Here is a 57,671-nt window from a genome sequence, read left to right as displayed (position 1 = left end):
ACTTTGGTTACACCGGACGGTTGGTCACCGGAACAGTACAAGTATGAACCCGAAGAGGGCGTCACCTACGATCAGGAGATCGTTTACGACCTGTTTACCAACGTCATCGAAGCCGCCGATGCGTTAGGAGACGACAAAGAGTTTCGGGACGAAATTGCGGCGATGCGAGACGACCTCTTGAAACCGGCGATTGGAAGCTGGGGGCAGTTGAAGGAGTGGGAAATCGAACGGGACGATCCCGAAGACAAGCACCGGCACGTCTCGCATTTGTTCGCACTCTTTCCGGGGCGACAGATCAGCATGGCCGAAACACCGGAACTGGCTGAGGCTGCTCGCGTCTCTTTGGACGCACGCGGTGACGCGAGCACCGGATGGAGTCGAGCGTGGAAAATCAATTTTTGGGCTAGGCTCGGAAACGGCGATCGTGCCCATCGGCTGTTGCGGAGTCTGTTGAACCTTGTCGCCGAGACAAAGACCATCTACGGCCAAAGCGGTGGCGGAGTCTATTCGAACATGCTCTGCTCGCATCCTCCCTTCCAGATCGATGGCAACCTCGGCGCAACGGCGGGGTACTGCGAAATGCTACTCCAAAGTCATGCGGGCCAAATTCAGTTGCTACCAGCACTTCCGTCGGCTTGGCCAACAGGTTCCGCAAAAGGACTGTGTGCCCGGGGAGGATTCGAAGTGGATCTGACCTGGAAAGACGGGCAGTTGACCTCGGCGGTAATCCGTTCCAAATCGGGCCAGCCTTGTCGGGTTACCTATCAAGGCAAAACGTGGGAATCGGACACCACGACCGGAGCAACTTATCGCTTGGATCAGAATCTGAATCCACAGGAAAGTGAGAAGGACTCCTGAAGCGTTGGGCTCACCTGAACCGCCTAGCAAACCGGTAAAGGGCTCATTTCTTCAAGCGAAATCCAGTTGCGATTTGTTCCCCTGCCACAACGTTAAAGAAATTCACCACGAGAAGCACTCTCCCAAACCTGTTCCTGAAGGTATCCGAATGAAACCGTTGTTTTTCACGATCTCCGCGATCGTATTGCTATTGGCTCCGTCACTTGCCAATGCCGACGAACGTCCGAACATTATCTTTTTTCTGTCGGACGATCACAGGTCCGATGTGCTCGGGTGCGCCGGTCACCCGATCATAAAAACACCCAACATTGATCAGCTCGCTGCACGCGGTGCGCGTTTTGAAAATGCCTTTGTCACGACCAGTATTTGCGCCGCGAGTCGCGCGACGCTTTTCACAGGTCTGTTTGAGCGGACGCATGGGTACACGTTCGGCAAACCTCCGATTTCCGCGGCGCACGTTTCGGATAGCTATCCTGCGAAATTGAAAGCAGCGGGCTATCGCACAGGTTTTGTTGGCAAATTCGGTGTTAAAGTTGAAGGTGGCCAGCAGGCGATCAACGAGATGTTTGATTCATTCGAGCCGGTTGGCCGCAGTCAGAAAGGCGTTGGCGAATCGACTCGGCACTTTACGGATATCGCTGGTGATAAGGCGATCGAATTCGTTGCATCTAACCCTGCTGATATACCGTTTTGTTTGTCATTGAGTTTCAATGCGGCTCACGCGCAGGATGGCGACAAGGTCAACCATTACCCGCACCCGGTCGCTGAATCAGAGCTGTATGCGGATATCGAGATGCCTCGTCCCGAACTCGATGGGGGCGTGTACTTCGATTCTCAGCCCGAGTTTCTGCGTGACTCCATGCATCGTGACCGCTACTACTGGCGATGGGATACGCCCGAAAAGTACGACCGAAACATGCGGAACTACTTTCGTATGATTTCCGCCTTGGATCGCAATATCGGTCGCGTCATGGAGCAGTTGAGCAAACAGGGGCTGATCGACAACACGGTTGTGATTTTCATGGGGGACAATGGATACTACATGGGCGAGCGTGGTTTCGCGGGCAAGTGGTCTCACTACGAACAATCATTGCGTGTTCCCCTAATCGTCGCTGATCTACGCATCCCCGATGCCGTAGGAAAAGTGAATGATGACATTGCACTGAACCTGGACATTGCACCCACGCTACTCGATTTGGCGGGAGTCGATTTGCCGGCTCGGTTCCAGGGGAAATCGCTCGTTGGTCAGAGCGACGGCATGACGCGTCAAGGATTCTTCTGTGAGCATCGGATGGAGAATGACCGCATTCCCAAGTGGGAAGGTTACCGCGGTACACGATATGTTTATGCAAACTATTACGAACAAGAGTCCGGCGGCGAGTTTTTGCACGACCTCCAAACGGATCCGAATCAACTAACGAATCTCGTGAACAATCCTGAGTACCACGATAAACTCATTGAGATGCGAGCCAGAACGGAAGAGTTGAGTGAGGAATATCTCAAGGCGAAATCCGACGAAGTCGAGTAGCCAAGACAAAGGCATCCTGATCGCAGTCGATGAGTAATTATTTCGATAGGCCTTCGTCACGCATCTCACGCCACAATGCGGTCATTTCCTTTTTCATGGAGCTGACGATTTCGGGATGTTTGCTCGCGATGTCGTTGCTCTGCCCGGGATCGATCGAAACGTCGTACAACGCTACTCGGTCGGGATCGGATGTTGCGAACCACTCGTCGAGTGAGACGCCTTCGGTGCGTTTGGGCAACCAGGCGATGAGCGTGAGGTCGCCTTGACGCATCGAAATTTGCGGCATGCGGAACCAGGTGTCGCCGTGGTGTGGATAGAACCAGATGGCGGAGTGGCCGCGTTGGACTGTCCTACCCAGGAATGCATCAGAGGCATCGACGCCGTCCACGTTCCGGTTGGTGGGCACGTTGGCGCCGGTGAGGCCGCAGACCGTAGGCAGGATGTCGGTTCCGTTGAAGAGCACATGACTCTCGGTGCCTGCGGGAATGACTCCCGGCAGGCGGACCAATCCGGGCACGCGATGTCCGCCTTCGTAGGGGAACCGCTTCATTCCGCGGAGGACGCCCGGCGAGCCGAAGCATTTGTCGCGAATGGGGTCTTCCCATTGGCCCAGTGACTCCTCCACCGTCACCGGTGTTTCCGGACCGTTATCACTGGTGAACAGCACCAAGGTGTTCTCCCGCAGGCCTTCTTCCTCGAGCGTCTTCATCAAACGCCCGAAGGCGTCGTCGAGTTGATTGACGGTTCCGTAGTAGTCCTTCTTGTTGTCTGAAATATCCTTTTTCGGTCGGCTGATTTGGCCGTATTGGGTTTGCTTTTCTAATTGATCCACTTCGGCGTTATCGTATCGGTTGCTGTATTCCGCCGGCGGGTCGATGGGGGTGTGTGGTTCGTGTGAGCAGACATACATGAAGAACGGCTTCTGCTTGCTGCGTTGATTTACCAGCCAGTCGCGTGCGTCATCAACGATCACGTCACAGTACCAGGCATCGACGGTGCCTACGGGTTCGCCGTTCTTGATAAATGCCTTCGGGCGGCGGGGGCCACCAAGTTTGTCGAACGCGTTGAGCGTCGTGCCCATCCAGTAGTCAAACCCCTGTTCGCTCGGCCCAGGATGGACGTAGTGAGTCTTTTCCAATGTCGAAAGATGCCATTTGCCCCAGAACCCCGTTTCGTAACCTTGGTCCTTGAGTACCTCAGCGAGAGTGACCTCCTCGTCTTTAAGATAGGTGTCTTTTCCATGGATGTAGAAGAAGCCACTTCGATAAGGATTTCGCCCGGTCAGCAACGCGGCACGTGATGGTGAACAAACCGTGCCACCGGCATGGCAGTCCGTCAGACGCACACCCTCTCGTGCGAATCGGTCCAGATTGGGCGTCTGAACAATCGGGTTGCCGTAGCATGCTAGGTCACCGTAACCGAGGTCGTCGGCAAGAAAAATGATCACGTTGGGTGGGCGGTCCGATGCCTGCGCGACACAACACGCGAGCAACAAGAGAGCGATCGAACAGAGCAAAGGCATGCGACGGAGGAGGGGCTTCATTTCACTTTTTCAAGCAATCACGGAAGGTGGTAGGGATTCACCGTTCGGTAGGATATCACTTCGCGCGTTGCGGTTGGCTCGCGTTAGTCTCTTTCAGCCACTTATTCAGTTCTAATCGTAGTCGTTCCGCCTTTTCGGGCATTTCCTTCGCAAGGTTTCGCGACTCGCTGATATCGTTTTTCAGGTCATAGAGTTCAACGGAGTCGTCATCGTAGAATTTGATCAATTTGTAGTCACCCGAGCGAATGGCGCTTCCCAGTCGGTTCTCTTTGTGAAAAGCGTAATTGGGATAGTGAAAGTAGATCGACTTTCGTCCCAATTCCGATTCGTTTCGGAGCAGCGGTAGCAGTGAGATTCCATCGGGGGTGTTGGATGGATCGGCTGTAAAATTTGCGGTGTCTAGAATCGTTGCATGAATGTCCATGGTGGTCACCGGCGTCGATGTTTGCGTGCCGGCGCTGACATGGCCGGGCCAGCGAACGATCATCGGGACTCGAATGCCGCCTTCATACAGGAAACCTTTCTCCGCCCGGAGCGGTTGAACGTTTGCGGCAAACGGTCCATTGTCCGACGTAAAGATCACCAACGTATCGCTGCCTAATTCTTGCTGGTCGATTGCATCGATGAGTTTGCCGATCGATGTGTCCATGCCTTCGATCATCGCAGCATAAGTCGGGTTCTCGACGCCCGGGCCATTGCGCTGTTCGTATTTAGCAATCAGGTCGGCGGGAGCTTGAAACGGATAGTGAACCGAGTAATTCCACCAGCACAGGAAGAACGGTCGGTTCCCGTCTGCCTGGGCGGATTCGATAAAGTCGATGCATTCGTCGGCGCATCTGTCGGGCAGGTACTCGCCGTCGGTTTTCCCCTGCAGATTGGGAATTCCGTATGGACTGAAGTAACTAGGGGGACCGCCAAAACGACAGCCTCCGATGTTGATATCGAAACCCTGGTGTTCGGGCCGTAACTCCGGTTCAGTCGGTTGGTCCGCGTCGGTGTCGGATGTTGATCGGCTGCGATGCGAGAGATGCCACTTACCCACGAATCCGGTCGCATAACCGGCTGCTTTGAGTTGTTCGGCCAGGGTGACTCGTTCTAGTGGTAGATGCCGCAGCCACGTCGGTGTGATCAGGTCCGTTCCGGGTTTTCGGAAATTCTCGGGGTGGCCTCCGGCGTGATTGGTGATGTTCAGTCGAGCGGGGGATTCTCCCGTCATCAACGCTGCGCGTGTGGGGGTGCAAACGGGGGCAGCGGAATAGGCGTCCGTGAACAGCAAGCCTTGCTGTGCCAGGCGATCCAGGTGGGGCGTGTCAACTTGCTCGTTGCCGTAGCAGTGAAGATCTTTCCACCCGAGGTCATCTGCCATGATCAAAACAACGTTGGGCAGTTTTCCTTCCGTCTCCAATTTCTTGCCTGGCGCGGTTGCCGAAAAGGCGAAGAGGGCGATCAACGAACCCGATAGATACCCAACTCTAAATTTTTGCATTGCTAGTTTCTGTAGATGGTGTGGGATTGAAGAACGCCACGAGAACGAATCGGCAGAAGGAGTGGCACACTGATATCAGGGTGCAATGTGCAGCAGTTCCGAGGCTTCGTTTGGCCTGCGCCGATGAGCCCGGGAGGATTGCTTCGGGACTGTAGATTTGGCGTCTGATGGATTCGACCGTGCCTACCCAGCAGGAGGAGCCAACTTGCCAGCCTGACGGTGCTCGGGGACATACCACTCGTCGAGTAGTGCACTGAGCTCCTCGACTTTTGCCGGATTCGCCTCTGCTAGGTTTTCCGTTTCTTTCGGATCGTCCTTCAGGTTGTAGAGCTGGGGCTCTGCATGTTGAGGCGGATACCTCATGTACCCTGGGGCTCCGTCGTAAGTTAGCAGCAGCTTGTCATGCCCTTTGATAACCCAGCGATACAGGAGTGAGGCGGCTGGGTTTTCGATGTCAGCGATGTCGTGAGCGAATGATTCGCCAAACAGCGTATCGCGTTCGATGGTCTCGCCTGACTTCAATTGGGGCAACAGATTCAGTCCGGGGAAGTCGTGCGGGCCTTCTGCTCCGGCGGCTGCTAAAACGGTCGGTACAAAATCAATCGACGAACAAAGTTCGGGACGATCCGCGGGCGGGATTTTCCCCGGCCAGCGGAACATGATCGGTGTGCGAGTGCCGAGCTCGTAGGGACTCCGTTTGGATCGTGGTCCGTAACCACCGACTTCCTTCTGGATCCAGCCGTTGTCGGTGACGTAGATGACCAGTGTCTCGTCGGCAATCCCCGAATCGTCGATGTGATCCAGCAGAGTGCCGCAGGTTTCGTCGAACCATTCGCACATCGCGTAGTACTGAGCGATTCGTTCTTGTACGCCTTTTTTCAGGTACTTGTTAAGAAACCGTGCCGGAGGATTGTGTGGAGTGTGTGGCATTACGGGGGCGTACCACAGGAAAAAGGGCTTTTCCGCTTTCACGCTGCGATCAATGAACTCAGTGACAGGCGTCATTGTTTCGCGCCCGATAGCCAAACCCGCGTCACCGTGTCGTCCGCCTGGATTCGGATATCCCTTCGTCATGCCTTCGGTGAAACCACCGCGTTCAAAAGAACCTTCCCACCACTTTCCACTCTGGAAACTGACGTAACCTTTCTTTGCCAGCCAATGAGGCAAAGCACCGGTGCGGTCAATGTGTGTCAGCAGTAGTTCGCGAGCGTCTTTGCTTGCCCTTTCGGCGTGAGCATTGTTCGCGGGGGTGCGTGCGGGGTCGTTTCCGGTCGTCTTGTTCTGATGCGAATAGAGCCCCGTAATCAGTGTCGATAACGCCGGGCGACACAACGCGGTCGGAACATAGCCGCGCCGGAATACCGTGCTCTCCTTGGCCAGTTGGTCCAGGTTTGGTGTCTCGATTTGCTCATGCCCCATGAAACCATAGTCGGTGTAACCCTGGTCATCGGAAAGGATCAAAACAATGTTCGGCGTCTTGCCGCTGGCAGATGTCGCGATTGCGACTATTAACAGAAGCGGGAGCAGGCGAGAGAGATTGTTCATGTTGCTCGTCGTGTTGAATGGGTGACTTGGCTAAAGCGAAGGGGGTGGGCGGTTCGCGTTGCGGAAGCGACCCTGGCGACGTTGCCGCCCCAGAGCCGGCTAATACGTTGAGGTGTTAACGGATAGGAGTCTTGAACTCGAACAAGATCGCGATGCGTTGGTTTCTGCGAGCGTGCTTTCGCGGACTGTTCGCGTTTTCGTCCTAAGCTTTGCTGCTCGATCGGCTCGAAAACCACTCGCATCGAGACCGCTTGTTTGGCCTAGCGTTGATTGCAAATACGACGATCAGGGCGATGTGATTTAGCAGGTGATCAATGTGCTACCGAACTGGCGAACTCGACTTCAGGTGCATCACCAATGAATCATGAGCCGCAGCGACGTGAAACGAAATGGCAACAACGCCGCAGCACGCAAAGATGCCACTCAGGCCTGTTTCGATTCACAGGTCCTAAGAATGGCGGCTGAGACGAGTTCTCGCGAATCAATCGAGCACAGCAAGAGAGAGCAAGCGTCTCTGCTCTGCTGTGCTCGCTTGGTATCGCTCAATGCTCAATCTTTCACGCGATATTCCGCTGGTGGTGGTTCGGCCAACTCTGGGTGGTCGATCAACAGTTGCTCGACATCTGAAATGTCGTAGGTTCTCGCTGGTTTCTCGTCCGCACACCCCACGAAGCATACGGCGAGCAGCAAAAGAAACGAATGGACTAAGAACTTCATAGTAAACTCAGACTTTTAGATGGAAGGAAGAAGGCAACATACTCCGAGAGCAACACACTTCGCTTCGATGCTTTTGGGAGTAGGCAAGACAGAAGAAGCAACCGCGAGCCCGCCATCTCGTCCGGAGATCGGACGCGATGGCTGCTGCGTTTGGAATTACGAAATTAAAACTCTCCGTCGACCACTTCTCGCGATGCGCGAGTGCCAAGCGCTCCCCACAGTCCGAAGGGGCTCTCAGCACCGGCAACTGACAACGGGTCCGTGTTCACGGTTGCAGTGGAAACCATCGCTCGGCCGGATGGGTTCCCGGCTTCAATGGAGTCGGTGATGAACTTGACAGCACCGTCACCCATCAGGATATGAGCCCCACCTTGGTGTCGGCTGCTTGGTGGGCAAATTCCCTCGGATTGATACCAGTCTTGGGTAAAGCAAAGCTCTCGGTTAGGAGGTAAGACTGCGTAGACTCCGGTGTGGATCGGAATACCCCAAGCCCAGCGATAACCGCGTCGGTTGTCGATCTGAGCGTTGCTGGCGAACGGGGCACTTGAGTCCCAGAATTGAGGGCGTTCAGAGTCAATGAAGGGCTCACATGCCAATGCGCCGCCTGGTGATTTGACGTTTCGCGTGGACGTACCGTTTAAGTGACGTGTGCGTTTATCGTCATCGCCGAGGTCAGTGATGAATTCACCCATCGCAATCGTATTGGACAATCCATCAAGTACATCTCGAAAGGCTGACTTCATCTGGCATTTGAAGAAGCCGCGGTTGCTGACGTTTGCTGACGCGACGGTAGACGAAGCATGCGGTACTCCCAGGTGGTTCATTACTGCCGCAGCATTGGTCTGGGTGATGGAGTCCCCCATACACACGCCGTAGTTGGTGCGTCCCATGGCAGGAAGCCCGACGCCAGGATCGCTGGGGCATCGAAACGTTGGGATGTCTGATTCGAACGGATTGTACGGTCCTGCTTGAGCGTTCGTGAGCTTGTCGAACGTTCGGCCCGGATAAGGGCCCATCGGAGAGTAAATGTTCCCTGCGCCAGGTTGGCCGGCTGGGACTTGGTAAGGATTAGAAAGTTGCTCCCACATCGCTTGCTGTTCGATGAACGGAGTGAGGCCGACCAACGCGGAAAGTTCGAGAGCATTTTGTCCAGGAGCGTATTCTCGCCGCGAAACCGTGTGAGTTCCACCGCATTGAGTAGGCAACTGGTTGTAGGCGGAATGGTAGTTGTGTATCGCCAAGCCGATTTGCTTGAAGTTGTTGCTGCAACTCATTCGACGAGCTGCTTCTCGTGCGGCTTGAACGGCCGGCAAGAGTAGTCCGACCAACACTCCAATGATCGCGATGACCACGAGGAGTTCGACGAGTGTGAATCCACTTCGTCCGATGTCTTTACGCATTACGATGTTCCAAAGTCAAAAGGCCAAACTGATACTGAACCAATGCAATCGCGGTTCCTGCTACTGAACATTTGAAGGTAAAACTCGCTGCAGGGCCGCAACTACATTCACGTAAAATTGAATTTACCATCACCGTTTTTTAGTTCTGTGTTTCTCACGCCACGCTTTGATGTTTCGGCGCACAATTCAAGTTTTGCGCAGGAGCCTCGCGGTACGCTCTCCCTTGTTGCCACGTCTTTGTGAAAACTGAATTGGACCAATGCAATAGAGTGCGGCGAATCCTTTGGTCTGCTTGCCGAAGCCCCTCGGCGTCGCCGTAGGGAGTGATGTGAGCCAACAGATGCGCAAGTATGCGTTCAGAGGTGCCGCTGGATTGCTCGTTCGCTGTGCTAGCAGTGCACGGAGGAGGTAAAGCTCGTCGAGAGTTACGGCTGGCGTCGCTGAGTAGCGGACTACTCAACGAAATCCGCGACGGCCTGAGCTTTGGTTTATAGCTGAGATGCAGCTCTCGTTAAGAGATCACGCCGATGGAAAACTCATTGGCGCGGATCGATTGTGAGCGATCATTTTCGCCCGACGGGAGCAAAAGAAGCAACGGTTCGGCGGCGTTGTCGAAGGTCAGAATTCCAAGACAGGCATTCACCAAAAAACATCCCACTCAGCGGCACGAAGGTCGCTGAGTGGGAGAGTGCGGTTCGACAGATCGCGTTAAGGCTTAGAATTCTGAGCTGATCGTTTCTTTGTTAGCTCGAGTGCCGAGACTTCCCCAAAGACCGAAGGGGCTTTCCGATCCTGCTGCGAGAACGCCAGCTTGGTCAGGCGTTTTAACCTGTGGGGAATTGGAGTTACCGGCGTCAATGGAGTCGGTAATGAACTTAATCGCTCCATCGCCCATCAACACGTGCGTGCCGCCTTGGTGATGACTGCTCGTCGAAGCAATGTACTCCTGGTGCCGATTACCATGAAAGCACGTTTCGGTGTTGGGAGGTAACATCGTGTGAAAACCAGAGTAGAGGACAATGGCGCACATCCACTTTGATCCGCGTCGCTCTTCGCTGGACGCTTCAACTGCCTGTGTTGCGGTCCAGAAACGCGGGCGTTCGGGATCGATGAAGCCTGGTGCGCGGCAACGTAAGATGCCGCCGGCACTCCACTGCGCGGTAGTCCGACCTCCTGCGTTGGCAGGTGTCGTTCGGATGTCTCGGTCACCCAGGTCTGTCAGAATTTCACCGCACATGATCGTGTTCGAAAGACCATCGAGAATGTCTCGAAATGCCATTTTCTTTCGATACACGAAGGCGCCTCGAGCAGCGATACCGACGTTAGTCAGTCGGGCGGCGTTGTTCAACGCACTTGAGTTGAGACGATAGGTTTCGCCTTCAATGGTTGTGTGATTGGCGTCGCCCATGCAGGCCGCGTAGTTCGTGCGTCCCATGCTTGGAAGGCCTCTTCCCGGATCGCTCGGGCAGCGATATCCGGCGATATCAGTAATCCAAGGTAGATAGGGGTTTGGGTTGTATTCCGCGAGCGAGAGTGATGGAAGTGGTCCCATCGATTGAAAGGTTCCACCAGTGGTCTGGTAAGGATTGCTGATCTGTTCCCAGATCGCCTGTTGTTCAATGAAGGGCGTGATTCCGACGAGGAAGCTGAGGCGGTATTCATTGGCACCAGGCGTTTCGTAAGGGTTGCCAATGGCTAAGCCAGTGCCTGAGCCCTGTTGGGGCATTTGGTTGTAGGCAGCATGGTAATTGTGAATGGCCAAGCCAATCTGTTTGAAATTATTACTGCAGCTCATGCGACGTGCCGCTTCCCGAGCCGCTTGCACGGCAGGAAGCAATAAGCCGACTAACACGCCAATGATGGCGATCACAACAAGCAACTCGACAAGAGTGAAGCCTTTTCGGCTTCGAATTTTCGGAGGCATTTTTAACTACCTTGGTTATCGATAAGGATAAGTGAAACAACGTGTGGTCGATGGATGGCTAAACTGCAAGAACCGTTTCGCCGAATACAAATGCAGACACTGGATACGAATCGCGGAGCGTGAAATGAACACACTCTCTGATAAAACTCGAGAGATCGGATCAGTCGGTCAGTGGACTCGGACCGGGGTCACTAGAATGACTTCCGTGTTCGTCGATGTAGGATTGGATTTCATCGTCAGTTCCTACGGCACCACCTTCTTCGCCACATCCCGCAATAGCGGTTAAGGCGAACAAGACGATGGCAATGTGAGTAAATCGCTTCATTGAAGACTCTCCATAAAAGAGAAAAGAAAGAATTACGCGTAGTCACGCGTCCATGAAAAAGTTGATTGAAAATCGATGAGCGTGTGGCGACGTCCTTGCCAAAATGGAAAATGTGTGGCGAGCGGGGGCGTGGCGGACAATCAAGTGGCGTTTGTTAATTGCCACTTTGATTGTTTGGTCGTGGAAACAATTAGCCGAGTTCTTCTTGCGTTTTCGTGAGTTTTCAAACTACCGCAGGAAGTTGTGGGCACGGTTCGCAGGAGTCTTAAGTTGGATGGAAAAGTTTTAAGTGGCGAACGATCCGATTACATTGCTCAACGGAACTGCTGACACTTAAACGTTCTCTAGGGCATCGCATTGAGTTCGCGATGCTGGAAGCGGAAACAGGTGAGTTGAACGCGAGAAGGGCTAGGTCGTTTGACAGTCACCTACGTGTTCTAACGAGGTGCCTTCGTGGTCGAATAAGGTGCCTTCGTGTTCAAATAAGGTGGAGAGTAATGGTGTTTTGGGAGTGAATGGTGGAAGTAGAGGGGCACCATATGAGAAACGTGACGCATCGCGAGGAGTCGTTGCAGAACCGAAACGACGAGCAATGAAATGGGTGCCGTTTAGAACCTGGATCGCGGTTAAGGTGACTTCAAAAAGCATCGGCTAGTTCACGCCGGCAAACCTATAGATAAAGGTTAAGTAAGGGCGATCGCCACGGGCATGTGATTTGCCGTAAAAAGAATGCGAAAACGCGCATGGTTGTGCGGTCGGTGTTTCGATTCTTGTGGAGATGTGGCCTGGCCACTCAGAAAGTCCTGAGCCTTCAGCAGGCCGGTGATGAGAGTGACGTCGCCGTATTATCACCGGCGTCAGACGCTCGAATCAGGATGGCGATACCGTGCCTCTAGCATCCCTGAAGATGATTGACTTCTGAACACTGAAATTGAAATTCAAGCTTTGGGCAGATTCGATGAATTGGAAAGATTGGTATGACGCACTCGAAAAGCCATCGTGGACCCCCGAACCGTCCACGATCGGATTGATTTGGCAGATTCTGTATCCAATCATCCTGATTTCGTTCGGATACGTCTTCGTGCAATTGCTGCGAAAGAAGATTCCTTGGAAAGTCACGATTCCGTTTGCGATCAACCTTCTCGCAAATTTGCTTTTCACGCCGATCCAGTTTGGACTGCGAAACCTTCCGCTGGCCGCGATTGATATCTTGATCGTGTGGGTCACGATCCCGGCGATGATGCTTGTTATCTGGAAGCACCACCGCTGGGTCGCAATTGCTCAAGTGCCGTATCTGATTTGGGTATCGCTCGCGACGATACTCCAATTGTCGATTACTTGGTGGAATCGATGACTTAGTGCGCCGCTAAGTTTTCCGGTTTCGCGGGAATCTCGGTGTTCGAGATGACTTCATCGGGATCGGAGGTGAAGTGATCACGGCAGTAACTGCTGCACATGTGTGCGGTGTAGCCGTGTGCTTCGGTGGTGAATTCGGGCTTGCCGTTCATGCCGAGTTGGCAGACGTAGCATTTTCCGATCACGTGGTCTTCGGTTCCGTCGAGTTTGTCGGCTTGAACCAGAGCGGCCAAAATTTCTTCGCTCGGCGGAGCTTCGAGCAGTGCTTGTGATGCCAGTTCTTCGGGAGCCGAATTGCAACCGGTCATCACCACGATCCCTAGCAAAGCTAGGGAGAAGAGGGTGTGTTTCATCTGAAATTCCAAAATCAAAAGGGGGCAAAGTGTGAGTGGAACGGATCCCACTATTTAGAAGATACGTTGCAAATTTGATTCGGGACGTGCAACGTGATCGTTGATGCGTAACTCGTGAACTCGTACTCGTCGGATCGCTCGTCTTTCGCCGCGTGATGGGCGACGATGAGGTGCAAATTTGCGGATTTGGGTGTGAAGCTCACCATCCCGTTTTCGTCGGTGCGAAACTCATATTCGGGATCAAATTCCCCTGTCAGTTCGATGCCTTCAGGAATGAAGCTGACGACGACATCGGAGATCGGTTTGCCGTGATGCAACACTTGTGCAGTGATCGGTTGGCCAGCAGTCGTTTCGGTGATCGGACATGTTTGCAGCACCAACTCGAACGGCAGGTCGAGTGGTCGGTTGTGCACATGTCGATCGACCGTGGGCGAATCGAGCGAATCGGCGACCAGGAAATAGGACTTGGCGGTTCGGATGCCTCGAACCGATTTTCCGTGCTGCATCACGCGGTCGAGTTGCTCGACGAGGCAGTGCATTCCCGGTTGGTCGACGACGATTGGCGTTGTCCAATAGCCTTCTTTTTCGGCCGAAGCGGTTGTGAACATCACCTCACGCAGATCGGTGGACGTTCCGTCTGGTTTGAAGTGATCGACCGACACCCAGTCAAGGTCGATGCGACCGGCGAGTTTGAAATCGCGATGGTGATTGCCGTGATTGCCCAGCCGTAAATCGACGTGCGCAATTTCTCCGGTTCGAATGACGGGTGATTGAGTTTGCAGCCAAACGTCGTGAGCGTTTGCGATTTGAGTGGTGATTGACGAGAGGGCGACGGCGAGCAGAGTTGTGTAGCGAGTCATGGAAGGTTTCATTTTTTGGAAAGGAACGAAGATTCGATGGCGACGCGTCTGCTGAGGGGGGCGGCATGACGCGTCGATAAACTGGTGAGTGCTTGCGAACGGTTAGAGTTCGTCCATGACTTCGTGTCCGTTGCGCGTGCCCAAGGCACGCCAGACATCGAGGTCGATGCTTTCGTTGACGAACCCGACGCTTCCGTCGCAGCGGGCGACGTGGACTCCGCCGGGATGGTTGCTGCGTGATCCGAACACGCCCCATCCACAACTTTGCACATCGGGGATGCCGCTTTGTGGCGGATGGTAATGCGTGTAGCCGGTCCAGTATTCACGTCCGTTGATCCATCCGGCGCCGCGTTGTCCCGACCAGCCGCGGTGCAGGCTACTGGCACGTGTGTACACTTCCATTTCATTGGGATCCTCGGGGAGCACGTAGCCCGTCATCCCCGGTGCAGTCGGTGGCAGTGAACGACTGATGAAAGCACACGTCACGTTGAACATCACACGACGACGCATGACATCGAGAGTGGGTTCCGCCGGCGATTGTTCGAGCACACCGAGAAGATGTTCGGCGAATGCCGCGGTGTTGCTGAGTCCATCAGTGACGGCTTCGAAGCCGACTTTGGAATTGATCCATAGGATCCCGTCGGTGGGAACCCGAGTGTCGTAGAGTGTGCCAACACCGGTGCCCGTGTTCATTCCATAGTTGGTTCCCGCGTAACTCTGTGATGGCCCGGTGCCGGAAAGAGTCGTGACGGTGAATGTGCGTTCGTAATCTTCGCTGGGGCATGCCAGCGTCGGGATCATCGAGGCTGCGGCGGTGTCGTGAGGGGTGACTAGTTCTCCGGGACAGCAACCGACATGCAGTGGACGGTCGAAGTGAATCATGTCGAGCATGTTGCCCTGTTCGTAGAAAGGGGCCATCTGCGCGAACACGGAAAAGTTTCCAGAGATGCCAGCACCAGTGGTGTAGTTTGCGGGCAGCTTTCGATGGGCGCTTTCGTAGTTGTGCATCGCAAGCGTGATCTGTTTCAGATTGTTGCCGCACTGCATTCGGCGAGCGGCCTCGCGGGCGGATTGCACTGCCGGTAACAGTAGTCCGACGAGTACGCCGATGATGGCGATGACGACGAGCAATTCGACGAGCGTGAATGCGGGACGGTGGAAAGGAGTGTTCGGTTTCATATCAATTGAATTGAGGGTTTTGTTAAGAGGTGAGTGCGTCGTTCGTCATGTTGACGTTGATACGCGGCGTACGGTCGGCGCGCATTTTCAGCCGCCGACATCCGATGAGATTTCGGTGAGTGTGTTTGAGGGTGATTCGGAAGCGGTCGAGAGGACGCTACCGCGTCGGTGGCGGTGACCACGCTGGTGTGAGGAGCAAGACCCCGGAACACCCACGCGGCAGCGGGATTTCTCGATGCAGCGAATGACATGCGGATGTGATGCAATCGGTCATCGTGATGAAGGGCATCACAACGCGTCCGATACGAATCACTCCGGCGCATCGCCTGCCATCTCACATCGTTGATGTGACAATGGCCGACGAATCTGCCCGTCGACTGAGCACCAAAAGTGCACTGATTCCATGAAGATCGAGACACGACACGGCAGACCACCGTCGGTAAACTGCGAGCGTATCTCGGGAAGACCGCGGGCCGTTACGGCACCGGCGGATCGGGACAGAGCGTCCGAGAGAGGGCGCGATCATCTTCGATCGCGAGCAAAAACAGAAAGGAAGGCGGCGTCGAGGCGATCGCCACTGTGGGCGGATCAATGACCGCTTCGGAAAAGATCGACCAAAACAGTTGGATGCCGCGGCACCGGGCGGCGTCCTCGAGCATCACCAGGCGAAGGGGCCCGTCATTCTCGGCCTTCGTTTGTTCTTTCGAATCCGATGCCGCGACCGCGTCGGGTTCGGGGACATCGCAGTTTGATTGTTGGCAGCAACAGCACGACTGCGGTGCGGAGGAGTCGTTACGTGTGGTCTCGGCGGGAGCGATCGTGCCTGGTCGAGCGACGTTCTGAGCGTAGAAGTTTGGTCCCGAGGCCTCCACGCGGGCGACCAGGAAATCGGGCGGTTGCACGCCGTTTTTCTGTGCCCACGCGAGTTTTTCAGTGTCGGAGTGGCAGCAGCATTTGTCCCAGCAAAATTCGGCCGTGGCGCACCCGCAGGGGCATTTTTCGCAAGGAAAACGTTCTGTCGTTGCCGGGCGGGGGGCGGAGAGCGGCAGTCCTACAATCCCGATCGCAATCACGATCAGCAGCGCAGCGCTAATCGGTCGCCGAAGCGATCTCGAACTCGCACGATAGAGTTGTAGGGCGGAAAACAAAGTCAGTTGAAAATTCAAACGGGCCGAATCGGCGGCTCGCTCCTCACGCGGGCAAGTCTATCCAATCGAGACGAGTTCTGGAATCCGCAAAGTCCGAGACGCCGGATGTTGTGCTCGGCGTTGTCGCGGCAGCCAACGCGGTGGTGGCCCTTGAAGCAATGCCATCTTGGGATCGCGGGACCACTACAGTTCGGCGTGATGGTTCGTATCGGCTGTCATTCAATCGATTCGGAAACGCCACATTGTCCATGCTGTTCCGCAGGTGCGTCTTGCGACTCATTTGGTCAGGTGGCGGGATCGTTTCGGGGGTGGCACTCGCAACGCGGGGCGGCGTGATGAGAGGTTGCGTTCACCGTGTTGATGACAGAGCAAGGGTGCATTTGGTCCTTGCTTTCAAGATGTGTTTGAACGCAATTGGCCTTCTTCAGTGAAAAGTGTGCGGCGGGGTGTGCGTCAGAATGCCTAGGTGCAAAACGCGTGTTTTTACCAACCTATAGGTTGTTGGCGATCGTCTAGGTTGTCATGATCGTTGTCTGACGAGAGAACACCGAATCCATGCAGGAGTATCGTTCATGACACGCGGCGTTGAAGTAACCGAATTGGTCTTGCGCGATGGTCACCAAAGCATCTTGGCGACACGAATGGCGATGGAGGACATGGTCCCCATCTGTGAAGACATTGATCAGGCTGGGTATTGGAGTGTGGAGTGTTGGGGCGGAGCAACGTATGACTCCTGCATCCGCTTTCTTAATGAAGATCCATGGGAAAGACTGCGAAGGTTCCGCAAGCTTTTACCTAATTCAAAGTTGCAGATGCTGCTGCGAGCACAGAACCTGCTCGGCTATCGTCATTACGAAGACGAGGTGGTTGATCGGTTTGTAGATAAGTCGGCCGAGAACGGCATGGACGTCTTCCGAGTCTTTGACGCCCTGAACGACATTCGCAACCTTGAACGGGCGATGAAGGCCGTTCGCAAAACCGGCAAGCATGCACAGGGAACGATCTGTTACACGACGAGCCCCTTGCATACCAACGACAAGTTTGTCGAAATGGCAAAACGTCTGCAGGACATGGGCTGCGATTCGATTTGCATCAAAGACATGGCGGCGTTGTTGAAACCGCAGCCGGCCTATGAAATCGTCAAAGGGATCAAAGAGGCGTGTGGACCCGACATGCTCATTCACGTTCATGCTCACTCCACGACCGGCGTGACGTTGGTCAGTTTGATGAAGGCCATCGAAGCGGGTGCGGACATTGTTGATACCAGCATCTCGTCGTTGAGCCTCGGTCCAGGGCACAACCCGACGGAAGCACTCGTCGCGATGTTAGAGGGAACCGAGTATCACACTCGGTTGGACAAATCGCGGTTAAAGAAGATTAAAGAACACTTCGCAAAGATCCGTCCTCGTTATGCCGAATTCGAATCTAAATTCATCGGCGTGGAAACAGATATTTTCGAGAGCCAAATCCCCGGCGGAATGATCTCCAACATGGAGAGTCAACTCGGCCAGCAAGGTGCCGCGGACCGTCTCAACGAGGTGCTCGAAGAAGTGCCGCGTGTGCGAAAGGTCGCCGGTTATCCACCGTTGGTTACGCCATCGAGTCAAATCGTGGGCACGCAGGCGGTGTTCAACGTGTTGATGGGACCTTTCAAAGTTTTGACGGGCGAATTCGCTGATTTGATGTTGGGATATTACGGCGAAACGATTGCCGATCGAGATCCTGAAATTATCGAAGCCTCCGCGAAACATGCCAAGAAAGATCCGATCACGTGTCGCCCTGCCGATCTGCTCAATCCCGAATGGGAAGGCCTGCGAGGGCAAGCGGAAAAACTTGGCGGGTTTAACGGCAGCGACGAAGACGTGTTGACCTACGCCATGTTCCCGCAAGTGGCACCGGGATTCTTCAAGACTCGCGATGACGGGCCGAAGAACCTCAGTCAAACGCCGGAACAGATTGCCGAAGCGGAAGCGAAGGCGGCGGCAAAACGCAATGGTATCACGGGGCCGGTTAAGTACGACGTTAAACTCAATAACCGAGTGCACAAGGTGTCGATTGAGCCGACCGAGGTTTGAGGTTGATGGAGGATACCCGACGCAATTGGATATCCGTTTGATGGTGGGGATCGCAAAATCCGCAATCCGAATCACGGTGACTGTGATTCGCCCGGTGGTTCCGGGAATAGTTTACTTTTCTAAATGCACAGTTCGAACTAGTCAGTCCTATGGCCACTACAAGTAACGACAGTACGAAGCCCGCACCCGCGAAGAAAACGATGGATGAACTCATCGCGGAATTGCATACTCGCCGCACCGAAACCAAAGCGGGTGGCGGTGAAGCTCGGCATGAGAAGCAGCACGCTCAGGGGAAGATGACAGCCCGCGAGCGGGTTGAGGGTCTCGTTGATAAAGAGAGCTTTGAAGAGTTTGGTCTTTTCGCCCGACACCGACAAACCAAATTCGGCATGCTTACCAAAGCGGCACCATCGGATGGTGTGGTCACGGGAGCCGCGTCGATCGACGGACGTTTGATCCACTTAGCCAGCCAGGACTTTTCGGTACTCGGAGGATCGGCCGGTGAGGTGCACTCTCTCAAAGTGGCCGACGCCATGCACCGTTCTTTGAAAACGGGCAGCCCGTTTGTTTTCATTAATGATTCGGGTGGTGCTCGGGTTCAAGAGGGGATCGATTCCCTATCGGGCTATGGCCAAGTCTTCCACAGCAACGTTTTGTTGTCGGGGGCGGTGCCTCAGATTTCGTTGATTTGTGGACCATGTGCCGGTGGTGCCGCGTATTCGCCCGCGTTGACGGACTTCATCATTCAAACGCGCAAGGCGCAAATGTTTATCACCGGTCCTCAGGTGATCAAACAGGTGACGGGTGAAGACATCACCGCCGAAGAACTCGGTGGTGCCGATTCGCACATGGCTCATTCGGGCGTCGTGCACTTTGTCGCCGAGGACGATGAGGACGCGCTGCACATTTGCCGGCGATTGTTGAGTTTCCTTCCGTCAAACAATTTGGAAGGTGCTCCTTATGTTCCTGGGGATGAAAACGTCGATCCAAACCCCGAGCTCAACAAGATTGTTCCGGTCGATCCGAAGGTCGGCTATGACGTCCGGCAGGTGATCGCGGGAATCGTCGATCGCGGCGACTTCCTCGAAGTGCAGGCGGGACATGCACCGAACATGGTGATCGGTTTTGCTAGGATCTTAGGAAACACGATCGGCATCATCGCCAACCAACCGGCTGTGTTGGCGGGGGCGATTAACAACCAGGCTGCCAACAAAGCCGCCCGGTTCATTCGATTCTGCAACGCGTTCAATCTGCCAATGGTGACGATGGTCGATGTGCCCGGTTACCTGCCTGGGGTCGAACAGGAGTACAACGGTATTATTCGCAATGGTGCCAAGTTGTTGTTCGCGTATTCCGCGGCGACGGTTCCCATGATCCAACTGATTCTTCGCAAATCGTATGGCGGTGCTCACGTCGCAATGTGTTCGCGAGACATCGCGGCCGATTGCGTGTTCGCATGGCCGACGGCGGAGATCGCGGTGATGGGTGCCGAGGGCGCCGTCGAAATTGTGTTCCGCAAAGAGATGCAAGAGGCGGAAGACAAGGTTTCTCGGCGTGCCGAATTGATCCAAGAGTATCGAGACGCCTTCGCGTCGCCTTATGTTGCTGCGGGACGTCGACTGGTCGATGACATCATCGAGCCCGCCGATACTCGCAAACACCTGGCCCGTGCACTTGAGTACTTGAAAAACAAACGTGACCAACGGCCACCTAAGAAACACGGCCTTATTCCGCTGTAGGACACCATGGACGATACAAAACAAGACGAAATGCTACAGTTGCTTCGTTCGCTGAATGATGAAGTGCAGGGCCTGCGAAAACGGGTGGACATGTTGGAGGCGAATCAGCCGAAACGCGTCATCAGCGAAGAGTTGGTCTGTATCTTGTCGAGCACCATTGCGGCGTACCTCGGAGTGAAACCACGGATCCGTCAGATCCGATTGGTCAGTTCTGAGTCTTGGGCTCACCAAGGCCGTGCCACCATCCAAGCCTCTCACGCCCTGAAACGTTAAGGCAAATCTCGATGAAATTTACTATCAAGGTCGACGGCGAGACGTATGAGGTCGAAGTCGATGTGGCGGCTCCGGAACAGCCTCAACCCGGTTTCGTTCCTCCGAGCGGTACTTACCAGGCACCTGTTGTGGCGGCGCCTGCCGCAGTTGCATCGGGCGGCGTTGACGAAAAGGTGGAGGACGAATCCAAGGTCTGCCGAAGTCCGATTTCCGGTCTGGTGATCCGCGTCGATGCCGAGCCGGGCCAAGCGATTGACGCTGACGAGACACTCATGGTGCTCGAAGCGATGAAGATGGAAACGGTGATCACGGCACCCATTGCAGGGAAAATCGCCAAGATCAATCGTGCGGCAGGCGATCCGGTGAAAGCCGGGCAGGTGCTCATCGAGTTCGAATGAGCGAGGCGTGCACCATGTGAGCACCGGTTCGGATCCCGCGATCACGAGAGCAAGTTCTCAAGAGCCGCAGCCGATGTCGCCTTGCATCGGGAACCTGAACTCGAGCGAATCCAGCTGCCGGGCTTGAGCACATCATCGTTTGAGGTGCTTTAATCGTTTCGTCTTCGGGATTCCAGCAATCGCTCGTGTTCGCGCCGGGTGATGTAACCATCACGGTCTTGGTCGAGACGTTGGAACAAAGGTGCGGGGCCGCGAAATTCTTCTTCACTGATTTTGCCATCCTTGTCACTGTCCTGGCGTGAGACAACGTTGTCCCATTGCAGCATGCCACCTTGCGGTCGCGTTTCGGCGCGTCGAGGCGACTCGGTCACGCTGGCCGTGTTTTCAGATTGGGTTGCCTCTGCAGCGGTAGCCTCGGCTGTGTTTCCCTTGAGCTTTGCATCAAAAAAGTCGTTCACCATGTCGGCAATGATGGGCTCGTTGAACGCGGGGCCTCCGTGGCCGGCGCCATGGATTGTGTGGAAGTGAACCGGGACACCTGTTTTCTTAAGCGATTCAAACAAGAGTTCGCTTTGGTTGACCGGGACGGTGCCGTCTTTGTCTCCATGAACGATCAGGAATGGCGGATCATCTTTGCTGACGAACGTGATCGGGTTGATCTTATTGGCGATCTCGGGGTGTTCTGAAACAGTGCCACCAATCAATTTTGACTCGGGTGAATCCGCTGATGCGTGGCGTTCGTAACCAGGCGCGACGACGAAGGCATTCAGATCTGTGGGGCCGTAGTAATCGCAGACCGCCTGCACACGGCTGGAATGATTGAGTAATTCGCCGGCCTCGAATTCATCCACATCGCCGCTCGTGCCGACCAACGCGACTAGGTGGCCACCCGCGGAACTTCCCCACGCTCCGAAGCGGTCAGGATCGAGGCCGTGATCTTTCGCGTGAGCACGGAGCCAACGGATCGCGGATTTGCAATCTTCGATTTGTGCCGGGAACTTCGCGTGGCCGCTGAGTCGGTATCCGATACTGGCGACGGCGTAGCCTTTGGTCGCGTAGCCGGCACGAAGCGGTGGACAGCCGTCTTTGCTACCGCCCTGCCATCCCCCGCCGTGGATCCAAATGATCAATGGTAAGGGCTCGGTGGATTCCGGCACGTAGAGATCGAGCTTTTGGCGATCGTGTCCGTTTTTGACGTAGGGGATATCGCGGTGAATCGTGACTCCGTCGAGTCCTCGTCGATTGGCGAGTGCGTTTCTTAACGGGCGAGAAGGTGTTTGCGCCTGTGACTCGTGGGTTACCGTTACCGTGGCAGCGATCAGTGTCGCGATGAGGATGGGTGACCAATGCATTCGTTTCGCTCGATTCGTTTCGGGGGGTGTTGGCTTTGGCTTATTGTATCCAACACTGAAATTCCGCATGAGTTTCGTTGCAGCGGACGTGTTCGTTTGCATTGGCGAGTCATGCAGGGGGTCAACCGATGGGTAATCGCATCTCGAAATTGGTTAACGCTATGCCGCGGCACTGTACGGACTGTTCCTGGATGACGGTGAATCCCATCGATTCGAAGAAAGGTTTGGCGGTAATGCTCGCTTCGGTGGTGATGCCGTCGCAATCCCATTCGGTGGCGTTTTCGATGAGTTTCAGAACCAATTGACGAGCGATCCCTTGTCGCTGGAAATCGGCGGAAACGAACAAGCGGTCGAGGTTTCCTGCTTCGGTCATGTCGGTGAATCCGACAATGGCGCCGGCATGCGTGGCGACGTAGGCGATTCGTCCTTCGAAACGTTTTGCCCACGCGTCGAGGGAAATGTCATCGGAAGCCCATGCGTTGATTTGGGCGGGTGAGTAATCACGCCGGTTAATTTCGCGAATCGTGTGTCGAAACAACGCCAGGCACTCTGCCGCGTCGTGGGGAGTGAACGTTCGAATCATCATGAGGGTGGCCGGTTGTTCATGTCGCGAAGCCTGGTTTGCCGGATCGCTTTGTCGTGTTTTCTTAATCCAACGGGGGGCAATTGCCGAAAAGGGATAGCAGGTGTTCGGATTATAACGAGTGCGGGTGGTGATCCACGTGGGCGGGGTGTTATCCGCAGGGGGCGATCGAGCAGATGCAAATTGGTGATGTTTCGCAAACTCGCAGTCCGCTGCAACAGCGTCGATTTGAAGAACAGCAAGAAATTCAAAGTGTGTTCAGTGCCGTCCTTGAATCGGTCGGAAAGCAAGGCTACGAATCGGCCGCACCGATCGAGTCCAACGTCCCCTTGGAGGAGCAGGTCCAGGATTCGTGGGACGGTTGGTATCAACTCGAGCGGGTTGGCCGCTATCGAAGTGCCGAGACACCCGCGGAACTCGGTGGCAAGTTCGCCGCGGTGATTGATCGCGCGTATCGCGAGGGTGGCTACGCCGATCCCAAATCGTTTCTGAACACGTTGTCAAAGGATGAACTGAAAACCGTCCAGAACGTGCATTGGCTCGCCAACTCAATCGACGTGAATTCGTTGTCAGAGGAGGGGGCGTTGAATCTGTTGATTCCACCGGCCGCTCAAGTCGACCTGAATCGTGACGGGTTGACCCAGTCGGGGCTCGCGTATGGGATTCGTTTCCCTGACAGCACGACGCCGAAAGAAGTCGCCGACGCGTTCGAGGATGCGACCGCGGGAATGTCGGAGATTGATAAATCACTGCACGTGCTTCACATGAAGATGCCCGTGTTGCTTGCCAACATTCACCTCAACTCGGACGGCACGTTTTCGCACCAAGTCGAGCCGGGCGACCCCGAGTTCAGAAACCCGATGCTCGAAGAAGGTTATTCGTATTCGAACGCGGCGCGGGAATGGATCGAGTACCTCGACTATTTCAAGAACACGATGGACCCGCGGCGATACGAAAGCGAACGTGCCTTTTGGATGGACTTCCAATCACGCCTGCCCAAGGGCGCGTGAGCACGTCTCACGTACTCACGCGGATCCTTGACTCAGCCGTAGTCGCACCAGCAGGTCATTGAGCGCGTCACGGCTCGATGGCATCTCCGGCAGCGGTGATGCGGCATAGGCGGATTCGAGTTCACCGGTCAGTCTCGCGTATTCCGATTCATGAAACGCAAGATCGGCGGACTCGAGCGTGCCTTTCTCGGGCCCTTCGAGCTTCATTGCGATCAGCTCATCGAGGTAAGGCAGTTTCGCGTCCTCGTTCAGCTTCACGAGGTTGGCTTCGACGACGCCCGTCTTCATTAAGTGGATGCCTGTCAGCAGCACGCGATAAACGTAGAGCAGCGGTTTCACTTTGGGAGGTGACTCTTTGCTGAACAGTTTCCACTGAGTCACGGCGAAACCCAGGTAGTGATGCGCGTGATGGCGGGTAATGCAATCAGTGGCAATCGCTTTGAGTTCGTCGTGTTCGGGAGTGGTGAATACCACTAGCGGTGAAAAGACTTGTTCGAGCACGTATCCGTTGCGTCGGAGCATCAGCGTGAAAAACTTCTTCACGTCATGTGTGACGAGATCGATTTCGAGCCCATCGTAGATGCCTTCCTTTTCCTGTGTTTGCCGGCCGTCCTCCAATCCGACCACCATCTCGAGCGGCAGGAGGTGTGTGCCACGGAGATCGAAGTCGGAATCGGGCGACGGGAATCCATAAAGGTGCGCGCCACTGATCGTCGCGAACACGAGCGGGAACGGATGCGTCCGCACGTGAGTCATCATTTGGTCGTGGTTGATCACGGTAGTTCGTTCTCCAGTGCTCGACGGCGAGCCTCGATCAGGAATGCGTTGACCCGTTCGTAGTCCGGTCGTTCAGGAAGTCGGGTTTGCTGGAATGCGGACTCGAACTGAATCTGCAATTCGTTTCGCCACTGGTCGGCAACGGCGAAGGGCATCTCGCCACATCGGATGGTCAGCAACCGATCGCGGTGTTCGCCCGCGTCAACGTTGACGGTGCATTCGGTAAGGACATGCGTCCCCGAAATCAGTAAACGTATCAGATGCATGACGTGTTTCCACTTCACGCGACCTTGGTTGCGGATGTCGGTTTGCATCTTTTTGAACTGCGAGGCAACGTAGCCGGAATAGGTTTGAAAGACGAGTTTCGAAAGGAACACGTCTCTCATCGCGAGCAGTTCTTCGCCGAGAGGCGTGACGTTTTCGACGATGGGAGAATAGAGGCACTCGAGCACATTGGGGTTCGCCTTTAACGCGAGCACCATGAACTTTTGTAGCTCCCAGTAGACTTCCTGTGTCTCGTCGTTTTCGAGTTGTTCGGGGACTCCGTAGAGCGACCAATGCAGTGACGCGGGTGGCAGGTAGACGCCTCGACGATCGGTGTCGGACTCGTCGTGGTCGAGACCGTAGGCACGCGATCCGATCACGCATCGATAGATCACTCGATCGTAAAGTCCCGCACTGGCCAACGGGGATTCGTTCGCATTGGCATGCACGCTTTTGAATTCCGATAAGCGGATGATTTGATCGTGCTGAATCGGTGCTTCGAATCCGTCATTGAAACGGACTCGGTAGGCGTGTTTACGGTCAACGGGCGATCGAACGATCACGCCAACGGCGCCGGCGGGATGGGCGATTCGGTCGTTCGACGCGTTGACATCCTTTTTCGTAACCACTTGCGTTCCGACGGAGTAGATCAGCGGCAGAGAGTTGTTGTGAATCAATGCTTTGTTGTCAGTGTTGGATCGAGGTGAGCGTTTGCGGTTACGATCGATGGCATGAATGCAAGAAAAATTGTAGCGAGTTATTTCATTGTCCAGGCGATCGGCGTGTTGGCGTGGTGGGGGCTGCTCGTGTTGGTGCCCGGTAGTGTTCAGTGGTTTCAACCGGAAGGTTGGCCCGAGGGTTCGCTGCTCGGGTTTTGGCTCAGTGATCTGGTGTTGCTGATCGGAGGTTCCCTCGTGGTCGCCGAAGCCGTCGCCCAGCAAAGGAACTGGGCAACGACTGTGGTGTGGGCACTCGCGATCGCGATTTGTTATCCCACGTTGTACTGCATCGGAGTCAGTGTGCTGGTCAATGATGCGTGGTTGGCGTCGGCTATGATGGTCAGCATGGCGGGGGTGACGTTCGCGATGGCGACCATCTATGGTCACGCGACTCAAACGCCAGCGACGATTCGAGTGACACCGATGAACAGGAGAACGGCACTCGCATGGACGTTCACGCAAACTTTCGGTTTTTGGTGTGTCTTTCTTTGGATCGTTCCCAAAGGGATTGTCGAAGTCGAACGCAGGATCGGTCTCGATGGTTTTCAACACGCGGGCCAGTCCTGGCTTGCAATGTCGATGTTTGTAACCGCGTCTGCGTTGGGTGGATGGAGCGGATACACGATGGCGACGGTTGGACTGGGGACGCCATTGCCGACCGCGACGGCGCCGAGGTTGGTCGTCGCCGGGCCGTATCGATTCGTGCGCAATCCGATGGCGTTGGCCGGGATTCTGCAGGGAATGGCGGTGGGATGGTTTCTCGGCAGCGTTTCGGTGATCGCGTATTCCTTGTGTGGCGCCGTCGTTTGGCACCTGTTCGTCCGTCCGATCGAGGAAAGGGATTTGCGTGAGCGATTCACGGACGGCTATCGCGAGTACTGCGAGAAGGTCTGGTTGTGGTTGCCCGTCGGTCGTTATGATCCAGGATCGGTTCGCGATGAGCGGTCGATCGGAAATGGGTGAGCTGACGGTGCGTAAAACGCATCGGACATGGTTGGCTGTTGACACGTGTGGGCGATCGCGTCGACCAGGGTAACTTATCAATTTGGAAGTGCGGCGGTTTAATGGAGTGATGTTCGGTTCGAACTCATCGTGGCCGAGATTTCGCTGCGGTGAACCCATCTCACGTCTACGGTTCTGTTGCCATGTCGATTGATCTTACTACTCCGGCGCTTCTGTTTTCGACGATCTCGTTGCTCTTGTTGGCGTACACGAATCGCTTCTTGGCTCTTGCGACGGTGATTCGTTCGTTGCACCGCGAGTACCTGGAGACGTCGGACCCGGTTGCGGCGGCTCAAATTGTGAACTTGCGAAAACGCGTGCATTTGATCCGCGATATGCAGACCCTCGGCGTTGCCAGTTTGCTGTCGTGCACGATTTGCATGGGGTTGTTGTTTGCCGGGCAGATCGCGATCGGAAAGGGCGTCTTCGGACTCAGCCTGATTTTGATGGTCGGATCCTTGGCGATGTCGCTCTGGGAAATTCGGATGTCCATCGGAGCGTTGAATTTGCAGTTGGGAGACATGGAAAAATAAGGCACGGAGAAATAGGAGATGGGAAAAGGGGGAGCGTGGCAGGGAGGGCGTCGAGAACGGTAAGTCCAATGCGTTTCCCATTGGATCCAAATGCGTGCAAAATCTCTTGACATTTGGTAGGAGTGATCGAATACTGCTATCCAGATATTCTTCGCAAGGAAAACCCATCACGATGCACCCTCGCCGACACCTCGTTGGCTTCTTCTTCCAAGGGCTTTTGCTCTGGGGTGTCGTCGTAGGCATTGGGCTGAACGTTCTCAAAACGTCGGCCGAAGCGGTCGCGAATCTCGACAAGACCCAGGCTTGCTCGGCAGCCGATGCGATTGATTCGCCTACGATGCACGCGGAGTCAATGCTTCGATGGCAGGCGACATCGGGTGACAAGTTCGAACCAAAGCTCACCGGAATCTTTGTCGGTTCGGACAGTATCGGTGGTTCATGGACGCGATTTCTGGCATCGAACCTTTCGGGGGCCGGCGCGAGCGACTGGGCTTCTCTCGTTTCGCTAGGGGTGCGTTTGCAAATTTAAGTCGAAATCGATTTGAAATCGAATTCTGTGCTTATCTGCAACTTCCCTTTCGGTCGGTGTCTTCGATACCGGTCCGTATTTACGAGAGATATTGAATGTCAACAACCAAGAATGAAAAACGATCGACGCGTCAGAACCCATCGGCGGCAAAGGGAACTGAGCAAGAGGGTGACGTTCCGAAACGAGTTATCGGGCTGATACAGAAGGAGAACTACGCTGCGGCTTATGACGCGATGCGTGTTCTTCCTCGCACTCCTGTCTTGCTGCACGCGATGGCCGTTTGTGCGTTGAGGATGGGCAAAGCGGCCGATGCCGTGAATCTTTTTCGAGGGATGTCGGTGTCTGCGGGCACGACGATCTTGAAGCCCGAGGTCGATGACACTTTGAAGGTTAACTACGCAACCGCGTTGATGTTGGTGGGATTGCCCAGCGGCGGGTTGGATATCCTCCATGAACTCAAAGATGCCGAGCACCCGGGCGCGGAGCGAATTCGTAGCGCGATCGGTCAATGGGCGAACGGTCTGAGTTTTTGGCGGCGTTGGGACTGGAAACTCAACCGAATCGATCCACCGCGATGCAGTGTGCCGATCGACTTCACGCCAGGCATCTTTCCGTTCCCTGTTGGCGACATGGTGACTGCGCGAGACCTGCAGTCGGATCCCACACGATCAGGTTCGGTATCGCCAGGTTCAATATCTCCAGGTTCAACGCCGCGAGTAGCAGCGTAGGGTCGTCCAGGTCGCTACGCTGGATCGTTTGAGATGCTAGTTGGAATCGAATTCCGCTGCCGACGAGTGTTGGCATCTCATTCGGTCGAGCGTGGTATTTAGCTCCATTAAGTTGGCTCGCGTTCGTCATGTCGGCGGGGCGGGCCGTTGACGCGTGCCGACGCGTCGTGAGGGGCGTGCCGGCGCGTTGTGATGATGACGTGCCGGAGGAGCCCGAGTGATAGAATGGTGATCATCCCTCAGCCAGCGAAGGTGTCGCTTTTCTAATGTTCGTCGGTTTGCACGTTTGGGCGAACCGACATTTTTGAGTCATGCATGAACGAACAACTTCAGTCTTGGGTTTTGATCGCAGTCGGTCTTGTTTCATTGACGATCGGTGGCGAGGTTTTGGTGCGCGGTGCCTCGACGATCGCCGCGGTCTTGAGTATCCCTCCGCTCGTCATTGGGCTGACCGTGGTTGCGTTCGGGACGAGTGCACCGGAACTCGGCGTCAGTTTGCAGGCGGCAATGTCTGGCGCCGCCGATGTGGCCGTGGGGAATGTTGTGGGCAGCAACATTTTTAATGTGTTGTTCATTCTCGGGGTCTCTTCATTGATCACGCCGTTGGTTGTGTCGAGTCGGCTGATTCGATTTGACGTGCCGTTGATGGTAGGTGTTTCTTTATTGGCGTGGTTGCTCGCGAGCGATGGTCTGGTGGGGAGGCTCGATGGCGGAATTTTGTTCGCCATGCTTTTGGGATATATCGCGATCTGTATTCGGATATCAAAGTTGGAAGCGGCCACGGTCCGAGAGGAATTGGCAGCCGGCGATCGAGGTTCCGACGATCGAGGTGCGGGCGAGAGAGGAAAGGCGAGCGGGAATGAATTCTATATTGGACTGGTTCTGCCCATCGTTTTGGTGATCGTGGGGTTGGTGTTGTTGGGGTTTGGGTCGAAATGGTTGGTAGATGGTGCGGTGGCCGTTGCGACCCGGTTGGGCGTGAGCGAACTGGTGATCGGCCTGACGATCGTGGCTGCGGGGACGTCGTTGCCCGAAGTCGTCACGTCGGTGGTGGCGAGCGTGCGGGGCGAACGTGAAATCGCCGTGGGCAACGTCGTCGGCAGCAATCTGTTTAACCTAGCGTGCGTGTTGGGGGTGTCGTCTCTCGTCGCCCCGGACGGGGTGCCGGTCAGTGACGCGGCAATTCGGTTTGATATGCCGGTGATGGTGATTGTGGCGGTGGCGTGTTTGCTGATTTTCTACACGGGGAGCCGGATTTCGCGTTGGGAAGGTGTGATGTTCTTGATCGGATTTGTCGGCTACACGTCGTATTTGGTGATGGCCTAGACGGGGTTTCAGGACCGTGTGTGCGGGGGGCGGTGCGCTGTCAGATGTGGCTCTCCGGGCCCGTGCATGAGGGCGGACATTGTCGAGGGGCGTTGAAACCCACATCGCTGATAGGCACGTTATCTGATCGACGATCGCCTGCTATAGTCCCAGTCGGCGAAATGCATGTCCTACCAAAATCGGTCTGGCTCGAAAAAAGGGGTGTTTTCGAGGCCCCGTCGAGGCCTCAAAATCGCGATTGTGTGTTCGAGACAGCGAAATTGCGTTGTCTTCAGGTCGATTACACATCGGGGGGATGGGCGTATCGCGGCGGTCACTCCGGGACGCTCGGCCTGACTCGCCCCGTGGACGCGTCGAATGACGGAACCCGCGATTCATACCGCTTTTTTGATTAATCAGAACGCTTGGAAATTCGTCGATGACAGAACGGAATCAACTTCACCCACGTGATCCGTTGGCGTTAGTAGGGGTTGGCTGTCGATTCCCAGGCGGCGTGTACGACACCGATTCGTTGTGGAAAATGTTGATCGAGGGGGCCAGTGCCATCGGTGAGGTGCCTGAAGATCGTTGGCACGTGGATCGGTATCACCACACGGATTCTGAGTCGACCGGGCGGATGATCACGCGACGTGGCGGCTTTGTCGATCAGATCAAAAATTTCGACGCTGCATTTTGGGGGATATCTCCCCGCGAGGCCAAGCGGATGGATCCGCAGCAACGATGGTTGCTCGAGACGGCATGGGAAGCCTGCGAGGATGCCGGGATCGCACCGAGCAAATTGCGTGGAGCGAGCGTTGGCGTTTTTGTCGGTGCATCGAGTCATGATTACGGAAGTCTGCAACTGAATGATTTGGCGAACCTCGATGTTCATACGAACACGGGCGGGACGCTGAGCATCGCGGCGAATCGTATTTCATACATGTTCGACCTGAAGGGGCCGAGCATCGCGGTGGACACCGCCTGTTCATCGGCTTTGGTGGCGGTGTCGTTAGCATGTCGAGCGATTTGGTCGGGGGAATGCGAGGCTGCGCTCGCCGGCGGCGTTAACGCGTTGATCACACCCAATACCAGCATCGGGTTTAGCAAGGCCTCGATGTTGTCACCGACGGGAGAGTGTTTTGCATTCGATTCCAGGGCGGACGGGTACGTGCGGGGTGAGGGCGCAGGGCTCGTTTTGCTCAAGCCGCTCGCCAAGGCGATTGAGGACAACGATCGAATCTACGCGGTGTTGCGTTCCGCGGTCGTTAACCAAGACGGGCAAACGTCTTCGATGACCGTGCCGAGTGTCGCCGGCCAGAGCGAGATGTTGCGGACCGCGTACAAGGAAGCGGGCGTTTCACCTCAAGACGTTGCCTACGTGGAAGCTCACGGAACCGGAACACCAGTGGGTGACCCCATTGAAGCCGAGGCGCTCGGTCGGGTGCTTTCCCAGGGACGTTCGGCCGACGACGTTTGTTGGATGGGGTCGATCAAAACGAATATCGGTCACCTTGAATCGGCGTCCGGTGTGGCCGGCCTGATCAAAGCGGCATTAGTGTTGGACCGTAAGCAGGTTCCCGCTAACCGAAATTTTGAAACACCTAACCCCGCGATTCCTCTGGATCGGTACCAGCTCAGCGTTCCGACGGAGTTGCGTCCGTTGCCGATGACGGAATCAGGCTCGACGCTGGCGGCGGTGAACTCGTTCGGTTTTGGCGGCACCAACGCACATGTCGTGATGCAATCGGCCCCGGGGACGAACGCACCCTCACGCACTACCGAAACCGCAAATCGACCGTACGTGTTGCCGATTTCTGCGCGCGATGAATCGTCGTTGCAGGAGTACGCTAAACGCTATCGCCAACGATTGAGGACAATGAAGGGCGATCTCGCCGATTTTTGCACCTCGGCTGGGGACCGCAAAGAACTCCATCCTCATCGTCTGGCTGTGATTGGGAACAGTCCGCGTGAACTCCGCCGCCGTTTGTCGCAGTGGCTGCATCATGGAAAGGCCGGCGATGGTGTCGTCGTTGGTCATGCCGGAGATCATCGCGATGATAGTGTTTTCGTGTTTACTGGACAGGGCTCGCAGTGGTCCGCAATGGGGCGAGGCCTGATCGAACGCGAGCCGATCGTTCGCGAAACACTCGAAGAGATCGATGAACTCTTTCAGGCGATTAGTGGTTGGTCGCTGTTGAAGGAGATGCTGTTACCTGAGTCGGAATCGAACATGCAGCAAACCCGCGTCGCTCAACCGGCGATCTTTGCGTTGCAGGTCGCGCTGGTACGGTTGTGGGCGTCATGGGGAGTCCGTCCGACATCGGTCGTGGGGCACAGTGTCGGGGAGGTCGCGGCGGCGTGGTGTGCGGGCGTCTATTCGCTGAGCGATGCGGTGAGTTTGATCTACCATCGCAGTCGATTGCAAAACATCACCGGTGGTGCGGGGCGAATGTTGGCGTCGGGCATTTCCGTTCAAGAGGCAACTGAATTTATCGGCGAGCATTCCGATCGGGTTCAAATCACCGCCGTGAACAGTCCCGCTTTGGTCACGCTCGGTGGCGATACCGAACCGTTGGAGTTGATCGGTGCTCGAATCGAGAGCAGCGGTCGTTTCATGCGTTGGCTCGGACTCGACTACGCGTTTCATACCCATCAGATGGAGCCGATCAAAGACGAGTTGCTCGCGTCGCTGTCACATCTGAACCCGCGTCCCGCTCGTGTCCCGTTCATCTCGACGGTGTCGGAAACCGAACAGGTCGGTGAGCAAATGGATGCGGCTTATTGGTGGCGGAACGTGCGTGAGCCGGTGCGGTTTGAATCCGCGATCGCGGCAATTCTGAAAGGCGGCGCCCGTCGGTTCATCGAAGTCGGGCCGCACCCATCACTGCGTAGTTCGATCGAGGCGTGTGTGGCGGATCAGAACCTCAAAGCGACGGTAACGCATTCGATCTCGCGTCGGACCGATGACGCGATGGAACTGGCGACAAACCTGGCTGCGTTGGCGATCGACGGTGTTGAGGTTGATTGGGGTGCGGTGAATCAAGGTTCTGGTGCGTTTGTCAGACAACCTTCCTATCCGTGGAACTATCACGAGCATTGGCTCGACCGAGGAAACACCGCCAATCGTGTATCCGCCCCGATGCACCCGTTGCTCGGCGAACGATTGAACGTTGCCGAACCGACGTGGCAGTTCTACGTGGACACGCATCTTTTTCCGTACCTGAAAGACCATCAAATTTGGAACGGCGTCATCTTTCCCGCGTCCGGATATGTGGAAATCGGATTGGCGGTTGCTGCGGAGATGTTTGGTGATGAATCCTACGCCGTTGAAGATCTCGAATGTAAGAAGGCCTTGTTCGTTTCGGATAACGCGGTGCCCAAAGTCCAGGTCGTCTTTGAGCAGGAGAGCAAGTCGTTCACCGTCTATGCAGCGTCGGGGGGAGACGGTGATCAGAGCGGAACGAGTAACGCGGTGTCCTGGGAGATTCACGCGCGGGGCAGGTTGGTGGCTCTGCCGCAGGTTTGCGATGCCGAACCGATTGATCTCGACCAATTGCGGCATCGATTGTCCGATCGAATCGAGCACGAGGAGTTGTATCGCGATCTTCACGAGTTGGGCTACGGCTTTGGTGAGGAGTTCTCGTTAATCCAGGAAGCGTGGAGCGGTCGCACGGAGGTGGGGCCGAACTCGAGCGGCGAACAATCGCTCTCTCGAATCGAGGTGTCGGAAAAGACCGCTAAAGTCGCCAGGCAGTACCATCTGCATCCTGCGGTACTTGATGCGTGTTTCCAGGCCACGCACGGCACCCGATATGGATCGGATGTTGCAGAAGATGTCGGTCAGATGTTTTTGCCGGAATCGGTCGGCCGCGTGCACGTTCATGTCCCGGAGATTCCCGATTTGCTTTGGGCATACGCGATTCGCACCAGGGTCGACGGGCCGTCGGTTGAGTACTCCGTACGTGTGGTCGATCATTCTGGTGACCCCGTCGCATCGATCACTCGATTCCGTGTCGCGCAAGTCGAACAAGTGCCGAGCCATGTTGAGGCTGAAGATCACCTCTATCAAATCCAGTGGGAACCACAACGTTTGTTCGGCACGCGAACCGAAGGGCCAGCCAACCTTGCCACAACAAACGATGTCATTGAATCAACGAAGGAGTCGATTCCACAGCGATACGCTGAACGAGGTTTGTCAGACTACTACAACGATTTTGTTCCGCGGATAGGAAAGATCGTTGTCCAGTTGATCGAGAATGCGCTCGTTGAATCGGGGTGGAAGTATCAATTCGGAGAAAACTTCGATGCTGAACAGGCGATTGCCGACCTCAGCGTCGACGAATCGCATGCACGATTGTTGCGAGCTGAATTCGATTGGATGGTCGAATATGGATTGTTGCAAACGCATGATTCCGGTTGGCGGGTCGTGCGTGAGCCGAAACATATTGACATGACCGAGATGTTGGTCGAGTTGTCGGACGAGTATCCACGCTTCGCATCGGAGGTCGCGTTGGTCCAGGCAACGGGTCCGCGATTGGCAGAGGTTTGGTCGGGCGAAATCGATCCGTTGGAACTGCTGTTCCCCGGGGGATCGAGGGAATTACTCGATCGGTTTTACACCGAGGCGGGTGAGTTTTCGACATTCAACCAATTGCTGCGATCGGCGGTCGCCACGAGTATTGAGTCGCTGCCGCCGCGACGTGTTCTTCGGGTTTTGGAAATCGGGGCCGGGACCGGTTCGCTTACTCGCAGTTTGCTCGACGTGTTGCCTGCAGATCGTGTGGAGTACACGTTCACTGACATTGGCGGTGCGTTCATCGCCGAGGCGAAACGTCATTTTTCCGATCACTCGTCAATGCGTTACCAAACGCTCGACATCGAGCGTGATCCAGCCTCACAGGGAATCGATCCGCACGGTTACGATTTGATCGTCGCTACCAATGTGCTGCACGCAACGGCGGATTTGCGGTCGACGCTCACGCACGTGAAATCATGTCTTGCTTCCGAAGGCATGTTTGCGTTTCTCGAAGTCGTCCGTCCACGACCGATCTGGGACAACGTGTTCGGACTCCTCGAAGGTTGGTGGCGATTCAGCGACTGTGAGGATCGTGAAGGTTCGCCATTGCTGGGGCGTTCGCGTTGGGAAACGTTGCTGTCGGAATGTGGTTTCGAGGACGTTCGGTCACTGACTTGTTCGCCCAGCGAGAGCGAAATGGAACAAGCCGCATTTTTTGCTCGAGGTGCCGAGGCCGTTTCGGACGATAGCTCGCAGGATATTGTGGAGCCTGGCGGTGCCTTGCTCGGACGCACCAACGTCGTCGTGTTTGTCGACTCAAAAGGAACCGGGGAGGCGATCGCGTCCCGTTTCTCGCAGAGGCATCAACGTGTCGTTACTGTTCGCCGCGGTACGTCATTTGAACGGTTCGATGATTCAGGCTTCACCGTTGTCGACGGATCATCGGAGGAGATTCAACGAGTGTTCGCCGAATCGAAACTCGACCTGAGTTTGCCGACTAGAATCATTCAATGCTGGACGCTCGATAACGACATCGAAAATGTTGGTTGTGGCGGATTACGAGCGGATCAAAACGCGGGTGTGTTGAGTGCGATGCAGATCGCACACGCGTTAGACGAAATCAATCCTGTCAACGCGCCTCGCGTCTATTTTGTGACCCGGTCGGCTCAAAGTGTTCGCGACGAAGATCCCGTGAACGGGTTAGCGGCGACACCATTGATCGGTTTTCTGCGAGTCGCGAACAACGAATCGGCTGCCCATCGATGGACGCTCGTGGATCTGGATTCGGTCGGGAATGCATCGGAAGCCGATGACGTGTTCTATGAAGTCCGTGGCGACAGCGACGAGCGAGAAATTGCCTACCGCAGTGATCATCGATTTGTCAGCCGGTTGCAACACGTTGCTATCGACCAGATCCCTCAGCGTCGTCAGCGTGCGTTTTCGCAGAGTGGTGAGATTGTTCCGTTCAAACTGCAAATGGAAAAAGCAGGCGTTCTCGAGAACTTGACTCTGAACGAAACGGTTCGACGATCACCTGGGCCTAGCGAAATCGAAGTTCGTGTCATGGCGGGAGGCATCAATTTTCGTGACGTGATGAAAGCCTTGGCCATGCATCCGGGCACGTCGGAGGATTTGCTGTGGTTTGGTGACGATTTCTCTGGAGTCGTCGTTGCGGTTGGATCTGAGGTCAGCGGGATTGAGTGTGGTGATCGAGTTTCGGGAATTGCCCCGTACGCGTTTCGCACGCATGTGACCGTCGATCATCGGTTGACGTTCAGGCACTCCACGGATTTGACGTTCGAGCAAGCGACGACGTTGCCGACGGTTTTCTTGACCACACACTTTGCAATCAACGATGTCGCGCGAATGCGACGCGGCGAAAAAATCCTAATCCATGCCGCGGCGGGAGGCGTTGGACAAGCCGCCATTCAAGTGGCCAAGCACCTCGGTCTCGAAGTTTTCGCGACGGCCGGGACGCCGGAAAAACGCGAGCTGCTCCATTCGATGGGTGTCGCGCACGTGATGAATTCGCGAACGGTCGAATTTGCCGACCAAGTGATGCGGCGGACGTCGGGAACAGGAGTGGACGCGGTGCTCAACTCCTTGGCGGGTGAATTCATACCGAAGAGCCTTTCGGTGCTCGCGCCGTTTGGACGATTTCTTGAAATCGGAAAGATCGACGTCTACGGAAACTCCAAAGTCGGGTTGGCCGCGTTTAAGAACAACATCTCGTATCACATGGTCGATCTTGCTCAGATCATTGTTGAGCAACCTGATCGAATTGCGTCAATCCTGTCTGAGCTGACATCGTTGTTTGACTCGGGTGCCTATCGGCCGCTGACACATCAATCGTTCCCGATTAGCGACGTCGTTGAGGCGTTTCGGTTTATGGCGCAGGGACGCCATATCGGAAAGAACGTTCTCACCTTCCCGAGTGAACCGTCCTCGTCTGAGCCATTGACGATTGGGCCGTGTACCGAAGATGGTAATTTGCTGCGATGTGATGCCGCGTATCTGATCACCGGGGGCGCCGGTGGATTCGGATTCGAAATCGCAAAGTGGATGGTTTCACAGGGGGCACGGCATCTCGTTTTGATGAGCCGGAGTGGGCCACGTGATCACACCGTCGACGCAATCGAATCGTTGCGAGCCGAGGGCGTTGTCGTCACCGACGCGCGAGGGGACGTGACAAATTTTGAGGATGTCCAACGCGTTGTGCGGCAAATCGAGGACTCAGGGCACGAACTCAAAGGCATCGTGCACGCGGCCATGGTCCTCGATGACACATTCATCAGCGACCTGGATGAAACGAGAATGGGCAACGTGTTGTATCCCAAGATGCTAGGCGCGTGGAACTTGCACGATGCCACGTCTGAGATGTCGTTGGATCATTTCGTTTGTTTTTCATCGTTTTCGACGGTCGTGGGTGCTGCCAAACAAGCCAACTACAACGCCGGGAACAGCTTTCTCGATGCACTGGCACAGCACCGGAGATCACGCGGGCTGCCTGCACTGACGGTGAATTGGGGTGCGTTGCTGGATGCCGGATTTGTTGCGAGAAATGAAAAGACGGCGGAGTATCTCGAAGGCATCGGATTGAAAGCGTTTCGCATGAACGAAGCCCTCGGTGTGTTTTCCGAAATGATTCTCCGTGACACGTCGGTGGTCGGCGCGGCCCGTGTGGATTGGAAACAGTTGGGTAAACTCAGTCCCGCGGTCGGTACTCTCGCGATGTATTCATCCGTCACGCACGACGCGACCACGAACCGAACCAACACAGGTTTCCATAGCGACTTGCGTGACGCATCGCCGAGTGAACGATTGGAGATCTTGGGCGAGCTCGTCACGCAGCAAGTTGCGGGTGTGTTTGGGATCGATCCTGATAAAGTCGACAAGACAGTGTCGCTCGCGCAAGTCGGTATCGATTCGTTGATGGCCGTCGAACTGATCAACCGACTCGAAACAGCGACCGGGACTCGAATTCCGGTTAACCGAATCTTGAGTGGACCGAGCATCGTCGAACTCAGTCGGACCATGTTGGATTTGATGACCGATTTGGATGCGTCCGACGAAAGCGATCCGATTGCAAGCGACAACCAAACCGCAACGCGTGTTTCGGATGAAATTGACTTCGAACGCGAAGCCGAACTCGGTCCGTTGGCGATCACGTCGGATGCGTCTGTAAATGAGATCTCATCACCGCGCATTCTCTTGACGGGCGCCTCGGGATACCTCGGTGCTCATCTGTTAAGCGAAATTTTGACAACGACGGAGTCGGAGGTTGTCTGTTTGGTGCGGGCCAATGACGAGCGGTCGGGGCTGCAGCGGTTGAAGGACAATCTGGAGAAATACTCGCTTCCCGATTGTGGGATGTGTGAGCGTGTCCGAGTGGTGACCGGTGACTTTTCAAAACCAAGGTTAGGGCTGTCGGCGGATGTGTACGACAACCTCGGTTCGTCCGTGGATGTGATTTATCACAACGGTGCCAACGTGAATTTGGCACTTCCCTACGGTTCCCTCAAAGAGTCGAACGTCGGCGGAACTCGCGAGATGTTGCGTTTCGCCGTTCACGGCAAACTCAAGCCAATGCACTACGTTTCCACGTTTACCGTGCACGCGACGGAGACGAATCGCGGTCGCGTGATTAGTGAATCCGATTGCTTGCCTGCGTGCGATGAGCTGCTTTACGGATACTCGCAAACGAAATGGGTGTCCGAGCGGATGATCGAGGAGGCTCGCGAGCGTGGCGTGCCGGTCACCATTTACCGGCCAGGTCACGTTACCGGGCACAGTGAAACCGGTGTCGCAAACACGGACGATTTGTTGCACAACATTGTGCGAGCTTGTTTGATGGTGGGAGCCGCACCCTTTCGTAGTTTAGATCTGGATGTCACGCCGGTTGACTACGTGTCTCGCGCAATTGTGTACCTCGCTCAGCAGCCCGATACGCTCGGTGGCACGTTCCATTTGACCAACCCAACACCGCTGACCGCGGAGGCGTTGACGCAGTGGATGAACGCGGGCGGGACAAAGGTGGATATGGTTCCGCTCGAGCAATGGCAGGCCAGACTGTTGGCGTTGGCGGAGGCTGCGGAGCTCGCTTCACATGAGCTGGGCTCGGCGGGCAAGACGAGCTCAGCGAACGAGACGAACTCAACCAGCGAGTTCAAATTACTCGCTGAGATGATGATGCCTCGGTTGGCGACCGAAAACGATCGTGGTGTTCACGGGCGATTCGATTGTCGTCGGACGTTGGCGTCGTTGGCGCCGAGTGGGATCGTGTGTGCTCCCGCGGATGCCCGGCTGATTTCAGTCTGTTACGGCTACCTGCAGCAGTCCGAAACATTTCGCCGCATCGACGGCGTCGCGGCGGAGTCACCTGCCGGACACTTGAATGGTTTCGTTCAGAGCCAAAACAAAGAGGTTCATTAGCTCCTCGGCATCGGCGGGGCTGACGAACTCGGCATCGTAGTGAAGGTTGACGCGGAGGCGATTGGCGTATTCAAGATTGAATATCGTGAAGCAGTTGTACGGACGCAGTGGGGCGATTCCATAGATGTCATTCAGCACGATATCCCCCGCCCATATTCGACCGCTTTCGCGTGGCAGTTCGCATCGTCGGAGTGACTTTCCAAGGCTGGAAAAGATCACGGAGGTTTTGCACTCGTCACGGGTGACTGATTTTTTTAGCGCGGTAGGAATTCGATTTAGAATCTCAAGCAAAAACAGAAACGTATAGCGCAGTTGAAATTTCCGGATGACTTCCATTTCCTCGCGGATGCTATTGAGCAATTGATCGGGATCCGATCCGTCTTTGCCTCGGCGATCGAGAAAAATCGAACTGACTTGATTCATTGCGGGCAGAGAGCGGTAGGACGTATCTCGCATGTTCATCGGGACCATCATTCGGACCCAGGAGTCCGCGTCGTATTGCCCGAGCTTTTTCTGCCACTTCCATAACGCTAAGAAGAAATCACGGACCAGCAGTTCGTGCAGAGAGACGTTTCGTTCAATCGCGGCTTTTCGAAGAGTGAGCGTTTCGGCTTTGTCGAATCGATACGACGTGATCGATGGGACTTGCTTCTGGGATGCCGTGTCTCGGTCCCGTGCTTGGTGTTCGACAACCGGTTTCGGCTGGCGTCCCCAAAACTGAGCCGCGCCGAGTAGACCGACGAGTTGACTGGGCAGTACCTTCAGGGTTGAGCTGAACCGCAAACCATGTGCTCCTCGCTTTGTCAGTCGATTGACATCGACTGTTGCCGGATGCTGGCACGGGGAATGACTGGCATCCGAAGCGTGTTCCCACTCGCGAGCGTAATTGACCAGTACGTCATCGATGAAGCGGTCAATTCCGGCTCCGTCACAACACGCGTGATGGAACTGAAACAACACGTCTGTATTGGATTGATCCCGTATGACCAGGATTTTGAGTCCCGTCTCACGATAGAGATCAATCTTTCTCGCCTGAGGAAACGGGCCTCCGGCATTTCCCTCACGCCACTCGATTGATGGGTCGGAGAAATCGGGAAACGTCCACTTTTCGGTCCATCCCGTTTTGACGACCGCACGCAGTAGCGGATGAAATTCGAGAGCTGAGCGGACGGCGTTGGTGAAGCATTCGTCGTCGACACGCCCTTCAAAAACGGTGCGGACGAAGCAATCACAGGGATAGCCAGCGCAATGTTCTAAAACGAGGCATCGTTCGAACGGAGTTAAACGCAACGTCGTTGACATCGTTAGGTGGTGACCTGCACGTCGGCAAAAGCGGGCAGTATACTCTTCGTCGATGTTACCGACGATGGTCCGAGTTCATGAGTTTTGCGATGCGTCAGAATGTTTCCGAGGAGTCGTTTCAGTGACGCTGGCAGTCGCCATGGTCTGGGCGGTCGTTGTCATCGTGGTGATCCAGTGCTGTTTTGCGTTGGCGTTTGCAGCCATCATGGCTCGCCGGAGTCCTGTATCGGCCACGTCATTTCAACCCAAGGCCGTCATCGTCCTGTGTCTTCGCGGTGCCGATCCGTTTTTGAGGCAGTGCGTTTCGAGTTTGCTATCACAGGATTATCCTGACTATCGGTTGCGAGTGCTGATCGATCGGCCTGACGATCCTTCATTGCCAATTGTCAAAGAGTTTGATTCGAATCCTCGCCTGGATGTGAGTTTTCTCAATGATCCGCCGAGCACGTGTAGTCTGAAATGCAGCAGTCTTGTGCAGGCGATTTCAGAATTGGGTCCTGCGGTGGAAGTGGTCGCGTTGTGTGACGCGGATTCTGCGCCGCACGCTTCATGGTTGGCGGAATTGGTGGCTCCTTTCGCTGACGATCAGGTGGGCGTGACGACGGGTAATCGTTGGTACCATCCCCCGCCTTCCTCGCCGGGCGCGGTGGTGCGTTATCTGTGGAACGTGCCAGCAGCGATCAACATGATTTTATTGCGGATCGCGTGGGGAGGCAGTCTCGCGATTCGCCGTCGCGTGATCGACGAGGCGGGATTGATCGACAAGTGGTCGAACGCACTCTGCGAGGACACGATGCTGTATCAGGTATTGCGTCGGCACGGTTACCGGCAGGTGTTTGTGCCGAGTGTGTTGATGGTGAATCCTGAATCGAGCACTTTGAGCGATTTGATGCAGTGGATTCCTCGGCAGATGCTGACGGCGAAGTTGTATCATCCGCATTGGCTGTTGACGGTTGGCTATGGGATTATCTCGTTCATCGTGCCGTTGTTGGCTGTGGTGTTGTTAATGTTAGGGTGGTTTCAGGCTGACGGGCGGGTGATGTCGACGGCCGTGATTTTGCTGTTCGCGTTTGAGTTTTCCAACGTGGTGTTGGTCGCGATATGTCAGTGGGGAGCCCGGCAGCGGATAGAGGACTTAGATGGAGAGGAGAATCGACTGGGGGCTGCGTTTTGGCTGACGCTGCCGTTTTGGATTGTGTTTGCTCAGTTAGTCACGCCGATTTTTTTCGCGAAGTGCTTTTTGGCCAGGCAGATTTCGTGGCGAGGAGTCACCTATCAGATCCGCGGTCGAACGATTTTGCGTGAAACTCATTCGCCGTTTGAGGAGCATGCTGTCGACGCACGTTCACTCTAGAGTGGTAAATTTTACGGGTTAGGGGATTCGGTCTAGTGGCACCGATCATCCTGTTATGCGGATGGTGTCATTCCGATAATGGTTGAGGTTTAGCACCTTCGCGCGACTTCCTTGTTCCCAATCCGCAGCCAATGCCAGCCTACCTGCTCGCCAAAATCTTACGTTGCGCGACAGCGTGGATGTTGCTCGTCGGAATCGCGGTTTGTATCGCGGGGTGCCGTTCGTCGATATCGCGAAACCTGGCGCACGACCCAGTGGTCGACGATGCTTCGCTGAAGACGATTGCTGCGGACGCGAAGGCAGATGTCGATCCGTTGTTGCAGCAAGTTTCATTTGCTCAACCGGCGGCGGGCGTCGTGTTCGATCAGGGCCCAGGGTTGGGGGCGGTGCAACCGCTACCGCCCGGTGCGGATGATTTTGACCGATTGACGCCTTGGTATCTGTCGCTCGACGAAGCGGTCCATATGGCGCTCGATAACAGTCCCGTGATTCGGGATCATGGTGGTCGCGTGTTGTCGTATCCCGACGCGATTCGCACGACGCTTGACCCGGCGGTTTTGCGGAGCGATCCGAACCTCGGCATCGATGCGAGTCTTGCGGCGTTCGATACGCAATTTGAAACGGGGCTCGTCTACAACGGCGGCGGTAACTCGGTCAATTCGGCGTTTACGGGTGGGCAGTTTGGTGTCTTCGCGCAACCCGAAACTCTCGCCAAGGTGGGACTGGGCCGTGTGCTTCGTACAGGGACTCAGGTTTCTGTCGTTGGTGTCGGAGGATACGACCAAGATCTCGCCGGTGGTCTATACGCGGCCTACGGAGCTGAAGCACGACACCCGTTGATGCGTGGCGCGGGAACGGAGTTCAATCAGATTGCGGGGCCACTGGCAAAGCCGGGTATGTACCGGGGTGTCTTGATCGCACAGATCGAGCATCAGCAGGCGAGGCTCGAAGTCGAGCAATCGGTCTCTGAATTGATTCGTGATGTGGCCGTCGTTTATTGGGAATTGTATTTCGCCTATCAAAATCTTGAGGCAAAACGAACGGCGCTCGAAAACGCAAGGCAAGTCTGGGAGCGTGAACAACAGCGGGTCGCGCAGAGCGTCAGTCCGCCGGATGTCGAGGCGTTAGCGCGGCAGCAATACTATTCGGCCGAAGCCGCCGTGCGGAACGCGATCTGTGGGACCGTTCCGGGGCGCACGGGCGTCTATAACGTTGAGTTGAAACTACGAACTCTGTTGGCTATGCCTGCAACGGGTGATCGACTGATCTGTCCGATGGGGCCTCCTTTGGAAGCACCAATGCGGTTCGATTGGCATGAGAGCGACGCGATCGCACGAGCGAATCGGATCGAGCTTCGCAAACAACAGGCTCAGATCAACAAACGAAACTTGGAGCTCAAAGCCGCCCGTAATTTGCACAAACCGCAGGTCGACCTCATCGGCGCGTATCGACGCCTGGCCGATGACCCGTCGTCGGATACCGCGCTGTTCAGTGAAGCGTTGCAGGGTTGGCAGGTCGGCGTCGAGTACAGTCGGCCCGTGCTCAATCGTCGTGAGAACGCCGCGGTCCATAACGCACGGTTGCAACTGTGTCGTGAGCAAGCGATCGCTGAAGAGCAGGCACGTCACGTATCCGCTGGGTTGCGTACGGCGTTTATCGAGATGGACCGCGCTTACGGTGCGATGAATTCAATGGCTCATAGTCGGGACGCCGCTCGCATTCGTCTTGAAGCACAATCGCAGCGGCACGCGGCTGGAGATGTGCATGTCGAAGACGTCTTAGAAGCGCAGATCCGAGCGATGAAAGCGGAAACCGAATTTCAACGCAGTTTGGTCGACTACAACCTCGCGTTCGTAAAGCTGCACTCCGCTCGCGGTACGTTATTGTCAGTGATGGGCGTTGGGTTCGGTCAGCCGATGAATGATGAGTGTCGATTTACGCTCAATTCACCTTCGGTCTTCGCGAGGCCAAACTCGATGGACGGATTTGACCCTGCTTCACGCAGTGAGAACGTGATTCGTACTGCCACCACCCCTTTCCCTGCTCCCAACGTCACGCCACGATAGGGCCGAACGATGGTGGGCGAGAGGCGATGACGCCCAATCATCCAGGTGCGTCTGCGTTTATGGATTGAGCAAGGTGAAGATCGGTTTCTATTCAACGATGACCGGAGTGCCTTGGGGCGGCAGTGAGGTTTTGTGGTCGCGAGTCGCGCACCGATTGCTGGACGCTCACACCGACGTGACGGTGAACTATCGGTGGTGGAAAAACGAGCCGCGAGTGTTGAGTGAATTGCGTTCCGCCGGAGCGAGCGTCTGGCCGCGTCGCGATCCCACATGGCGTTCGTGGCCCTATCGTCTGAAACCTCCATTTGATCTGGAGGATGAAACCAAACACCTGCAACGCTGGATCACGCGAGAGCGACCCAACGCAGTTATGGTGACGCTAGGTTATCACCTCGATCGGGTCTTGCCAGCGAGTGAATTGATCCGGCGCGGAATCCCGTACGCCATCAACGTGCAGAGTGTCAGCACCGACACACTCGATGATCAGTACCTCGATGAATTTCGCATGGCATACACGCATGCGAGGAAAGTCTACTTTGTCTCACACGAGAATCGTATCCGGGTCGAAACCAATCTGGCAATGAAGCTCGAGAACGCGGTCGTCATTGATAATCCCTTCAACGTTTCGTGGGGCGCGAATCCCGAATGGCCATCGGAGGAGGATGGGTGGCGTTTGGCCTGCGTTGCTAGGATCCATTACGCCTCGAAGGGACAGGATGTCTTGATCCAATTGTTGAGTCAGGAGAAATGGCGCAATCGAAACCTTAGCGTCCACCTCTTTGGGAATCCACAGGGAAACCTGCGACAGACGCAGGATTTGATCGAACGGTTTAACCTTCAAGCGAACTTGCAGATTGAGGGATACGCCGAGGATGTAGAAGCCGTTTGGTCGAACCATCATGGGCTGGTTCTCCCGTCACGGTTTGAAGGTGCTGCGTTAGCCGTCGTGGAGGCACTGTTGTGCAACCGGGTTTGCATTACCACTGATGTCGGTCGAAATCGCGAATTGATCGATGACGGCGAAAGCGGTTTTATCGCACCCGCAGCCACGGTCGAATTGTTCGATCAGACTCTCGAGGCGGCATGGCAACAAAGGGGTCAGTGGCAATCCATGGGGCAACTTGCCGGAGTGCGAGTTCGAGAGCGGTATGGGGATAACCCGGTCGCGGCGTTTCAGGAAGAGATCATGCAGTTGGCAACCACGAATGGTTAGCGAAGTGGATCATCGAGGGAGCTGTCTGCGAATATGAGAATTAGCGTCGCAATATGCACCTGGAATCGTTCGCAATTGTTGCAGCGCACGTTGGAGCGGCTTTGCGAACTCGACGCCGACGACCGCTATTCGTGGGAGCTGGTCCTGGTCGACAACAATTCAACAGATGATACGTCGCAGGTGATCGATCGATTCGCAGATAATTTGCCGCTGCGTGTGGTACGCGAAACTAAGCAGGGGCACTCGTGGAGCCGAAACCGAGCGATCGCTGAGTCGACGGGGGATTACATCGTTTGGACCGATAACGATGTTTTGGTTTGTCCGCAGTGGCTGAGTGCGTACTACGATGCGTTTTCTGCGGAACCAGAGGTGGCGTTTTTTGGTGGCGTGATCGATCCCGTTTTTGACCCGCCCGGTCGTCCTGATTGGTTGGGGGCGACATGGGAAAAGTGCCATCCCGTCTACGCCGCTCGTGATCTCGGCCGAACGCCAGTCGAACTGAATGAACATCGATTGCCCTATGGTGCAAACTTTGCAGTCCGCTTAGACGTGCAGCGTGAGCACCTTTTTGATCCGACGTTGGGCCGCGTTAAGTCAGGAATGATGGGCGAGGACGAGACTCATGTTCTCAGGCGGATTGCCCGCTCGGGCGGAAAGGGGCGTTGGGTTCCTGATGTGAGAGTCCAGCACATCGTTCCCGCCGATCGTGCCACCGAAAAATACGTGCGGTCCTATTTTATTGGGCAAGGGATGGCAAATGTCGCGTTCAATAAACCGTGCAAACAGGGAGTCGCCGCGTTGTTAGATTGTGTTTGCCAATCGTTGCTCTATCGGATCAAACGGAATCGCACCGATCCTGATGAGTGGGTCTCCCACCTGATTCGTGCGGGGCTGTCGTGGGGCGAATATTCGGCCTCGACTGGGAGCAGAACGGAGAAGTGACGCAGCCAAACGATGAGGAGGCAGTGCTCTCGGTCTTAAAGAGCACCAACCAATTGCATTGCTTCTCCTGCTTCTTCCATGAACCAATTCAGTTGAGCTGACGTGAAGTATTCTTGCCAGGTTCCAGCCTGTCCTCTGCGGAAGAACTGATCCGGCTTGTTGTGGTCGTTGTCACCAAAACCGGCTTGCGTACACCAATTTAACGGAGCAGCTTTGGAGGGTGAGGCACCGAGGAAACGATAGGCCTCGTCGCGATACTTTTGCGTGTCGAGTTGCAGGTCCTCGTACCGGATCCAAAGATAGGGCAGATCGATTTCACCTCGATCGGATGATTGCATCATCTTGAAATCATCGGTGACGGTCGTGTTCCACCTCTTGGCGAATTCTCGCACGAGCGGTTCGAATGAAAGGAGTTCCTGTTTGTTCTCTTCAAAATATTGTGGGTTTTCGTCGAGTCGACTCTTCTTCGTCAGCATCTCGGGACGCGTATCGATTTCTCGATTCATGGTGTGATAGAACCAACTCACCACCGCATCACGTCCATCTCTCGTGATGTAAAGATTCTTGACGCCCGGAATGAAAGTTGAGCGGAGAGAACAGGGGGTTTTGTCGCCGCACCACGGCGCGTTCCCGCAGACGTCCGAGATCAGTTGTTTGACCATGCGGTAGAGCGAATCGTGCATGATTTTTGATTTGTCTTCGTGGCGGAGGATACCCCACGGAAAGTTCGAAATTTTTTCCGCGCCTTCGAACAGCGGTCTCAGATGGAACTCGCTCATGCTGTTAATCTGACGATTCAAGTTCATCAAATTGGACAGCCATGTGGTCCCCGATTTCGCATACCCGCGAATGAAGAAGACTTCGGAAGGACGCGAACGAAAAAGGTTTCTCATTTGATTGCTTTCGCCTACCCTACCGGACGATGGCTCGATACCTTTGAAGCCTCAAGGAAGCCTATCGCCAACCAAAAACGGCGACAACCGGACGTGGGTGTCGTGAAGATTGCTGTCAGATGAAAACGATTCTCTTTGCTACCGATCAACCGTTTTGGCGGCGCGAGAACGGTGCCCAGCAGCGAACTTGGTCGATCGTGCAGTTCCTGTTTGGGCACGGGTTCGAGTTGCGATTTTTCTTTTTAGTGGCGATGACTCCGGCGGATGTAGTCATCTGTCGTGAACACGGACTGCAGATCGAGTTGTTTGATCCACGGTCCGTCCGCACGCGTGACCGAATCGCAGTTGGCGTCAGTGGTCTACTCCCTAAGATTCGCCGGTGCTTTCGACATGACTCGCGTGAGACGTCGGATGAATTCTTGATCCTGGAGAGTTATCACTGGCCATTGGCGTCGATGCAATTTCGATCGTTGGTCGAATCGATGTGTCCTGATTATGTCTTCAGTGTTTATATCGTTTGGGCTCATTTGCTCAACGCTTTTCCAGAGCGACGACGGTGTTTTCGCGCCATGGTGGATACCCATGATTTACTGCATCTGCGGCAGCAAGAATTCAACCAGCGTCAACAGGCTCACTGGATTGAAATCTCACGAGATGAGGAGGCCGCTGCGCTTCGTAAATTCGATCTCATTCTCGCGACGCAGGCGGATGAGGCGGCGACGATTCGCGACATGGTTCCGGACCGCGATGTCATTGTCGTCGGGTATTGTCCTGGTGCCGAGTCGATTGGAAATCCGTCGGTGGTTGTGGACACCGGGAGAGATCGGGATCGGATACGGTTTGGATTCATCGCGTCGGAGAACGCAGCCAATGTGGACGGGATCCGTTGGTTCCTCGAGGAATGCTGGGGTGACGTTCATCGAGCGTCCGGGGCCGAACTCGTGATCGCGGGGACGGTGGGAGACGCCATCAGGCGTGGACAGTTGGACGATTGGGCGGGAGTTCGGTGCGTGGGAAGGCTGGATCGGATCGACGACTTTTACAATGAAATCGATGTCGCGATCAATCCAGTTCGCTTCGGCAGCGGAATCAAAATTAAGTCGATCGAGGCGTTGTACTACGGCAAACCGTTGATTGCCCATTCACACAACACACGCGGTTTGCCTCAACGAGTGATTGACGCGATGCTCATTGAGGATGACTCCACAAGGTTTGCCAGAGCGTGTCTTCGGCTATCGGGTGACGAAGATTTGCGTCGAGAGATTTCGGAACGGTGCGATCGCGTTCGTCAGATGGAGTTGTCGCCGGAATCTGTTTATCGCGACCTTCTCGAATGGTTGCGGGCGGACTGTGTTGGTTCCCCTTGATCGGGATTGCACGATAGGCGATATTTTCTTTGCAATTAGCCAAGTTGGCTGTATTTTTCCGATCGAAGCATCGCATCACCACATGGACGGGCCCATCGTTGTCAACGGGAACAATTTTCTATGTTGGGACGGAGGCTGAGGTTGGGCATCATGCCGATCCTCTGACACGCCGACTCACCGTCCGTATCGCGGAGCCCGAAACGGTTGTGCGAGATGCGGTTGCCGGTGATGTGGCCCTGTTTTATTCGGAGCACTTCGAGCGATTTCGAAATGCGATACGGTCTCTTCAGCAACGCCGAGTCGCCACGCTTTACGCGATCGATGGAATTTTGGAATGGCGAAACGCGTGGGACAATCGCGACGACGAACCGGCGTGCCCGTGGACGATGCGTCCCGTTTTGTGTGACAAGGTTGCCTGCATCGGAGCGTCGCAAGCGAGAACACTGCGGCAGTGGGGGAACACGGACAAGGTCGAAGTCGTCGGGATTCCGCGATTCGATCATTTGGTTCGCGCATCGATTACAAGCTCAGAGAGCGATAAGCCTTTCCGCCTGCTCGTGATGACCGCCAAATGGCCGGGCTTCACCGAGCACCAACGACGGTTGATCACTCAGTCATTGATCGACCTGAAAGATTGGGTGTCCAATCACAAGACGGTGTGTGGTCGGCCCGTCGAATTGATCTGGCGACTGACGGGTGGACTCGATCGTGTCGTGGGGATCAAAAACGAATTGCGAGACACGAACGGCGAGGATCTCGCATCGGCGCTGCGTCGTGCTGACGCGACGATCACGACGCCGTCGACAACGCAATTGGAATCGATGCTGCTTGGGAAGCCGACTGCGATTCTGGACTACACGAACAGTCCGCTGTACGTCGACGCGGCATGGCGAGTGACTGCGGTCTCTCAATTGGAGGCGACAATGGAGCAGTTGTGTGAACCGCCGGCCGAGAGAATGCACTACCAGGATTGCGTTTTCGCGGACGCCTTGCAGTGCGAGGAAAACGCAACGAATCGCCTGACGAGGTTGATCGAGTCGTTGCGTGAGATCGCAGCCGTTGGCGCGGCCCAGAATCGACCGCTGGTCTTTCCGCGAAACCTCCTTTCAACACCCCATGGTTCGGAGACCGGACACACGGGACCCAAACTCGATGCCGCGGAGATTTTTCGTGAGAGGGCAGAGTGTCAGCTCGATGACCTTGCTCGGTTGCGGGTCGAACTTGCCGACGCGAAACGTGATGTCAAATTGCTGCGTGCAACGGTGGGGCAATTGAACGCGGAGCTCGGACAGGCTCACGCGATCTTCGACACCATCCATCAACACCCAATCGCGGGGCCAGTTGTTCGAACACGAGAGCGAATTTTGGCATGGACCGGTAAGGTGAAATCGACGAAGGGTGAATCGAACCAGGCCCAATGAACGCACACGAAACACTTCTAAGCGAAACGTCACCGCGTCATTCGAGCCGATCGCATCGGGTCGATCTCGTTTGCGCAGCCGATGATGCCTACATCATGCCGTTGGCAGTCACGCTGAAGAGTGCTTGTCGCAATTTGCGCGACGGACATCATCTCCGCTTGTTCCTGCTCTGTGGCGAAATCAGTGATGAGAACGCGTCGATGTTGGATCGCACGCTCGCCGGTGAACCGATCGAAGTTTGTCGGATTGAACCGGACGTGGGGCGTGTTTCGGATCTGACGATATCGCATCATATTTCGCATACTGCTTACTTCCGATTGTTGACTGCGGAGTTGATTCCGACGGATGTGGACAAAGCGATTTACTTGGATTCCGATTTGTTCGTCAAAGACGATCTGTCCGAGCTTTGGGAGCAACCGATCGATTCGCACTATTGTCTCGCAACCTCGGACGTTGCGTGTCCGTTCGTCGACGCTCGAAAAGGTTGCGCCAATTACCGGTTGGCGAATCCTTACATGGCGGCGCTGCGGCCGATTCCAAACTACCGAGAGTTAGGGCTCGACGGAGCGAGCGATTATTTCAACAGTGGCGTGATGGTGCTAAACGTCAAGCGTTGGCGTGAAGAGAACGTCGCTGAGCAATTGTTGCGGGTTCTTCGCGATAACCGAAAGCACGTTTGGTGTTGGGATCAGTACGCATTGAATGTGCTATTCCACGGAGATTGGGGACGGTTTGAGCCGCGATGGAATCAGGGGGCTCACGTATTCGAGTATCCATCGGAGAAGCACGCACCGTTTGATCCGCAGCAATGGTTGGAGATGAAGAATAACCCCGCCATTGTTCATTTCACGACCGAATTCAAACCGTGGCAGGCACACTCAAATCACCCTCGCAGCGAGGTGTTCTTTGAAGGACTCGCCGATACCGAGTGGGGCCAATGGCGTCCGCCAACACCAGAACCGAGTTTTGGGAAGTGGTTCGATCGTCAGATGATTGAACTGATCAAGACGTCGACGAAAACGTCTCGCAAACTCGCGTCGGTGTGGGTATGAAAATGAATCTCGTCCTCGAGGAAACTGACTGTGTCGCGGAAGCCAATGCGTCACCATTGCTGACGATGTTTTCGGTTCTCAAACCGTTTGAGGGTGAGTCCGATACACACCAGCGGAACGCGTTGGCGAGTTGGAAAGCGTTGGAGCCCGACGTCGAGATTATATTGGTTTCGGACTCAACGATTCCGGGTGACATTCAATCGGTCTTTCGTTGCTATCAATCGCGAAAAACAAATCGTTTTGGAACGCCCCTACTCGACGATGTTTTTGCGTTGGCGGCCGCCGAAGGGCAAGGCAAGGTTCGCGCGTTCGTTAATGCTGACATCATTTTGGATCGTCGTTTTGTGCTCGCCGCCGAGCGTTTGTTGCATTCAGATTTGAAATCCTGGTTGGCGATCGGGCAACGGACTGAGTTCGAAATGCCGGAACGGGCGGACCACCGAAACACGAACTGGATCTCGGATTGCTTTGCGCGTTTGGAGTGTGACGGAACACAGGCATCGATAGTCTGCAAAGACTACTTCATCTTTTCGGCAGATCTTTATCGCAAGATTCCCGCGTTCGCGATCGGTCGTGGGAACTGGGACAATTGGATGGTTCGATCGAGTAAGGCGTCATCCATTCCGGTTGTGGATGTCAGTTCGGTCACGCCGGTGATTCATCAAAAACACGGATACGGTCATGTTGCCGGGGGGCGGTTGTCGGCTTACGTCAGTGGTCCGGAAGCTCGCGAAAATCAACGGCTCGCCGGCGGCCGGAATTTGTTAGTGGGCAGCACGCCGAATTGGCGAATGGACGCGACAGGACTGCATCGGGTCCCGTTTGCGACGTTTCGATTTGGTAAAGATCTCTTTCGGTTTGCAAATCTATTGCGGACGATGGTTCCGCTGCCGTCAGCATGAGCAGTGCATTGAACCTGGTTGAGCAGGCATTGCCGATGGAGCCGATATCAATATGGGGCGGGGCGACGCTGTTGGTCTGGTCGCTGGTGCACTTCGGGTTCGCCTGCTTCTTTCGAATGATTGTGGTTAGAAAGACGTTGGGGCAATCGGATCGGGAGTCCATTGATGAGAATGACGGCAAAGTTTCGGTGTTGTTGTCGCTGAGAGGCTGTGATCCTTTCTTGGCGACGACGTTGAAGAGGCTGCTCGAGCAGACCTACCGGAATTTCGAAATCATTGCGGTGATCGACAGCCGTCAGGATCCGTCCTGGAAGGTGGCCAAGCAAATTCAATCGCGGCACGATCATGACCATCGGTTTCGTATCTTGGAGTTAGTCGATCCGCGATCAACGTGTGGCCTGAAGTGCAGTTCCCTCGTTCAGGCGACGCAGCATATCGCGGATGATAGCGAGTTTGTCGTGCTGATCGATGCCGATGTGGTTCCGCATGCCGATTGGTTGAAGGATGTATTGCGACCGTTGCGGGATCCGCGAATCGGTGTGGTGACGGGCGGTCAATGGTTTTCGCCGGAACGACCGGGTTGGGGGGCATTGCTGCGGAGCGTCTGGAACTCCGGTGCAATGGTCGCCACCGCGATCAACGGTAATCCTTGGGCGGGAACTTGCGCGATGCGGTTGTCGGATCTTCGTCGTTCGGGGTTAGTCGAAAAGTGGACGACGTCGATTGTGGACGACGGTCCGATCAAGCCCGCGTTTGGGCGGCTCGGTTTGAAGGTCTATTTCGAACCGAAATTGTTGATGATCAATCGTGATCAGTGCTCGGCGAAGTTTACCGGGACGTATGTGACGCGGATGTTGACGTGGTCTCGGATTTTTGAAAAGACGTTTGTGAACACGGTCCTTCACGCGGTGGCGATGGCTGGGCTTTGGGGCGCGGCAGCTTTGTCGTTTGTTGTTGACGCATTGTTAGGCAACAGCACAGTCGTGTTCGTAGGCTCCGCCCTGCTGCTTTCCAATCTGATGATGCTTGCGGGGTATTGCCTGATTCGTCAATCCGTCCGTGATGCAATTTCGTTTCGGTCAGACCGCAATTCGATTGCCGCGATGAGTTTGAACAGGGCGGTTCGGATCTTTTTGTTGATTCCGCTGTGTCAGTTCACGCATCTCATTTGGACGTTTCGGGCGATCTTCGCTCGTCAAGCAAAATGGCGAGAGATCACTTACCGCTTGCTCCCGAGGCAAAGAGTCGAAATGGTCTCCTATCATCCTTATGCGGTGGACACTGATGCTGCGACGCCGAATGCATCGATTTGATTGAACCAATAGCAGACGATGCGTTGGGTAGTTTGGCTTGTCCAACGCGGTCGTCTGATGGAGGTGGTGAACTAGTTGTCGCTGGATTGCGGCAACGATCGATAGATGTCTGATTCGGTGAACTCACGGATGAAACGTTCGGTTGACCAAAGGTGCTGTTGCCGTTGTTGAAGATACGCGGCGGTTTCTCGGATCAAACCGTCGTCTGCGAGTTTCGCGGCGGCTTGATCTAAGGAGTCGAAATAGAACGGATAGTCGTCACCGAGGTACTCTTTCACGGCCGGTAATGGATTGGTGAGAACGGGCGTTCCACGTGCGATGCATTCGACGATTGAGTTGTTGGCGTTGGATTCCCACAATCCGACGATCGCGATGCTGGAGGAAAGGATTTCGTCATACGCTGCGTCAGTGATGCGTGCGGGGGAGGAAACCCGGACGAAACGTCGCTTTCGCATCCCTTCTAGTTTCGTCGCGCGTCGATGCGAGAAATTGCCTCCTGCCAACCACAGTCGTTTGTATCCTTTGATTGGCAGATCGTAGATCGGATAGAACTTCCTGAGCCAACTGCCGAGTTGCACGATTCTTTTATGGCGGGCGTTTTTAAATTGCTCAAATGAGAATTGCGAGACCGAACTCTCGGTCGGGAGACGGAGGACTGCGATAGGAACATCGAGGTGATTGGTGAGTTGTTCTGCGACGTGCTGCGAGAGTGTGAAAATGCCTCGACAATGAGGCATGCTGCTGCTTAGGTAGGAATGATGGTTCAGAAGATAGTCGAGATCCGAACGACCGCCGTAAATCCTTGGGATGTGCGCGGGCGCATGAAACGTTTGGTGGACGACCCCGATCCACGGGGCATCAAACGGTCCGGTTTGAAACAGTGCATCTTCGAGTTCACCGAAAAACAGAGTTGGTCCGCTGGGATGTGACATCCGATCGGCGATGACCGCTTGAACTACCGGCCAACCACTGCGGTGGTGAGTCCATCGCATTTGAAACGGGCAACGCAGTCGACGGTGTTGCTCGATGTTTGCGGGTAGTTCGGTCAATGAGAGAGGTGTCGTTCGCGGGGCGGGGCGAACCGACCGGCAATGATGGTCGGTAGGACGTTACTCGTAGCGGAGGGCGTCGATCGGATCGAGCAGGGAGGCCTTCCGGGCGGGATAATAACCGAAAACGATTCCAACTGAAGCGGCCACCCCGACTGCAACGATGGGGGCCCAGAAAGACAGTTCGCTGGGCCAGCCCATCAGCCAGCCGATCGTCGTTGAACTAGCGTGCCCTAACGCGATCCCGAAGACGCCACCGATCAAACACAGAACGGTCGCTTCAATCAGGAATTGTCGCAAGATCGCGTTGCGGTTCGCACCGACGGCCATACGAAGCCCGATCTCTCGTGTCCGTTCGGTGACGGATACCAACATGATATTCATGATGCCGACACCTCCGACGAGCAAGGACACGCCGGCGATAATTAGCCCGAGGGCCGAGAGTCCGGCGACGACCTGAGCGGTCACGCGTGAGACTTCCGTGATGTCGTGGATTTGAAACACGTCGGCGTCGACGTCGTGCCGGCGAGACAGAACCATTCGGATTTGTTCACGGGCGTCAGGAACCAATTCGGGCGAAACGGCCTGCACGTAGATTTGACTGAGGTGCTCGTTTCGTGTGGATCGTTTGTTCGACGCCAATTGCATTTTGGGCATCTGGTCATCGAAGGCGGCGACGCGGGTGATACCACCGGAGTTGCTGTTGAGTCGGTATTTGAACGTGGTCCATGGCGCGAGCATGATGTCGTCTTGGTCGTTGCCGATAACATCGCCACCCTTGGCGGCGAGAACACCGACTACCCGCAAAGAGATGCCATTGGCGCGGACTTCTTTCCCGATCGGGTATTCGTCTTCGAAGAGATCGGTCGCAACGGTTTGGCCGATGACACACACTTTCTGTGCGTCGTAAACCGCGTTCTCGTCGAAGAGTTGACCCATCTCCATTTCGGACCAATTACGACCAACGAGATAGTCAGGCGAACTGCCGAGCACGAACGTTGGTCGGCAACGGCGGTTGCCATAAACCAGTTGAACTTGACCGTGGACAATTGGTGCGGCCAATTGCACCGCGGGGCATTGTTCCTCGAGCATGGCGACGTCGTCGGGCGTCAACGGAATGTAGCGACGACGTCGACCGGCACTGGGAGAGTATGTCGATGAGACCGTCAACATGTTGGCACCCATGCTGGCAACGGTGTCTTTGATCGCTCGCGATGATCCGCTGCTGAGTTCCATCACGTTGACCACCGAGGCCACTCCGATGATCACGCCGAGCATGGTCAAGGCGGTTCGTAACGCGTTGGTGCGAAGCGCGGAAAGGGAAACGATCACGGCGTTGATCATGGACGCCAAAATCTGGCCCGAGGCGGCGACATCGAGCGAAACGGGACTCTTGCGAATCGGATGTTCGCTCACCGGTGCGATGTCGACCGGGTTGATTCGATCGTCGGCGATGATGCCGTCTTTCATGTGGACGACACGGTCGGCACTTTCGGCGACTTGAGCGTCGTGCGTGACGACCACCAAGGTGATGCGATGCTCGACGTTGAGTTTCCGGAAAAGGGCGAGGATTTCTCGTTCGGTTTTGGAGTCCAGGTTGCCCGTCGGTTCGTCGGCGAGGAGCAATCGCGGGCGATTTATCAACGCGCGCGCGATCGCGACGCGTTGACGTTCTCCGCCGGAAAGTTGGTTCGGTGCGTGGTCCATCCGGTCGCCCAAACCGACGACCGTGAGGAGATGTTTCGCGTACTCGATCCGCTCGGCTTGGGTTCGCTCATCCGTTGCGTACAGTGTCGGCAGCAGGACGTTGTCCAGTGCCGAAGTGCGGGGCAGCAGGTTGAAGTTTTGGAAAACGAATCCGACGTGACGGTTTCGAAACACTGCGAGTTCGCCGCTTGACAGTCCCGACACGTCAATGTCTGCGAACTTGTAAACGCCTGACGTGGTACGGTCGAGGCTGCCCAACAGGTTCATCAGGGTCGTTTTACCCGAACCCGATGTCCCCATTAGCGCGACGTATTCGCCTTCGTCGATGTCGAGCGTGATGCCTTTGAGCACCGGCAGCGGGACATCGCCGACCTGGTAGGTTTTGCAAATTTCGCCGAGCTCGATCAAGCGAATGGCTCCTGGTTGGGGTTCCGTTATTGGATGGGTGGATCTCGCCGAAGCGATCTGTTTGGACTAACGGAGCGTTTTGGCGGTGGGGACAATTCGAGCAAGCGTGGTTCGGTTCACGACGCCAACGACAACGGGCATGTCGTCGGCAAAACCGTTGCCAACCACTTCGGTTTGCACGCCGTCATCAATCCCCACGCGAACTTGCAGGGGGCGTACTTTGCCGTTTTCTCCGGGGACCCAGATGTACGCGGTGTCGCCTTCACCGGGGCCTTCGGCGTTGTCGTCGCTGGCCAGTGCGTTTTGGGGAACGGCTTTTTCCATTTGTTCTTTTTTGGGCCACCACTGAAGGGCACCCGTCGGAACCAGCCAAGCTTGGTTGCGGCGAATGATTTCGAATTCCACGTCGGTGGTCATGTGCGGCAGCAACTCGACATTGGTATCGTCGATCCCCACGATGACATCATAGGTGACGAAGTTTCCGTGCATTCGGGCGTTAAGGAGGATCTCTTCGACGCGTCCCGTCATCACTCGATCACGGTAGGCATCGACGGTGAAAGTCGCCGGTTGACCGAGTTGGACTTTGCCGATGTCACTCTCGCTCACCGACGCACGGATTCGCATTTGATCGAGATCTTTGGCGAGCAAAAACAGACCGGGGTGACCGACATTGACATACTGTCCGAGGTTCGCCCGGCGATCGATCACGACGCCATCGATCGGCGATCGAACGGTTGTTTTTGTGAGGCTGACGCGAGTGTGGTGCACCTCGGCGGCCACTTGATCGAGTTTGGCTTGGCCGACGGCCAGTTGAGCAACCGCCATTTCGTTGGCTGTTACGATTTCGTCGTAGTCACTTTGGGCGTTGGTGGATCGCAGACGGTCGGCTCGTTCGAGCGTTCGGCGGGCTTGCTGGAGTTGAGCCTGGAGTCGCGAGATATCAGCTTGTGCTAGCCGATAGGCTGCCTCCGCCTTTTGCAAGCCGATCTCGTATTGTTCCGCATCTAGTTTAAAAAGCAGTGTCCCTTTTCGGACTCGTGATCCCACTCCGATCGGTTTCTCGGGGTGATAGATATCTTTTCCGAACTCAACGATCTTGCCTGCAACGTCGGGACCGACCTGCATGACTTCTTCCGGTTCGATCGTTCCGGTTGTTCCCACTGTAATCACAAGATCGCGTTGTTCCGCGTTGACGGTTCGCAACTCGGGGAGGTCGGAGCTGCTGCTGACGAGGCGGATCGCGATGAAGGCGATGCAGAGGCAGAACACCGCCACAGAGCCGAGAGCGAGGCGAATCCAAAGAGTTTGCTTGGGGCGGTTTCCGCTCATGCTACCATTCTTTCGTTGGTCGTGGTTTCGACTTTCCCGTCGACAATCTTCACCACACGGTCAGCCGCAAAGAAGTACCGGTCGTCGTGAGTGATCGCCACGACGGCACGTCCCTTCTGTTTCAATTCCGGCACGATCTCGCGGTAGAAAATTTCCTTGAACGTCGGGTCTTGTTCGGCGGCCCATTCGTCAAAAACGAACACGGGGCGTTGGTCCATGCATGCGACCAGCATCGCGAGACGTTTGTGTTGACCGCGGGATAGTTTGTAGGTTTTCAGTTGGCCGGTTTCGAAATCAACCTTGTCTTCTATCCCCAGGCGGTGGGCCCAGTGTCGCAGCAACATCGGGTTCAGGTCGTTGCCGAGCAAGCGATCGAACAAATGTCCTTCGACAAAC

Annotated in this window: 44 protein-coding genes (2 of these 44 running past the window's edge); 23 read left to right on the top strand and 21 right to left on the bottom strand. The window is 55.4% G+C overall.

Annotation, left to right across the window (positions count from 1 at the left end):
* Positions 1–858 carry the 3' portion of a glycoside hydrolase family 95 protein gene (locus tag FHS27_RS07670; RefSeq protein WP_184303751.1) on the top strand. It extends 1,494 nt beyond the left edge of the window, so the window shows 858 of its 2,352 coding nt (coding positions 1,495–2,352); its start codon lies beyond the left edge, outside the window; its stop codon occupies positions 856–858.
* Positions 859–1,006: 148 nt separating this feature from the next.
* Entirely contained in the window at positions 1,007–2,386 is a 1,380-nt protein-coding gene (locus FHS27_RS07665) for a sulfatase family protein (protein WP_184303749.1), read from the top strand.
* 37 nt (positions 2,387–2,423) lie between these two features.
* On the opposite strand, the gene FHS27_RS07660 is transcribed toward FHS27_RS07665, so the two are convergent.
* The 7 genes from FHS27_RS07660 to FHS27_RS07630 all read right to left on the bottom strand — a co-directional run bounded on the left by FHS27_RS07660 (position 2,424) and on the right by FHS27_RS07630 (position 11,326).
* Positions 2,424–3,929 carry a sulfatase family protein gene (locus FHS27_RS07660; protein ID WP_246419244.1) on the bottom strand — a complete coding sequence of 502 codons (1,506 nt, stop codon included), beginning with the start codon at positions 3,927–3,929 and terminating at the stop codon, positions 2,424–2,426.
* A gap of 55 nt (positions 3,930–3,984) precedes the next feature.
* Positions 3,985–5,415, bottom strand: a complete 1,431-nt coding sequence (locus FHS27_RS07655) for a sulfatase (protein WP_184303747.1) — start codon at positions 5,413–5,415, stop codon at positions 3,985–3,987.
* Positions 5,416–5,598: 183 nt separating this feature from the next.
* Positions 5,599–6,960, bottom strand: a complete 1,362-nt coding sequence (locus FHS27_RS07650; RefSeq protein ID WP_184303744.1) for a sulfatase family protein — start codon at positions 6,958–6,960, stop codon at positions 5,599–5,601.
* A gap of 549 nt (positions 6,961–7,509) precedes the next feature.
* Complete coding sequence (locus FHS27_RS07645) at positions 7,510–7,677, bottom strand: hypothetical protein (protein ID WP_184303742.1); 168 nt, start codon at positions 7,675–7,677, stop codon at positions 7,510–7,512.
* A gap of 164 nt (positions 7,678–7,841) precedes the next feature.
* Positions 7,842–9,077, bottom strand: coding sequence for a DUF1559 domain-containing protein (locus FHS27_RS07640; RefSeq protein WP_184303740.1), 1,236 nt, complete (start codon positions 9,075–9,077; stop codon positions 7,842–7,844).
* 715 nt (positions 9,078–9,792) lie between these two features.
* Complete coding sequence (locus FHS27_RS07635) at positions 9,793–11,001, bottom strand: DUF1559 domain-containing protein (RefSeq protein ID WP_184303738.1); 1,209 nt, start codon at positions 10,999–11,001, stop codon at positions 9,793–9,795.
* 160 nt (positions 11,002–11,161) lie between these two features.
* Positions 11,162–11,326 (bottom strand): hypothetical protein, encoded by a 165-nt coding sequence (locus tag FHS27_RS07630; protein WP_184303736.1) that lies wholly within the window; start codon positions 11,324–11,326, stop codon positions 11,162–11,164.
* 958 nt (positions 11,327–12,284) lie between these two features.
* Between FHS27_RS07630 and FHS27_RS07625 the strand changes: the two genes are divergently transcribed.
* Entirely contained in the window at positions 12,285–12,680 is a 396-nt protein-coding gene (locus tag FHS27_RS07625) for a TspO/MBR family protein (protein ID WP_184303734.1), read from the top strand.
* 1 nt (position 12,681) lies between these two features.
* Here FHS27_RS07625 and FHS27_RS07620 read toward each other — a convergent pair whose 3' ends face one another.
* The 4 genes from FHS27_RS07620 to FHS27_RS31005 all read right to left on the bottom strand — a co-directional run bounded on the left by FHS27_RS07620 (position 12,682) and on the right by FHS27_RS31005 (position 15,976).
* Positions 12,682–13,035, bottom strand: a complete 354-nt coding sequence (locus tag FHS27_RS07620; RefSeq protein WP_221224939.1) for a hypothetical protein — start codon at positions 13,033–13,035, stop codon at positions 12,682–12,684.
* Between the two features lie 50 nt (positions 13,036–13,085).
* A complete protein-coding gene (locus tag FHS27_RS07615; protein ID WP_184303732.1) occupies positions 13,086–13,895 on the bottom strand; it encodes a DUF4198 domain-containing protein in 810 nt (269 codons plus the stop codon).
* A gap of 102 nt (positions 13,896–13,997) precedes the next feature.
* Entirely contained in the window at positions 13,998–15,074 is a 1,077-nt protein-coding gene (locus FHS27_RS07610) for a DUF1559 domain-containing protein (RefSeq protein WP_184303730.1), read from the bottom strand.
* A gap of 476 nt (positions 15,075–15,550) precedes the next feature.
* Positions 15,551–15,976 (bottom strand): hypothetical protein, encoded by a 426-nt coding sequence (locus tag FHS27_RS31005; protein WP_246419243.1) that lies wholly within the window; start codon positions 15,974–15,976, stop codon positions 15,551–15,553.
* Positions 15,977–16,794: 818 nt separating this feature from the next.
* Here FHS27_RS31005 and FHS27_RS07600 point away from each other — a divergent pair.
* The 4 genes from FHS27_RS07600 (at position 16,795) to FHS27_RS07585 (ending at position 20,707) form a co-directional block, all read left to right on the top strand.
* Entirely contained in the window at positions 16,795–18,297 is a 1,503-nt protein-coding gene (locus FHS27_RS07600; RefSeq protein ID WP_184303728.1) for a methylmalonyl-CoA carboxytransferase subunit 5S, read from the top strand.
* Positions 18,298–18,446: 149 nt separating this feature from the next.
* Positions 18,447–20,036, top strand: coding sequence for an acyl-CoA carboxylase subunit beta (locus FHS27_RS07595; RefSeq protein WP_044252283.1), 1,590 nt, complete (start codon positions 18,447–18,449; stop codon positions 20,034–20,036).
* A gap of 6 nt (positions 20,037–20,042) precedes the next feature.
* Positions 20,043–20,309, top strand: a complete 267-nt coding sequence (locus FHS27_RS07590) for a hypothetical protein (RefSeq protein ID WP_184303726.1) — start codon at positions 20,043–20,045, stop codon at positions 20,307–20,309.
* Positions 20,310–20,320: 11 nt separating this feature from the next.
* Positions 20,321–20,707, top strand: a complete 387-nt coding sequence (locus FHS27_RS07585) for a biotin/lipoyl-containing protein (protein WP_184303724.1) — start codon at positions 20,321–20,323, stop codon at positions 20,705–20,707.
* Between the two features lie 149 nt (positions 20,708–20,856).
* Here the strand turns inward: FHS27_RS07585 and FHS27_RS07580 are convergent, their stop codons facing one another.
* Both FHS27_RS07580 and FHS27_RS07575 read right to left on the bottom strand, forming a co-directional pair.
* Positions 20,857–22,059, bottom strand: coding sequence for an alpha/beta hydrolase fold domain-containing protein (locus FHS27_RS07580; protein ID WP_246419242.1), 1,203 nt, complete (start codon positions 22,057–22,059; stop codon positions 20,857–20,859).
* Between the two features lie 121 nt (positions 22,060–22,180).
* On the bottom strand, positions 22,181–22,645 hold the full coding sequence (locus FHS27_RS07575) for a GNAT family N-acetyltransferase (protein WP_184303720.1): 465 nt from the start codon (positions 22,643–22,645) through the stop codon (positions 22,181–22,183).
* Between the two features lie 173 nt (positions 22,646–22,818).
* Here FHS27_RS07575 and FHS27_RS07570 point away from each other — a divergent pair, with 173 nt between their 5' ends.
* Entirely contained in the window at positions 22,819–23,652 is an 834-nt protein-coding gene (locus FHS27_RS07570; RefSeq protein ID WP_184303717.1) for a hypothetical protein, read from the top strand.
* A 15-nt stretch (positions 23,653–23,667) separates the two neighbouring features.
* Here FHS27_RS07570 and FHS27_RS07565 read toward each other — a convergent pair whose 3' ends face one another.
* Positions 23,668–24,411 (bottom strand): nucleotidyltransferase domain-containing protein, encoded by a 744-nt coding sequence (locus FHS27_RS07565; protein ID WP_184303952.1) that lies wholly within the window; start codon positions 24,409–24,411, stop codon positions 23,668–23,670.
* A gap of 14 nt (positions 24,412–24,425) precedes the next feature.
* Complete coding sequence (locus tag FHS27_RS07560) at positions 24,426–25,370, bottom strand: nucleotidyltransferase domain-containing protein (protein ID WP_184303715.1); 945 nt, start codon at positions 25,368–25,370, stop codon at positions 24,426–24,428.
* A gap of 54 nt (positions 25,371–25,424) precedes the next feature.
* Here FHS27_RS07560 and FHS27_RS07555 point away from each other — a divergent pair, with 54 nt between their 5' ends.
* From FHS27_RS07555 to FHS27_RS07530, 6 genes are all read left to right on the top strand, one after another.
* Positions 25,425–26,375, top strand: coding sequence for a methyltransferase family protein (locus FHS27_RS07555; RefSeq protein ID WP_184303713.1), 951 nt, complete (start codon positions 25,425–25,427; stop codon positions 26,373–26,375).
* A 182-nt stretch (positions 26,376–26,557) separates the two neighbouring features.
* Positions 26,558–26,947: a DUF2721 domain-containing protein gene (locus FHS27_RS07550; protein ID WP_184303710.1), complete on the top strand. Its 390-nt coding sequence runs from the start codon at positions 26,558–26,560 to the stop codon at positions 26,945–26,947.
* A gap of 172 nt (positions 26,948–27,119) precedes the next feature.
* Positions 27,120–27,476, top strand: a complete 357-nt coding sequence (locus FHS27_RS07545) for a hypothetical protein (RefSeq protein WP_184303708.1) — start codon at positions 27,120–27,122, stop codon at positions 27,474–27,476.
* Positions 27,477–27,571: 95 nt separating this feature from the next.
* On the top strand, positions 27,572–28,204 hold the full coding sequence (locus tag FHS27_RS07540; protein ID WP_184303706.1) for a hypothetical protein: 633 nt from the start codon (positions 27,572–27,574) through the stop codon (positions 28,202–28,204).
* 315 nt (positions 28,205–28,519) lie between these two features.
* A complete protein-coding gene (locus FHS27_RS07535; protein ID WP_184303704.1) occupies positions 28,520–29,530 on the top strand; it encodes a calcium/sodium antiporter in 1,011 nt (336 codons plus the stop codon).
* Positions 29,531–29,948: 418 nt separating this feature from the next.
* Positions 29,949–38,957, top strand: coding sequence for a type I polyketide synthase (locus FHS27_RS07530; protein WP_184303702.1), 9,009 nt, complete (start codon positions 29,949–29,951; stop codon positions 38,955–38,957).
* Here FHS27_RS07530 and FHS27_RS07525 read toward each other — a convergent pair.
* A complete protein-coding gene (locus FHS27_RS07525) occupies positions 38,901–40,259 on the bottom strand; it encodes a WS/DGAT domain-containing protein (RefSeq protein WP_184303700.1) in 1,359 nt (452 codons plus the stop codon). The genes FHS27_RS07530 and FHS27_RS07525 overlap by 57 nt on opposite strands.
* A 121-nt stretch (positions 40,260–40,380) precedes the next feature.
* Here FHS27_RS07525 and FHS27_RS07520 point away from each other — a divergent pair, with 121 nt between their 5' ends.
* The 4 genes from FHS27_RS07520 (at position 40,381) to FHS27_RS07505 (ending at position 45,834) form a co-directional block, all read left to right on the top strand.
* Positions 40,381–41,613 (top strand): glycosyltransferase, encoded by a 1,233-nt coding sequence (locus FHS27_RS07520; protein ID WP_315854484.1) that lies wholly within the window; start codon positions 40,381–40,383, stop codon positions 41,611–41,613.
* 131 nt (positions 41,614–41,744) lie between these two features.
* Positions 41,745–43,679, top strand: coding sequence for a TolC family protein (locus FHS27_RS07515; protein ID WP_184303695.1), 1,935 nt, complete (start codon positions 41,745–41,747; stop codon positions 43,677–43,679).
* A gap of 73 nt (positions 43,680–43,752) precedes the next feature.
* Positions 43,753–44,892: a glycosyltransferase gene (locus tag FHS27_RS31535; protein ID WP_184303693.1), complete on the top strand. Its 1,140-nt coding sequence runs from the start codon at positions 43,753–43,755 to the stop codon at positions 44,890–44,892.
* A gap of 33 nt (positions 44,893–44,925) precedes the next feature.
* Positions 44,926–45,834, top strand: a complete 909-nt coding sequence (locus FHS27_RS07505) for a glycosyltransferase (RefSeq protein WP_221224938.1) — start codon at positions 44,926–44,928, stop codon at positions 45,832–45,834.
* Positions 45,835–45,869: 35 nt separating this feature from the next.
* On the opposite strand, the gene FHS27_RS07500 is transcribed toward FHS27_RS07505, so the two are convergent.
* Entirely contained in the window at positions 45,870–46,727 is an 858-nt protein-coding gene (locus FHS27_RS07500) for a sulfotransferase domain-containing protein (RefSeq protein ID WP_184303689.1), read from the bottom strand.
* Positions 46,728–46,846: 119 nt separating this feature from the next.
* Here FHS27_RS07500 and FHS27_RS07495 point away from each other — a divergent pair, with 119 nt between their 5' ends.
* Genes FHS27_RS07495 through FHS27_RS07475 form a run of 5 tightly spaced genes read left to right on the top strand, consistent with a single transcriptional unit; the run spans position 46,847 to position 52,782 of the window.
* On the top strand, positions 46,847–48,094 hold the full coding sequence (locus tag FHS27_RS07495; RefSeq protein WP_184303686.1) for a glycosyltransferase family 4 protein: 1,248 nt from the start codon (positions 46,847–46,849) through the stop codon (positions 48,092–48,094).
* Between the two features lie 44 nt (positions 48,095–48,138).
* A complete protein-coding gene (locus FHS27_RS07490; protein ID WP_221224937.1) occupies positions 48,139–49,515 on the top strand; it encodes a hypothetical protein in 1,377 nt (458 codons plus the stop codon).
* Positions 49,512–50,567 (top strand): glycosyltransferase family 8 protein, encoded by a 1,056-nt coding sequence (locus tag FHS27_RS07485; protein ID WP_184303682.1) that lies wholly within the window; start codon positions 49,512–49,514, stop codon positions 50,565–50,567. The genes FHS27_RS07490 and FHS27_RS07485 overlap by 4 nt, the downstream gene beginning before the upstream one ends.
* Positions 50,564–51,469, top strand: a complete 906-nt coding sequence (locus tag FHS27_RS07480; RefSeq protein WP_221224936.1) for a hypothetical protein — start codon at positions 50,564–50,566, stop codon at positions 51,467–51,469. The genes FHS27_RS07485 and FHS27_RS07480 overlap by 4 nt, the downstream gene beginning before the upstream one ends.
* Entirely contained in the window at positions 51,466–52,782 is a 1,317-nt protein-coding gene (locus FHS27_RS07475) for a glycosyltransferase (RefSeq protein ID WP_184303678.1), read from the top strand. Before FHS27_RS07480 ends, FHS27_RS07475 begins: the two co-directional genes overlap by 4 nt.
* 71 nt (positions 52,783–52,853) lie before the next feature.
* Here FHS27_RS07475 and FHS27_RS07470 read toward each other — a convergent pair whose 3' ends face one another.
* From FHS27_RS07470 to FHS27_RS07455, 4 genes are all read right to left on the bottom strand, one after another.
* The gene (locus tag FHS27_RS07470; RefSeq protein ID WP_184303676.1) at positions 52,854–53,831 is read right to left on the bottom strand and encodes a hypothetical protein; all 978 of its coding nucleotides are present in this window, start codon (positions 53,829–53,831) and stop codon (positions 52,854–52,856) included.
* Between the two features lie 60 nt (positions 53,832–53,891).
* Entirely contained in the window at positions 53,892–55,946 is a 2,055-nt protein-coding gene (locus tag FHS27_RS07465) for an ABC transporter permease (RefSeq protein WP_184303674.1), read from the bottom strand.
* A 66-nt stretch (positions 55,947–56,012) separates the two neighbouring features.
* Positions 56,013–57,275, bottom strand: a complete 1,263-nt coding sequence (locus FHS27_RS07460) for an efflux RND transporter periplasmic adaptor subunit (RefSeq protein WP_184303672.1) — start codon at positions 57,273–57,275, stop codon at positions 56,013–56,015.
* Positions 57,272–57,671, bottom strand: partial view of a cyclic peptide export ABC transporter gene (locus FHS27_RS07455; RefSeq protein ID WP_009095865.1) — the end only. 1,223 nt of this gene lie beyond the right edge of the window; the window shows 400 of its 1,623 coding nt (coding positions 1,224–1,623); its start codon lies off the right edge, out of view; it ends in the stop codon at positions 57,272–57,274. Before FHS27_RS07455 ends, FHS27_RS07460 begins: the two co-directional genes overlap by 4 nt.

Source organism: Aporhodopirellula rubra, from assembly GCF_014192335.1.
Lineage (GTDB): Bacteria > Planctomycetota > Planctomycetia > Pirellulales > Pirellulaceae > Rhodopirellula > Rhodopirellula rubra.
This window is presented reverse-complemented; position numbering and strand designations above follow the sequence as displayed.

Coding starts and splice junctions, on each gene's coding strand:
- FHS27_RS07665 (WP_184303749.1), top strand. CDS start 1,007: ATGAAACCGTTGTTTTTCACGATCTCCGCGATCGTATTGCTATTGGCT.
- FHS27_RS07660 (WP_246419244.1), bottom strand. CDS start 3,929: ATGAAGCCCCTCCTCCGTCGCATGCCTTTGCTCTGTTCGATCGCTCTC.
- FHS27_RS07655 (WP_184303747.1), bottom strand. CDS start 5,415: ATGCAAAAATTTAGAGTTGGGTATCTATCGGGTTCGTTGATCGCCCTC.
- FHS27_RS07650 (WP_184303744.1), bottom strand. CDS start 6,960: ATGAACAATCTCTCTCGCCTGCTCCCGCTTCTGTTAATAGTCGCAATC.
- FHS27_RS07645 (WP_184303742.1), bottom strand. CDS start 7,677: ATGAAGTTCTTAGTCCATTCGTTTCTTTTGCTGCTCGCCGTATGCTTC.
- FHS27_RS07640 (WP_184303740.1), bottom strand. CDS start 9,077: ATGCGTAAAGACATCGGACGAAGTGGATTCACACTCGTCGAACTCCTC.
- FHS27_RS07635 (WP_184303738.1), bottom strand. CDS start 11,001: ATGCCTCCGAAAATTCGAAGCCGAAAAGGCTTCACTCTTGTCGAGTTG.
- FHS27_RS07630 (WP_184303736.1), bottom strand. CDS start 11,326: ATGAAGCGATTTACTCACATTGCCATCGTCTTGTTCGCCTTAACCGCT.
- FHS27_RS07625 (WP_184303734.1), top strand. CDS start 12,285: ATGAATTGGAAAGATTGGTATGACGCACTCGAAAAGCCATCGTGGACC.
- FHS27_RS07620 (WP_221224939.1), bottom strand. CDS start 13,035: ATGAAACACACCCTCTTCTCCCTAGCTTTGCTAGGGATCGTGGTGATG.
- FHS27_RS07615 (WP_184303732.1), bottom strand. CDS start 13,895: ATGACTCGCTACACAACTCTGCTCGCCGTCGCCCTCTCGTCAATCACC.
- FHS27_RS07610 (WP_184303730.1), bottom strand. CDS start 15,074: ATGAAACCGAACACTCCTTTCCACCGTCCCGCATTCACGCTCGTCGAA.
- FHS27_RS07600 (WP_184303728.1), top strand. CDS start 16,795: ATGACACGCGGCGTTGAAGTAACCGAATTGGTCTTGCGCGATGGTCAC.
- FHS27_RS07595 (WP_044252283.1), top strand. CDS start 18,447: ATGGCCACTACAAGTAACGACAGTACGAAGCCCGCACCCGCGAAGAAA.
- FHS27_RS07590 (WP_184303726.1), top strand. CDS start 20,043: ATGGACGATACAAAACAAGACGAAATGCTACAGTTGCTTCGTTCGCTG.
- FHS27_RS07585 (WP_184303724.1), top strand. CDS start 20,321: ATGAAATTTACTATCAAGGTCGACGGCGAGACGTATGAGGTCGAAGTC.
- FHS27_RS07580 (WP_246419242.1), bottom strand. CDS start 22,059: ATGCATTGGTCACCCATCCTCATCGCGACACTGATCGCTGCCACGGTA.
- FHS27_RS07575 (WP_184303720.1), bottom strand. CDS start 22,645: ATGATGATTCGAACGTTCACTCCCCACGACGCGGCAGAGTGCCTGGCG.
- FHS27_RS07570 (WP_184303717.1), top strand. CDS start 22,819: ATGCAAATTGGTGATGTTTCGCAAACTCGCAGTCCGCTGCAACAGCGT.
- FHS27_RS07565 (WP_184303952.1), bottom strand. CDS start 24,411: ATGATGACTCACGTGCGGACGCATCCGTTCCCGCTCGTGTTCGCGACG.
- FHS27_RS07555 (WP_184303713.1), top strand. CDS start 25,425: ATGAATGCAAGAAAAATTGTAGCGAGTTATTTCATTGTCCAGGCGATC.
- FHS27_RS07550 (WP_184303710.1), top strand. CDS start 26,558: ATGTCGATTGATCTTACTACTCCGGCGCTTCTGTTTTCGACGATCTCG.
- FHS27_RS07545 (WP_184303708.1), top strand. CDS start 27,120: ATGCACCCTCGCCGACACCTCGTTGGCTTCTTCTTCCAAGGGCTTTTG.
- FHS27_RS07540 (WP_184303706.1), top strand. CDS start 27,572: ATGTCAACAACCAAGAATGAAAAACGATCGACGCGTCAGAACCCATCG.
- FHS27_RS07535 (WP_184303704.1), top strand. CDS start 28,520: ATGAACGAACAACTTCAGTCTTGGGTTTTGATCGCAGTCGGTCTTGTT.
- FHS27_RS07530 (WP_184303702.1), top strand. CDS start 29,949: ATGACAGAACGGAATCAACTTCACCCACGTGATCCGTTGGCGTTAGTA.
- FHS27_RS07525 (WP_184303700.1), bottom strand. CDS start 40,259: ATGTCAACGACGTTGCGTTTAACTCCGTTCGAACGATGCCTCGTTTTA.
- FHS27_RS07515 (WP_184303695.1), top strand. CDS start 41,745: ATGCCAGCCTACCTGCTCGCCAAAATCTTACGTTGCGCGACAGCGTGG.
- FHS27_RS07505 (WP_221224938.1), top strand. CDS start 44,926: ATGAGAATTAGCGTCGCAATATGCACCTGGAATCGTTCGCAATTGTTG.
- FHS27_RS07500 (WP_184303689.1), bottom strand. CDS start 46,727: ATGAGAAACCTTTTTCGTTCGCGTCCTTCCGAAGTCTTCTTCATTCGC.
- FHS27_RS07495 (WP_184303686.1), top strand. CDS start 46,847: ATGAAAACGATTCTCTTTGCTACCGATCAACCGTTTTGGCGGCGCGAG.
- FHS27_RS07485 (WP_184303682.1), top strand. CDS start 49,512: ATGAACGCACACGAAACACTTCTAAGCGAAACGTCACCGCGTCATTCG.
- FHS27_RS07480 (WP_221224936.1), top strand. CDS start 50,564: ATGAAAATGAATCTCGTCCTCGAGGAAACTGACTGTGTCGCGGAAGCC.
- FHS27_RS07475 (WP_184303678.1), top strand. CDS start 51,466: ATGAGCAGTGCATTGAACCTGGTTGAGCAGGCATTGCCGATGGAGCCG.
- FHS27_RS07460 (WP_184303672.1), bottom strand. CDS start 57,275: ATGAGCGGAAACCGCCCCAAGCAAACTCTTTGGATTCGCCTCGCTCTC.